The organism is Streptomyces sp. NPDC058525 (assembly GCF_042719495.1).
Classification (GTDB): domain Bacteria; phylum Actinomycetota; class Actinomycetes; order Streptomycetales; family Streptomycetaceae; genus Streptomyces.
Genome location: NZ_JBHXNP010000082.1, coordinates 1 through 43,539 on the forward strand (window position 1 = coordinate 1; position 43,539 = coordinate 43,539).

Sequence of the window (43,539 nt, forward strand, 5' to 3'; positions counted from 1 at the left end):
GAGCACGTCATCCTCGACGCCCAGACGGCGCCCGGCGGAGCCTGGCAGCACACCTGGGACTCCCTGCACCTGTTCTCCCCGGCCGAGTATTCGTCTCTGCCCGGTCGGCTGATGCCGGTCCAGCCCGGGCAGACCTACCCCGACGCGCAGCATGTCGTCGACTACCTCGCCGACTACGAGAAGCGGTACGAGCTGCCCGTGCAGCGCGGGGTGTGGGTGGAAGCGGTCCACCGCGACGGCGCCTTCCTACGCGTTGTGACGGACAGCGGCGACTGGCAGGCCCGCGCGGTCGTCAGCGCCACCGGCACTTGGACCCGCCCCTTCCTTCCGACCGTCCCCGGCCGCCGCGAGTACACCGGCCGCCAGCTCCACACCGTCCAGTACCAGAGTCCGGCCGAGTTCACCGGACAGCGGGTAGCCGTGGTGGGTGGTGGCAATTCCGGCGCCCAGATCGCCGCCGACCTCGCCCACGCCGGAATCGACCTGACCTGGGTCACTCAGCGCCCGCCCCGCTACCTCGCCGACGACATCGACGGCCGGGCCCTCTTCGACCACGCCACCGCCCGCCGCCGCGCCCTGGACGAAGGCCGCACCGACACCGGCGGCGTCGCCTCCCTCGGTGACATCGTCGCCGTGCCGCCCGTACGCGCCGCTCGGGATGCCGGACTCCTGACCGCGAAGCCGATGTTCAGCCGTCTCACCGCCGCCGGCGTGGAGTGGGCCGATGGCACTGTCGCGGAAGTCGACGCAATCATCTGGTGCACCGGCTTCCGGCCCGCGCTCGCTCCTTTCGCGGCCCTGCGCCTGCGCGGCAGCCAAGGGCACATCTCCACCGTCGGCACCCGGGCCGTGGACGAACCGCGCCTGCACCTGCTCGGCTACGGCGACTGGACCGGCCCCGCCTCCGCGACGCTGATCGGGGTGGGGCGTCCCGCCCGAGAGGCCGCCCGCGAGATCGCGGAACTTCTCGGCGGCTGACGCCAGCAGGCAGGAGCGGCTCAGGGCGTGGCGATGATCGTGCAGATGTCGTCGGCCTGGCAGGTCGTGGGATCGGTGGCGGCCGCCCGCTGGGCAAGGTCGCGCAGGGCGGCGCGGGTCTGGGCGAGTTCGATCATCCGCCGTTCGATCTCGGCGAGGTGCTCGTCGATCAACGCGGCGACTCGTTCGCAGGGCGCCTGGCCGCTGTCGCGGAGTTCCAGCACGGACCGGATCTCGGCGAGTGTCAGCCCGGCTGCCTGGGCGTCGCGGACGAACCCGAGCCGCTGGACCGTCTCGGGCGGATAGTCCCGGTACCCGCTCGTCGTACGCGGTGGGGCCGGTAGCAGCCCGGCCTGCTCGTAGAAGCGGACGGTCTTGGCCGTCACGCCCCCGGCCGCCGCGAGATCACCGATGCGCATTCCCATGCCTTCACGCTACGCCCTTGACCTTCCAGTGCACTGGAAGGTCTACGGTCGGCCACGAACCCCGAGCTAGAAGGAAACCGGGATGCGGATCACCATCCTCGTCGTGCCGGACTGCCCGAACCTGCCCCTGATCCAGGAGCGGATCACAGCCGCCCTCGACGGACGCCCCACCCCACTCGAGACGGTCGAGGTCCGCCAGGAGGAGGAAGCGGCGCGCCTGGGCATGACCGGCTCACCCACCATCCTGCTGGACGGCGTGGACCCCTTCGCGATGCCGGGGGCTCTCCCATCCGTCTCCTGCCGCCTCTACCGGGACTCGGACGGCCGCGCGGACGGGGCGCCGACCGTCCAGGCCCTGCGCCGAGCACTCGCGGGCACCCCCGACGCACACGGGAGCGCAAGCGACGGCTGCTGCGAGCCGGGCCGTGTGGACGTACTCGATCCGATCGGCCGGGCGGGCCGGGGCCGGCGGGCCCCGGCCGAGCGCGGCTTGCGAGCCGTCCACCAGGCGGTCCTGCGGCACTTCGCGACGACGGGCCACGCTCCCGACCCCGCTGCCCTGGATGTTGTCGCCGCCATGGCCGGACGTACGGCGGCCGAGGTGCTGGTCGAGCTGGACCGGGAGGACTTCCTCACCCTTGGCCCGGCCGGACGGATCTCCGCGGCCTACCCCTTCTCCGCCACGCCCACCCGACACCGGGTCCGGCTGGCCGACGGCGTCCAGGTGTGGTCGATGTGCGCGATCGACGCCCTCGGTATCTGCGCGATGCTCGGACAGGACGTCACGGTCTCCTCCATCGATCCCGTGACCGGCGAACCTGTCACCGTCACCTTCACCGGCGGGGCACCGACCTGGGAGCCTGTGACCACAGTGGTCTTCGTCGGCCGGCGCACGGGTGACGGACCCGCCGCATCCGTCTGCTGCGACGCCCTGAACTTCTTCACCGGCCCCGTCTCCGCCGAACAATGGAAGCGAAACAACCCCGAAGTCCACGGCGAGATCGTCGGCAGCAACCGGGCCGTGGAGCTCGCCGAGCAGACCTTCGGCCCGCTCCTGCGGGACGACGACTGACAGCATGGAGGCGGGACATGGGCGCGATGGACCGGCAGACCGTGCACGAGGACTACGAACGCGCCCGGCGCACCTTCCACCAGTTGCTCGACACCGCTACCGCGGCAGAGCTCACCCGCCCCACGAACGGCACCCGCTGGACCAACGAACAACTGCTGTGGCACATGTTCTTCGGCTACCTGATCACCCGGGTGCTGCTACCGCTCGTGCGGCTGTTCTCCCGCCTGCCCGACAGTGCGAGCAGGGCCTTCGCCCGCCTCTTGAACGCCGTCACACGGCCGTTCGACCTGATCAACTACGCAGGCCCGTGCGGCGCCGTGAAAGTGTTCACTCCACGCCGGACAGCCGCCGCGTTCGACCGCGTCATCGACTCTCTGACCCGCAGGCTGGCGGCCGCGCCGGAGGAATTCCTCGCCCGGGGCATGCATTTCCCCGTGCGCTGGGATTCCTTCTTCACGGACTTCATGAGCCTCGCGGACGTCTACCGCTACCCGAACCGGCACCTCGAATTCCACCGCCGCCAGCTCACCCTCGGCGGTGGAGAGACCCCCGTCAGGTGATCGCGGAGCTCCGGCGTTCGAGCAGCACCACGTCCCGCCACGCCCCGTGATGGCGCCCGATGCGTTCGCGGATACCGATGACGCGGAAGCCGGCTCGCTCGTGGAGGGCGAGGCTGGCGGCGTTCTCGGGGAAGATCCCGGACTGGATCGTCCAGATCCCCGCCGACTCCGTGGAAGCGATCAGCGCATCCAGGAGGGCTCGCGCGACGCCACGGCCGCGGGCGTCGGGGTGGACGTACACGGAGTGCTCGACCACGCCCGCGTAGGCGCACCGGTCGGAGACCGCGCTCGCCGCGACCCAGCCCAGCACCCGGCCGCCGTTGCCGTCGAGGGCGACGAAGCGGTGGCCGGGCAGCTTGGCCTTGTCGAACGAGGCCCAGTCGGGGGCCTGCGTCTCGAAGGTCGCGTTGCCTTCGTCGATCCCTGCCTGGTAGATGCCCAGCACCTGCTCAGCGTGCTCGGGCCGCAGCTCATCGATCCGCACGCCGGTCACGCGGCCTTCGCAGCGCCGGTCAGCAGCGCGCCCATGGCGGCGAGCACGGACGGCTCGACCCGGTAGTACACCCACGTGCCGCGCCGCTCGGAGGACAGCAGGCCGGCTTCCTTCAGCTTCTTGAGGTGATGGGAGACGGTGGGCTGCGAGACGCCGACGTCGGAGATGTCGCAGACGCACGCCTCGCCGCCCTCGTGGGAGGCGACGGCGGAGAACAGGCGCATGCGCACTGGGTCGCCGAGGGCCTTGAACATCTTCGCCGCGACCTCGGCCTCGTCCGCCGACATGGGGCGCTCGGCCAGCGGGGGGCAGCAGGGCGCGACGGCCTCGGGCTCCAGGAGCGGCAGTACCTTCGCATTCGACATACGTCTATGTTGACACACGTCGAACTAGAGTGGCAGGGGCCTCACGCGCGGGCCAGGTAGGCGGCCAGGCGGCGGGCCGCCCGCGCGGCGTCCCGGCCGACGCCACGCAGGGAGTTCGAGGACAGGCTGCGCTGCCACTCCAGGCCTACGAAGGCCAGGTGTGGGTGTGCGGAGGAGGCGCCGTCCTGGTGTCGGGGCTGGCCGGAGGCGTCGAGCGCGCCGCCGAGCCCGGCCAGGTAGGGCAGGTCCGGGCGGTAGCCGGTGGCCAGGATCAGCGCATCCAGCCTCTCGGTGGCGCCGTCCGGCCAGGTGGCCGTGTCTCCGTCCAGGCGCTGGAACATCGGGCGCCGGTCGGGGCTGCCGGCCGCCAGGGCGGCGCGGTAGCGGCCGTCGTCCAGGACCGGTTGGCCGGGCGGGGTCCGCAGCAGGCGCCCGAGCGGTGCGGAGTCGAGACCGGTGCGGGTCAGCCAGAAGTGCAGGTCCCTCCCCAGCAGGTGCTGGTGGGCGAACTTCACCGGGGCCCGCGTGGCTAGCGTGGTCCGGCTTTCGCGGGCGAGCTCGGCGGCTATCTGGACCGCTGAGTTTCCCGCCCCGACCACCACGACCCGCTGGCCGGCGAACGCGGCCGGGCTGCGGTAGTCGGCCGCGTGCACGACCTGCCCGCCGAAGGTCTCCAGGCCCGGCAGGTCGGGGTGGTGGGGGCGGCCGAAGCTGCCCGAGGCCGCGACCACTGCCAGAGTCGACAGCCGCCCGCCGCCCTCCAGCTCGACCGTGAACCCGGCGCCGTCGGCCAAGACTGTGGCCACGCGCTGACCGGTGCGGATGTCGGCCTGCAGGCGGTCGGAGTAGGCAGTCAGGTAGGCGACGACTTCGTCCCGATGCGGATAGCGGCCCGGATCCCCGCCGAACGGCATACCGGGCAAGGCGCTGAACCGGGCCGGGGAGAACAGGGTCAGGCTGTCGTAGTAGCGCGGCCACGACCCGGCCGCCCGGTCGGATGCCTCGAGAACCACCGGCTGCAGCCCCGCCTGGACCAGCGCCTGTGCGGTGGCCAGCCCCGCTTGCCCACCTCCGATGACGACGACTTCCACGCGCTCCACGACTACTCCCACGAAATAGATGAATGTCTATGTTGACGCCTATCGATACAGGTGCCATGCTGATCACGCAAGCCATAGACAAACTTCGAAACACCTAGGGAGCCGTCATGAATGAGTCGGTCAACCCCAGCCCGAACCACGCCGAGACGGCGGCTTCCTGCTGTGGCCCCGCCCCGGCCGCGCCCACGGCGGAGGCGGCTCCCGCCGAGTCCTCACCGTGTTGTGGCACCAGCGAGGACGCGGAAGCCGCCGGAGCCTGCTGCGACCCCCAGTCCAAGCGCGAGGCCGTCGCTACCGGCGCCGGCTGCTGCTGACCACCTGAAGTCCCCGCCCACCCCGCCTGCCTGCACAAAGACCCGGAGACCTGTCATGAGCGAGACCATCACCGAGCTGCCCGTCGTCGTCATCGGGGCTGGCCCCGCCGGACTCGCGGCCGCCGCCCACCTCGTCGACCGCGGCCTGGAGCCCCTCGTCCTGGAAGCCGGGACCACCGCCGGATCCGCCGTCCGCGGATGGGCCCACGTGCGACTGTTCTCCCGCTGGGGCGAGGTCGTCGACCCGGCCGCCGAGAAGCTCCTCGCCCCGACCGGCTGGGTCAAGCCCGCCGAGGACACCTACCCCTCCGGCGGAGACTGGGCCGAGCGGTACCTCCAGCCGCTGGCCGACGTGCTCGGCGAGCAGGTCCGCTACGACGCCCGAGTCACCGGTGTCTCCCGCGCCGGCCGCGACCGCATCGTCGACGCCGACCGCGAGGCCCAGCCCTTCGTCGTCCACTACGAGAACGCCGACGGCCGCGAGCAGCGGATCTTCGCCCGCGCGGTCATCGACGCCTCCGGCACCTGGTCCACCCCCAGCCCCGCCGGCGGCAGCGGCCTCAAGGCCCTGGGGGAGAAGGCGGCCGCCGACCGGATCGGCTACCGCGTCCCGGACTTGAAGGACCCCGCCGTCCGGGCCCGGTACGCGGGCAAGCGCACCGCGGTCATCGGCTCCGGCGCCTCCGCCTTCACCGCCCTCGCCTACCTGGCCGACCTCGCCAAGGCCGACGACGGCACCGGAACCCACGCCACCTGGATCCTGCGCCGGGGCATCTCCGGCTCGACCTTCGGCGGCGGGGAAGCCGACCAGCTGCCCGCCCGCGGCGCCCTCGGCCTCGCCGCGAAGGCGGCCGTCGACGGCGGCTACGCCGACGCCGTCACCGGCTTCCGCACCGACGCCTTCGAGCGCGACGAGGACGGCCGCCTGGTCCTCGTCGGGGAGGACGGCCGCCGCCTGGACCCGGTGGACGAGGTCATCGTCCTGACCGGCTTCCGCCCCGACCTCTCTTTCCTGGACGAGCTGCGCCTCGGCCTGGACGAGCGCCTGCAGGCTCCGGTCGAGCTGGCGCCGCTGATCGACCCGAACCAGCACTCCTGCGGCACCGTGTACCCGCACGGCGTGAACGAGCTCTCCCATCCGGAGAAGGACGTCTACCTCGTCGGCATGAAGTCCTACGGCCGCGCCCCGACCTTCCTCGCCATGACCGGCTACGAGCAGGTCCGCTCCATCGCCGCCCACCTCGTCGGCGACCACGAGGCCGCCGAGCGCGTCGAACTCACCCTCCCGGAGACCGGCGTGTGCGGCGGCGCGGGCCTCTTCGACGAGCCGGAGGCCGCGGAGGAAACCGGTGGCGGCTGCTGCGCGGCCCCGGCCACCCTCACCATCGGCGCCGCACCCGCCTCCTCCGGCGGCTGCTGAGGTGAGCGACCTTCAAAGCGGCGTGGCCGCGACCGGGACGGGGGTCCGGTCGCGGCCACGCGCCGTCCTGCCCGCCTTCTGCCTCACCCAGATCACCAGCTGGGGCATCGTCTACTACGCCTTCATTGTCCTCAACCCGGCCATCACCGCCGACACCGGCTGGAGCGCGGGCGCAACCACCGCGGCGTTTTCCGCCGCCCTCGTCGTCTCCGCCATCGCCGGGATCTACGTCGGCCGTGTCCTCGACCATCGCGGGCCCCGCACCGTCATGACGACCGGCTCCATCCTGGGTTCGCTGAGCCTCCTCGTGATAGCCGCGGCCCCCAACCTGCCCGTCTTCTTCGCCGGATGGCTACTCGCCGGAGCGGCCATGGCCGCCATCCTCTACCAGCCCGCCTTCGCCGCCCTCACCCGCTGGTGGGGCCCCGAACACGTCCGCGCGCTCACGATCGTCACCCTCGCCGGCGGACTCGCCTCCACCGTCTTCGCACCCCTGACTGCGATCCTCGCCGACCACATGTCCTGGCGCGCCACCTACGTAGTGCTCGCCGGCATCCTCGCCGCCCTGACCGTCCCGGCCCACGCGATCGCACTGAAAGCCCCGTGGCCGCCGGCCCCACCGAGCCCGCCGCACATCACCAGCGGCCACGAGCAGGTCGTGCGCAGCCGGGCGTTCTGGATGCTGTCCGTCACCTTCACCCTGTCCGCGTTCGCCATGTATGCCGTCGTCATCGGCCTCGTCCCCCTCCTCCTCGAACGCGGCTACACCACCACCCAAGCCGCATGGGTCCTCGGCCTCGGAGGCGCCGGACAGACGCTCGGCCGCACCCTGTACGCGATGCTCGCCCGCCGCCTGGGTGTCACCGCCCGCACCGTCACCCTGATCGCGCTCGGCGCCCTCACCACCGCGGCCCTCGCCACCGTGGCCGGCCCGTACGCCCTACTCGTTGCTGTGTCCGTCCTTGCCGGAGTGATCCGCGGCAACCTCACCCTCCTCCAGGCCACAGCCGTCACCGATCGCTGGGGCACCACCCACTACGGCCGACTTTCCGGCCTCCTTGGCGCACCAGCCCACGCAGCCGCCGCCATCGCCCCCTTCGCCGGCGCAGCCCTGGCCGGACCCCTCGGCGGGTACCCCGCGCTGTTCGCGCTGCTGGCGGTCCTCTCCACCGCTGCCGCTGTCACGGCCTTCGGGACCCGCACGCAACAGCACTGATCAGTGATGGGCGCTCGGCTTGCCGGGGTGGTGGTCGTCCGGGAGCCTCGTGTATCACCGAGCTGCCCTGCTCACGCTCGGCATCGCGGTCGCTCGGTCGAACGGATGGTCGGAGGGGAGGGGTGGGGCATCACGGCGCAGTGAACGGGAGGATCGGCGACGGGCACTCCGGAAGGGCGGCCTGGGGTTCGCTGGACCTCAGAGTGGTCGAGCGTGAGTGCTGCCCCGGCGGAGCCTGGCCCGAAAGATCCGATCCCCGGATGGCCCGGCTGGCGGAAATATCCCTGAACCTGCGGGTGTTACCCCTCGGCACGTGCGACAAGGGGGTGTTGAGCCTGAAGCTGTTCTCCACGAAAGAAGGCGTGACCGAAGTCCTGCCGCGATTGGCTGAGGCTGAGGCCGATGTGCAGGGCCTGGTCGAGGGGGCGATGGAGGCGATGCTCGGGGTTCGATTCCTCGCCTCCGAATACAGCACCGGCCCTGTCCACGGCGGGCGCATCGACTCGCTGGGGCTCGACGAGAACGGTGCTCCGGTGATCGTCGAGTACAAGCGAACCACCGACCCCGGTGTGCTGTCGCAAGGGCTGTTCTACGTGGCCTGGCTGATGGACCATCGCACCGAGTTCCAAGCGCTGGTCCGCGAGCGTCTCGGGGAGACGGCAGCGTCTCAGGTCCTGTGGAGCGCGCCCCGGCTGATCTGCATCGCCGGCGACTTCACCCGCTATGACCTGCATGCCGTGCGGGAGCATCGCCACTCGATCGACCTGGTCCGCTATCGGCTGTACGGGCAGCATCACATCGGGTTGGAGACCGTCGCCTCAGTGGCCGCGCAGGGCAAAGTGCCGTCGCGCCTGCGGCGCCGAGGCACCGACGCATCCGTGCCCGTCCGGCGCGCGTGCGAGGCGATGGCGGAACTGGCGGCAGCCGTGGACGAGGCGCTGCTGGGGCTGGGCGGGGACGTCGCGAAGGTCGAGCGCAAGCAGTACGACGCGTACCAGCGGCTGCGCAACTTCGCCTGTATCACATCCCGGCAGGACAAGCTCCTCGCATACCTCAAGGCGGCGCCTACAACTGTCGATCTCGTGCCGGGGTTCACCAGGGATGTAACGGGGCTTGGGCATCACGGCACCGGCGACCTGGAGGTCCAGCTGCGCTCAGACAAGGACCTCGAGCGGGCGATGGAGCTGTTTCGGCTGTCCTACGACGCGGCGGCATAGGCCGGCTCACTGACCTGAACGTGTGTCAGTGCCGGGACGTAGCATCCGGAGCGATGCCGCGTCGTTGTGGCCGGTACGCGGTTCCTTGGGGTGGGCTGGCCAAGGCGATGGGGAGGTACCCCAATGGGGTGGGAGTCCTTGCTGGTATCGGAGTTCAAGCGACTCCAGTCCACTTCGGACGCGCATCGACGTGGCCGGAAGCTCGAGGAGTTGTTGGAGCGGCTGTTCCAGAACGCGCACTTCCGCGTCCAGCGAAATGCCGGCGCTGCACGACCAAGGCAAACCGATCTTGTCGCGGGCTACGGCGACGCCTGGTACGTGATCGAGGCCAAATGGGAACAGGCGCCTGTTGACGTCAACACCTTCGACAGCGTGCGGGCCCGCGTGGAGCGAGCTGGCCCTGCCACTATCGGTGTGATCATCAGCATCGCGGGCTTCACGGAATCCGTCATCCAGCAGGTCGTCGAATTCCGAGGGCGACAGCCCATACTGCTCATCGGTGAGAAGGAACTGCTGCAGCTCCTCCGTTCACCTGAATCGCTTGCCAACCTGTTGAAGGCAAAGCAGGCGGAGCTTGTCGCCCACGGTCGTGTCCACCTTGGCCTGGACACCACGAGGAAGACCAAGCGCCGACCGATCAACGATCTGCCGGCAGCCAGCGTCTCCCTGCTTGGGGACACGCTGGAGCCGCTGCCGTACGTCACCGCCGACGACAGCTTCGGTGAACTCGTCTTCGTCCATGAACTGCCCGATGTCGACTGGGTGATCGCCAGCGGCAACGGGGTCGCCCTGGACCTCCCGGTCCGCCGTTTGGACGAAGGCGGTCTCATTGATCTCGTCCACACGCTGAACTCCATGGGCTGGACGACATCCGAACCATCCTGGAGCATCCGACAGGCAACCACGGCGTGGCACGGAACCGGCGCTCGGGAGTTCGTCAACGCGCTGACCGGCAGGACGAAGCGCTACGGCGGACTGGAGGACATCCACCACACCGAGCAGGTCGCGTACTTCGACACCTGCCTAGGCGGAGGCTTCTACACGCTGACAGCTGATGTCTCCAGCGACCCTTCCCGCGTGGTACTGCGCTGCAATATCTCCTTCCAACTGGTGGGCATTCCGGTCGACATGGCTCCGCTCCGGCACCTCTTCGAGCGATACGACGCGATGGCCTCGGGCTTCCTCCGTCCACTTACAGGCCGCGCTGTGACCCGGGAACACCTGAAGGATCACGAGCCGCTGGAAGCTGTCGGGTACCTCGTCTCCTCTGACGACGTCCCCTCGATCTCCTGGGCCGAGCGCCCCGAGAGCCCCTCGGAGGAGGCGAGCGTTCCGGATAAGTGGGTCACTGGCATCGTGGCCCGAAACCCCTACTACAAGGCAGAGCGGGGAGCGACGCCGGAGGGCTGGCCGATGGCAGTCGAGTCCAGCGAGCTCATCATCTGCGCCTTGCGGAACCACCATCCACTGGAAAAGAGGCCCGAGGGCTACTCGCTGATCTCTTGGGAACTGGCGAAGACTTCGGATGCCAAGGTATTCCGCCCAGTGGCGGACTGGTAGACGACTCATCGGGGGGCCACGGCACGAGCATGCGGGGCACCGAGCGCCGTGTTGGAGCCTGGTCGGCGAACGGGAGGGGGCGGAGGAGGCACGATTGTGGGTGGGCGGGAGTCGCTGAGGTGCGGGCAACCTCTCTTGGTCATCGGCCTGGCCGGGCGGGGGTGCGGGTGGCAGGGCCAGCTCGCGCGGCCGGGGTGCGGACGGCGGGAGCACGGGGGACGGCAGGCTGGCGGGCGGTGGGCTTCTCGGCGAAGTCGCCTGTGGCTTGGTGCCAGCGGCTCCGTACTGAGGACAGTGCGGAGAGTGCCCGGCGGCTGCCGGTGGCCAGCTGGTGGACGGATGTGGCGTCGTCCGCAGTGAGCGCTTCGATTCGTGCGGCAACGGCACCAGCCTGTGCCAGGAGAGCGCGCTGGAGGACCTGCTGGCCCCAGTGCTCGGGTGCCCCTGCGGGATGGGCGAGCAAGTCGAGGACCTCGTCGGGCTGGAGCCCTTCGCGAAGCAGGCCGCGCTGCTGAGCCTCCCACAGGAGGGTGATGGGGTCCACGGGTGCACCCCGGCGGGCGAGTGCCGTCAAGCAGGCGTAGAGGGCGGCGTGCGCGGGGGCGGTGAAGTCGCCCTCGTGTAGCCAGCGCATCCGAGGCAGGCCATCGGGGTGTGCGGTGGCCGTGGCCAGGAGCATCCGTTCCTCGTCCTCCGCCTCTTCCGACGCCTCAGCAGTCGGGGCGGGAGTCGGAGGGGTCCGGGGCGTTGATCCGGGGTGTGAGGGGAAGGTCGTGGTCAGCTCGTCGAGGTAGACGGCTAGCTGGTCGGCCCGGGTGAGGACCGTCCGAGCCGGATCGGGCCCCGGTGCACGGGCGGCCTGGGCGAGGAGACCGGCATGTCGGCGCAGAACGCGGCGGGCATACCCGGAACGGACCATCTGCGCGTAGGCAGGGGCGTGGGCGTCGGTGGGGCAGACGCTGATGAGGGTGTGCAGGTAGGAGGCCGTCAGGGCTCGGGCCCGGGGCTGGGCCGCGTCGAGGAGCTGGTTCGGCCACACCGGGCGGGCCCGGTGGACCTCGGGCGTGGGCGGGGACACCGTGCGCATCGCCGCGAACAGGGCGCTGTGCGCGGTGTTGGCGAAGTGCTCAGGCTCGAGCGGCCCGATGGTCTTGAGCCGCTCGGGAACCAGGAGCAGGGCGCCGAGCAGGGCCTGTTCGGCGTAGTGGACCACCGGCGGAGACGCCGGGTACTGCAGGACATTCTCGTCGGCTTCGGTACAGGCGGCGTCGGACATCATGCCCCCAGGACGAAGTCGTCGCGGGTGAGCACGCGTTCGACGTGTGGTGCGATCAAGTGGGCCGCGAACAAGGGGGGAACAGCGTTCCCGATCTGGGAGAAGCGCTGGCCTTTGTTGCCCTGCCAGGGGTAGGCGGGCGGAAAGGACTGCAGGATGCCGGCCTCCTCGGCGGTGATACGGATCGTCGGCGGCGCTGTCTCCGCGGGTCCTGTAGTGGTCCAGACGCATTCGTTGGCGCGGTTGCCGAAGAACAAGGTGGCGGCCGGTTCGGTCACGGGGCGGATGGCCGCGTTCGCCTGGCTGTTGCTGCGCAAGACCCAGTCCTGTCCGCCACCGCACCACGGCGTTTCCGGAGATTCCTTCGTGCAGCTGCACGGAGGCCCGGTCTCAGGGTTCCGGGGGCGCAGCGGGGGGTTCTTCCACGCGCCGCGGTCGCGGGCGTCGGAGAGGGTTTTGCGGGAGCCGGAGGGGAAAGGCTCCGGTCCGCCCCCGGGGCCGCCGCCGGCGCACACGGTGGGTACGGGCCCGTCGGTGCGTCCCCAGCCCAGGGCTTCGGCCATGGACACCCAGGTTCGGCGGCCGGGCCCGAAGAAGGTCTCCGGCTCGCTGAACTTGGCGTGTGTCGGCTCAGGCGGCGTCGCCGTACGGCTCCGGGAAGCGATCAGGATCGCCCGCCGCCTCGTCTGCGGCACGCCGTAGTCAGCGGCGTTGAGGATGCCGCTCCAGGTGGAGAACCCCCAGGAGCGGAGCACGGCGGCGTACTGCTTCCACAAGGGCGCGACGTCGGGGACCTCCTCCATCAGCACCCATTCCGGCTCGCCGGCCTGGTGCAGGGCGTGGAGGTAGCGCATCGGCTCGGCGGCCAGCAGCGACCGCTGGTCCTGGCAGGCTGCGAGCAGTTGGGGGCGGGTGTCTCGTCCGGCGGCCAAGTCCGCCACGGCTTGGTGGACGAGGGGCTGGTCTACCAGGCCGAGGCGCTTGCCGGCCATGCTCCACGCCTGACAGGGCGGGCTCGCTATCAGGCCGCGGGTCCGGCCGATGAAAGGGCGGACCGGGTAGAGCGCGACGTCGGTACGGATCGTGGTCTGCCCGGTCGCCGCGCGGGTCTTGCAGGCCCATTCATCCCACTCCAGGCCGACATCGCGCACGCCCAGGACGTGCAGGGCGTGCCCCCAGCCGCCCGGACCAGCGAAGAGGTCCAGAACGAGGTCTCTCATACGGCCAGCCCGAAGTCGGCTTGTGGGGGTGCGGCCTTGGCGATGGCCCGGGCGGTGATGGCGTCGGAAGCGGCCTTGGAGGCGGCGGACAGCTCTCCGGCGCCCGGTTCGAGGTACCAGGGGCGAAGGTCGAGCATGGCGGCGCGCAGGCCGGTCGCGAAGAGGAGGGCCGTGCCCTTGGGCAGGGAACGGATTCGGTCCGCGGGCAGGATCCGCTCCTGCCGCATGCTGATCGAGGTGGACTTGCCCGACTCCGAGACGGAGGTGGACTTGGTCTCCACGTCGTGATCGCCGATCAGCCGGGACAGCTTGTCCGCGAAGTCCGGGTCGTCAATGCCAGACCCGATGACCTTGATGGTGGCCGCCGACCACATGGCGTCCATGCCCGCGTCGCCCCACACCTTCTGGCCCTGCCTGTAGGACTGCAAGATCGTTATCGGGATGATTCCGCGCGAGCCCAGGTGCGAGTACAAGTCCGGGAGGTCGCTGATTTTGCATACATTTGCGGCCTCGTCGAGGATCGCGAGCATGGGCGGGTCGAGACGTCCGCCAGTGCGTTCGGCTCGGGCGGTCGCGGCCCGCATCACTGAGTCGGCGCACGCTGCGATGAGCGCAGAGGCTCCTCCGCCGCCGTCCTTGGAGAGAAGGAACAGCGTGTCGGTGGAAGCCACGAACTCGGCCGGGCGAAACTCCGGTACGTCCTTCTGCGGGGTCACCCAGGCGGCGATGTCGGCGCTCAGCAGGGCGGACGCGTACTGTCTCGCGGTCTCATAGATGCCGTCTCGGGTTTCGGGCGGGCCCTCAACCGTGCCCTTCAACTGGGCTGCGACGGAGGTGAATCCGTGGTCGCGCAGGATGTCGAGCGGTCGCCGGTCGGCGGGGAAGGCCAGCCACTGCATCACGTCCGTGATCGGGCGGTTGTCGAGGGCCGCGGCCAGGAACAGCTGCGACAAGATGTTGGATCCCGCCTTGGACCAGAAGTCGCCCTGCTGGGAGGCGTCCACGGACGCGGCGAGGAAGTGGCCGGCGAGCCGGTTCGCTCCCTCCAGGGACTTGGCGTCCGCAAGGGGGTTCCACCACATGGTGCGGGGTGCGTGGGCGATCTGCTGGGGGTCCATCGACCACACCCGCCCCACTCGGCTGCGGGCGTCGAAGCAGGTCGTATAGGCGTCGCCGGCGGCCTTGTTACTGGTCAGGAGTACGGCGCCGGGCGCGGCCAGGATGGAGGGGATCGCCAGCGAGGTGGTCTTCCCGGAGCGCGGTGCCATGATCGCCACCGCGACGTCCTCGTACCCCATCCGGATCTCGGTCCGGGTGCCCTGCAGGTTGCCCAGGAGGATTCCGGTGTCCGAGGCCGCGATGCGGTCGGCGTCCATCAGGCTGGGGCGCAGGCTGCGGGCCTTTGCGGTGATCGCCTTGGCCAAGAGCGGCTCGATGTCTCTGGCCTTGGCGGTGCCCTGGACCCGGCGCTTGTTCCTCCCGCCGAAGGCGCCCTTGCGGCGGCTCCACCACACGCCGCCGACGGCGGCAAGGGCGATCAGGGCGAGTACGGGAAGGACACGGACACCGAGGAGCAGGGACGATTCTCCCAGGCCGGGCCAGAGCTGGTCGGGACGGATGAGGGCGTCGGCGGGCCGGTAGTCGGCCCAGGGTTGCCCGGTGAGCAGGGCGGTGAGGTTCCCGCCGAGCCAGGCGAGATGGGAGAGGGGGATGGCGACGGCGAAGACCCCGAGGAGGACCTTGAAGGCTATGTCGTAGCCGTCGGAGGAGGAGCTGGACTGGGACAAGGGCGCGCTGTTCCGTGGAGGGGGCGTGGGACGAAAGGGGTCAGCGGGTGCGGCGGTGCAGCGACCCGCCGGGCGGCTGTGGCGGCTGCGGCGTGCCGGTGCGGTGGGCGGCGAGACGGTCGGTTCGGTCCCACAGGGCGGACTCGGCCTGATGGGCGGGTACGCGTTCGCGGGCGATACGGACGCTGTAGCGCAGGAAGGGCGCCATTGCCTTCTCGTCACGCAGCAGCGGCTCGGTGGAGACCATGCCGGCGAGGACGGCGGCGGACAGGTGGGGCGGGGTGTGGTCGGAGAAGTACGCCCGCCAGGCCGGACGGGCGGTCGGTTCGGACGCTCCGGGGCCGTCGTGGGCCGTGACCTCGATGTGCAGCGCGCCGAGCGGGTGCCGGGAGACGGTGACGAGTCCGTCCGGGGAGGAGATCTGGTGTTCCAGGACGGAGCGCTTCCACCTGGCGTGCTCCAGGATCTGCATCGGATCGGCGGGGTTGTCGGCCGCGTTGGTGGTGAGGGCGTCGGTTGCTGCGGCGACGATCTCGGCCGGGGTGCGGGCGCCGAAGCGCATGGTCCACGCCTTCTCGGTGCTGCTTCCGGTGTGGTGCAGGGTCCACCAGTGCTCGTCCGGGTCCGGTGACAGCAGCAGTTCGGCCTGGCGGTCGCGGCGGGTGAGCCGTACGACCGGGCTGAGGGGGATGTGGGCCGACTGCCAGCGGAAGGCCTTTTGCAGCGGGGCGGTCACCCATCGCGGATCCCCGCCGCCGGCCAGGTAGCGGGGAACGAGCTGGGCCAGCACCGGCGGCTTCTCGGCCCCGCTCACCGCTGTGCGCCTTCCCTGAGGGAGAGGGCGATGTGGTTCGCGGTGACCGTACGGCGTGCGACGGCGAGTTCGAGGTTGTCGGCGTGCGTGGCGAACAGGCCGATTCGTGCGGAGCGGAGGACGGCAAGACGGGCGGCAATCTCCTGGTGGCCGGGGACGGTGGCGTTGCCGGAGGGGACGGGTTGGGGCACGGGCGGGCCTTTTCGAGGGTTCAGGGGCGGGATGCGCGGGAGGATGACGGGCTTGCTGGGGCGGCGGCCGGGGCCGGCAGGCGGGTGGTGAGACGGGTGCGGCGCTGGGTGCGTGCTCGGGCCCGGGCGGCGTCGATGCGGGAGAAGTGGGCTTCGACCGCCTGCTCCGGGGTGAGCGGGCTGTTCTCCTGCCGGGCGGCGTAGTGGTCGAGGTCGTGCATGCCGCGCAGGCCGGGGGCGGTGGAGACGAGCTGCTCGGCCAGGCCGGCCATGAGGTGGTCCGGGACCGGGCCGCTGATCCAGATCTGCCAGATCGGGGGGCCGCTGTGCTCGGGCTGGGCCTCGATGCGCCACGCGAGGTGGTCGGGCGAGTCGTTGAAGATGGGGCGCAGTTCGGCTCGGATGGTCAGCCTCGGGTCGGGCGAGAGGGCCTCGCCGGTTCCGTCTGGGCGGAGGTCTACGCTCCAGCCCGCCTTCTGCATGTGCCCCCACGGCCCGGTGTCGCCTCGGCGAGGGCCGTCGAAGAGTCTGTCGGTGAATCCGGCGATGATCTCCGTCGGCACCATCCGGTCGAAGGAGGCGTTCCACGTCCAGTCGACGGAGTGGATCCGCCACCAGGAGCCGGAGGCGAACGGGTCGATCACCATGTGGTGTCGGCCCTCGTCAGGGCCGGTGAGGGCGATCCGTGGATCGCCGGGGGCGGAAGTGAGGGTCCACCCGGCGGCGAGCAGGGCGTGGGTGACGTGACGGAGGTCGCCGGGCCCCGCGAGGTGGCGGGGCGTCGTCTCGAAGGGGATCTTCGTGTGGTGGTCGTTGGCGTACGAGGCCCGCTGGGCGGGGCTTAGTGCCACGGGGCCGTTTCGGCGGGGCTCGTACGGACGGGCGCGGTGCGCAGGGGTTCGAGGGTGAGGTCGAGCAGGCGCAGGTCCTGCAGGACGAACGCGGCCTCGATGTATTCGCCCAGGGTCGCCTCGAGGGTGTCGGTGCGGGGGACCGTGGTCTCCTGGGCGAGGTAGCGGGCGATGCCGCGCAGCGCTTCGCCGAGGCGCACCGCAGTGCCGGTGTCCGCGTCGACGAGTGCCGCGATCAGGGCGAGGGCCTCAGCCGCGTGTGGGCCGGTCCGCAGGTAGGCGGTAAGGAGGTGCAGGGTGTGCGCGGAGGCACGGATGTCCTCGGCGGTCAGCCGGGTCGTGTGTCCGTCAGTCATCAAAAGCTCCAGGGGATTGAGGCCGGTTCAGCGGCGCTGGGGTGTAGGGCCGTGGCCGGGAGGGGGGTACGCCGGAGCGGGCGGCTGAGGCCGGGCGATTCATCGGGTTTTTGCGTAGCCGGACGTCTTGGCGCCGGTGCGGGAGGAGACCCAGTTGCGGCTCCATGCCGCGGCGCGGGCGGCGGAGAGGCGGGCCTGCTGCCAGGCGCCGAGCTGGTCGGGCAGGACGGACACGGAGGTGACGCGGATCCGGTTGCTGAGCGGGACGTGTCCGAGCGGGCGCATCACCGGCTCCGGGTCGGCCAGGGCCGTGGTCAGGGACTGCACCAGGTGCAGCGGCGTGCTCGCGGTGGCCTGCGCGTTCCATACGGGCCCGTGCTCGTTGCGGGCGCCGACCCACCAGTGGTTCTGGCTTCCGTCACCGCCGGGCTGGACGTACTGCACGACGGCGTGCCGGTCGGGGCTCTGAGCGACGAAGTAGTTGTCCTGCTGCATGCTCCAGGACTTCTCGGTGAGCGGCGCCCACACGTTCGGGGCGTGCGCCGAGCGCGGCTTGGTCAGCGCATCGGTCAGGCCCGCCACGATCTCCACCGGGGTCTGCGGGGCCAGGGTGACCTGCCAGGCCGGCTGATGTCCGTGCGCGGCACCGTGGACCTGCCAGCCGCCCGGCGGCTGATAGGCCACGCGCACCATCTGGTCGGGCGAGTCGAAGGCGAGCATCGTGCCGGACTGGCCGGCGATGTCCTTCCACCCCGACGCGCGCAGGAACTCGCCGACGTGGCGCAGGTCTCCGCCGCCGGCCAGGTAGCGGGGCTCGACCAGGTAGTGCTGCTGCGCCTGCTGGGCCTGGCCCCAGCCGGTCCACTGCTGTCTCTTGCTCACCGGTGCCTCCCTCGCGCCACCAGGGCGGTGGCCTGCGTGGCGGCCGGTGAGGACGTGGTCAGGGAGCGGCGCGAGGCGATCTCCTCGAACACTTCCTGGTGTTCGTCCAGGTCGAGGCCGAGGTCGTGCAGCGTGTTGGCGGTGCGCCCGAGTGCCAGCCACATCTCCCCAGGGAAGACGCCGCTCTGGGCGTGGTGCTTGGTGACGTAGGTGCCGGTGCCGACCAGGGCGGTCAGCCTGCCGAGGATGCCGTTCTCGGAGTCCAGGACCTGCTGGAGGATCTGTGCGGCCTGCTGGGGCCCGGCCTGGGACAGGTGCGCGGAGAGCTGGTCGAGCTGGCGGGTGATGCTGCCGGTGAGCGTGGCGGCGGGTGGGGTCATGGGCGGTCCAGGGGGCTGTGACGTACCCCCGACGGTGGTCAGCGGGGCTGGCGGTGGATGGAGGCGGCCGGAGGTGCGGTGCGCGGCGGAGGCGCGAGCCGAGGCCGGTCGGGACCTGCGGCCTTGACGACGGCGGCGCGCAGGTAGCTGCGCAGCAGGAAACGGGCGAGCCGCGGCCGGGTGGCGGCGTTGAGCGGTGGGACGCGCGGCCGGTGGCCGGTACTGCCGACGGATGGCTGGGCGTGGGCTGGGTGGTGCCGGGGCGTAGGGGTCACCGGGCGCGGGCGGCGGTCCGGGCACCAGGCGGGGGAGTGGGCAGCGTGGCCTCCGCGGCAGGACGGACGGCGGCGCGCAGCACGGTGGCGAAGCCGAGGCGGGCGAGGCGGGCGCCGGCAGCCTGGACGGCGTGGGCCTGGGCGCGGGTGTCGTCGCCGGAGAGCACATAGGCGCCGGCCGGGGTGTTCCACGCGAACCCTTCGGAGACCAGGGCTTCGGCTGCGGGCCGGGCGGTGGTGACAGCCGCGAGGGAACCGTCCTCGAGCCAGGTCATCACCACCTGCTGCGGCTGAGCACCGGCAGAGGGCAGGGGCTGCGGGGGGTTCATCGCGTTGTGCCGGACCTGGGCGAGCGCGATGTCGTATCGGGGCAGCAGGTCGGCGGTGATGGCGCGGGCGGCGCGCTCGGCATCGGCAGGCACGGCGATCCCGTCCGGTTCGCGGACCCCGGCGAATGCCTCCGGGGCAGCGCCGGACGGAGCCATGGCGGCCACGAGGAACTCCTCGTCATGCCGGGGATGGAGGGTGACGTACAGGCGGGTGCCGTCGTCGCGGATGAGGTGGGCGTCTGCGCCCAGGGTGTACTCGGCGAGAGCGGCGACCACTTCGTTGAGGTCCCAGACCTCTTCGGCGTGCAGGAACTGGTCCTCGTGGCTCTGGTGTTGGTGGTGGTGCACGGTCCAGGCCCCGGGGAGTTCCTCGGAGAGGTTGGTGGCGAACGACTCCACGTCTCGGCTGTCGTCGTCGGGCAGGGTGCGGGGGGCGGGCATGGGCTCCTCGAACATGGGGCGGGGGTCATCGGGTCCGTCCGGAGGCGGTAGGGGCTGGTGCGGCCGGCGGGGCGGCGGGCAGTGAGGTGCCCGGCCTGGCTGGGGCCGTGGTGCGGTCGGCGAGCTCTGCGCGGGTGTGCAGCAGGTCGGCGGTGATGGGACCGAGGTGGTGCTCGGCCAGGTAGCGCATGCGGGCCGCGGCGTGCCGGTCCGCAGGTCCGCCGAGGCCGTCGTAGACGGCGGCAAGGGAGTGGAGGAGCTGGTCCAGGGCGGCGAGGATGCCGTCGTGCGCGGCGGTCACCTCCTCCAGCCGGTCGGATACCTCGGCCGGGCTGGCCGCCTCGCGGATGGCGGCGGCGAGGTTGGCGATGGACCGGCCGTCCGTGACGTAGCGGTCCTGAGTCGTCTCCGTCGCGTATTCGGCGTCGGCCTCGACCCGGTACCGCGCCGCCTGGAGCCGGGCGACGGCGAGCCGCGCCACTGCGGCCTGGTCCTCCGGCAGAACGGTCGGCGACATCCTGTGCCAAGTCGTGCCGCGCACCTCGCGGAGGAAGAGGGTGCGTTCCAGAATGCCGTGAGCCAGTCCATCACCGCCGCGGGCGATGATCCGGCCGGTGTCGATGTCCCGGGCGACCGTGACGGGTGCTGCCTCGCGAGGGGTCGCCGGCTCGTTCACCGTACGGCCGCCCGCGATGCGGCAGGTGCCTGTACCGGTCGGGCCGGCGCAAGGGCGGCCGAAGGCTCAGAGGGCTGGAGCCGGGAGGCGATCTCGCCCAGCTGCTCCTGCAGCCCGTACAGGCGGCGCGCTGCCCAGAACAAGTCCCTTGCCGCGGCTTTGGTTTGGTCGCCGGGTAGCGTGGCGGCCTGCCGACCGACCTCTTCCACGAGCTGACGCACTGTGGAGATCGGGCCGGACTGCTTGGCGGCGAGCTGCCGCAGGATTCCCGCGAGCGGGCCGGTCGCGGTCGGCACCCGCGGAGAGGCGACGTGCTCCAGCCCGGGCGCCCGGTCCCGGCGCGGGGAGTCCTGCCGGTGGCTGGAGCGAAGGAGGAGGTCGGCCTCGATGCTCCGCGCCTCGGCGACCAGGGTCTGAAGGAGGCGTCGGGGCTGGGCACTCCAGGTGCCGTCGAGGCGGATGAGGTTAGCGATCACGTCCAGGCGCCCGGGCTGAGCCTGGACGGCGATCCACTGGCAAGCCTGGTCGTCTCCGGGTGGCGCTATACCGGCGACACGGGCGATCCGGTATCCGATCTCGGACCACTCGGCGTGGTTCAGCTCCCGGTCCAGCGGATGCATGTGCGCGGTGACGTGGAGGATTGCGCGCCGGTCGCCGTCGGGCCCGGAGGCGAGCGGGTGCTTCAGCGACGGGTTGGCGAGATGGTCGGCCCACGTCGCAGAGCTCCAGGTCTTGTCCTCGTCGGGGGAGTGGTCCAGCCGGTTCGAATGGGCCACCACCGTGCCACCGGGCTCGGTGGTCGGGCCCTCGTTCAGGCTGATCTCCCGTCCGAGCGCCTCGGCGAGGGCATCCTCGGCGGTCACGTCACGGGAGTGGATTGCAATGATCATGGTCTCGCTCGGGGATTGCATTTTGAACGGATGGCAGAAGGCCCGCGCCTTCGGGGCGCCGGTACGGCCGTGGTCAGCGCCCGGGCCGGGTATCGGCGACGTGGACGAGCTGGTTGAGCGCGGTCAGGGAGTACCAGCTGCAGTCCACGACGTCCTCGCCGTCCCCGAGGCGCTTGACCAGGTACTCCCGCAGCGCCTTCTGGTGCATCAGGCACTCCGGGCACCGCTTGGACAGGTGCACCAGGTAGCGGGGGTGGGCCGTGACGTAGGAGCGGTCGCCGCCGTTGGGGTCGAGCAGCCGCCACCCGTCCTCGTCGGTCGGGGTGTGCCAGGAGGGGGCCACGACCCTCATCGCGTCGCCCCACAGCTCCCCGCCGGCGGCACCCTTGAGGATCACGACGTGCTCGCCGGGACGGAAGTGCTGGCGGGTGATGTCCCGCTCCGGGGTGAGCGGGTCGGGCGGCAAATACACGGGGCGGGTCTCGGGCACGGCGGTCCTTCCACGAAGACGCTGGGCGGCGGTGGAAGACAAAGGGTCCGGAGAATCCCCGGTTTCCGAAACCGGGACTTCGCCGCTATATTGCGCGCCGCGCGGCTACCGGAACGGGTTTTCCGTGGGCCGGTCGCGGTCGTCGGCGGCCTCCAGCAGCTCGGGAAGATCGCTCCCTTCGGCCTCGCGCTGGTCGACCCACCACCCGGCCCTCGTCAGCAGCCGGACCTGCTCCTCCAGCTGGGCCCAGTCGGCTTCGTCCCAGGTCCCTTCGGTGACCAGCGCGGTGTACGCGCGGGTCACCAGCTGGTGGCGGGTCCGCTCGCCCCAGCCCAGGATCTTTTCCGGCCCCTCCAGGGGCGGCATGTCGAACTGGGTTGCCCAGTTGGCGGCGGTGGCCTGTTCGTCCGCCCGCTTGGTGGCAAGCCACTCGGCCGTACTGGGGGCATCAGCCTGGTGATCGGCCCGCCAGCAATCGGTGCACTGCCGGGCGGCGAGCCATCGGGCGTATCCAGCGCGCTGGTCCGCCGAACGATCGGACAGATCACGGGTGCTGGTGTGTCCACAGCTGTGGAAGATCTCAAAGGACGTGGGGACCCCCGGGGAATTCCGTTTGATGGGCGTTATGTTCGAGGTCGGGCTGCTGGTCTGGGGCTTCAAATCGAGTGCCTTTCGTTGGCGGTTGGGGTGGTGGCCTGCGTCGCTGCGGAGGGTCGTGCATCAGGTGCACGATTCATGCGGCGGACGGAGGTGGTCTCGAGTGCTTGGCGGTGGTCTCGGGGGACGCTTCCGCCTTCTGCGTCGTCTCAGCGTGTCCTGCGGATGGCGTCTGTGGCCGCCGTGGCGATGGCGGCGGGAGCGCTGGAGGGCCGGGGCAGGTGCAGCACGGTGGTCCCCGGCAGATGGTGGGAATTCGCGGTGAGGGTGAGCTGGAGCACGGCGCAGCCGGCGGTCGTGAGCTGCTTGACGCGGGTGACGGCCTGGGCGGTTTCGTCGCTGCGGTACCGGGCGTCGGTGACGATCACGAGGAGGCGGCCGGCGCCGGGGAGGCTGAGTGCGAGGCCGTGGTCGAGTGCGTCGATGGCGTCGCCGAGGTTGTGGGCGCCGCCGTTGGCATCGAACGTCGTCACGCGCTCCGGTGCCCGGTGGGTGGGCCGGGTCAACGCGGTCAGGTGCCTGTCGTAGGCGATGGTGGCGGTAAGGGAGTCGGGGTCGGTGAGGGCGGCTGCACGTGCCACGATCCAGGCAGCGGACGCGACGGGCGCGCAGGCGGCACGCATGGAGCCGGAGACGTCCACCGCGATACCCACACGCAGCGGCGGGGTGGGGGTATTCCGGCGGCGGGTGTGGTTGAACGGTTCCGCGGTCGGGACCGACCCGGCCGCACGCTGGGCGTCACGGGCGAGGGCCGCGCGCATGTTGAGGCGGCCGGGCGGGGTGGGGCTGGTGATCCGCTCCTCGGTCCGCTCGCGGTAGGCGGCGGCACGCAGGGCGCGGCTCAGGCGCGAGGCGGCACTCTGCTCGGCGGCGGTCGGCCTGCGGGTGCCGGTGACCGGGTTGCTGCGGGGCGCCGGTGTGCCGTCGGGGTTGACGGTGCCGCGGGCGTTGAAGACCGACTTGGCGGTGGCGGCGGCTTGGCGCCGCTGGCTGGCCCGCTGGGCGCGGTCCTGTGCCCGCGCCTGGGACTTCGCGGCCATGGCGTCGGTCGCTGCCGCCTGCGCCGCGAGGTCGGCGGCGTCGGTGGCGGCCGTGCTGTCCATGACGACCCCCACGGCGCCGGACAGCAGATCGGTGAGGTTCTCCGGCACGGGCAGGGCGGGGGCCGCGGTGTCCAGAACGTCGCACCATTCCTGGGCGTGCCCGAGCATGGTCGTGGCGTCGTGGTCGGCGCACTGGTGGGCTGCGGTCCAGATGCGGGTGAGGGTGGCCAGCAGGTCTGCGCCCAGCACCTTTTCGCACAGATCCGCGACGGCCCGGGTCTCGCCGGCGTCCAGGATGCCGACGTCGCGGCGGCCGAGGATCAGGGCCGCCACGCCGGCGGCGTGCTCGATGCCCTGGAGGGTGGGGTGAGCGATGTCGGGCATGACCAGGGTTCGGGCGCTGGTGCGCAGGTACGTGCGGTCCGTGGGCCGCCTGGTCAGGTGTGCGCCTTCGGCGCGGCTCTCCTCCAGCAGGAACGCGGCCTCGACGACACGGGGGTTCGCTCCGGCAGGCGGTGTCCAGACGGAGTGGGCCGCGTGCGCGGCCTCGTGGACGAACACTCCCCAGGCGGCGGGATACCGCTCCTCGTCGCCCACGATCCGCGGATGGATCTCGTGGGGCTGGAGCGGGGCGAACAGGCCGGCGTCGAACTCGACCTCGCCCAACGTGGGGTAGAACGCGGCCGGTGCGCCGCTGCGCGTGCCGGGGCGGCAGGTGACGAGGAGGTCCTGGCGGCCGGAGAGGGCGACCAGCCGGTCGCCGAGTTCGGCTCCCACGCGCAGCCACGCGTCCGGGGAGGAACGGGGTTGCGCGGGCGGGGCGCCGTCGTCGTCCCATCGTGCGAGGTCGGCGTCGTGGTCCGGCGTGGTGGCGGGGGACTGGACGTGGTGGTGGGCGCTCATCGCGAGCGGCCCCGGTGCGCGGAGACGGTGCTGCCCGGAGGCTTTCGGACGGGTGAGGCGGGGAGCTGCTTGCCGAGGGTGAGGGGCGCGATCTTCTTGACGCCGACAGCCTTGATGACGGCGTCGGCGACGGCGTCGCGATCCTCCAGAGGAGCGATGCCGACCAGGTTCGCGAGCGCGGCGTTGGTGCCGAGGACGGCCTCGGTCTTCTGGTAGCTGAGCAGTTCCCGTAGCTGGGGGGCCCAGCCCAGCTCACCGAGGTCGACCTGGCGGGAGAGGTGTCGGGCGACCCGGACCACCCGGGCATCGATCTTCAAGGCCAGGGCGAGGTCATAGTCCGTGCCGATCTGGATCTGCACGCTGAACCGGGACGACAGCGCCTCCGTCAGAACGGCGCCGTGGACGCCGGGGTTGTGGCCCGCGACCACGTAGAAGCCCGGCTCGGCCTTGATGGTCTCGCCCTTGTGGGCCTTGACCTGGATCTGGCGGCGGCCGTCCATCGCGGGATACAGCGCCGCCAGGACCTTCGGTGAGATCAAGGTGGCATCGTCGATCAGCAGGGCGCGGCCCTCGGTCATCGCGGTGACCAGCGGACCGTACTGAAAGACGTAGCCTCCGCCGTCGGCCTGCGTGTACTCGCCGATCAGGTCGCCGACCGTGGTGTCGCCGTCACCGGCGACGGTGAGCAGGTCCGGGAACGCCGCCTCGACCAGACTCGTCTTGCCGGTGCCCGGAGGGCCGTAGAGCAGCACCGGCACGTCGGCGTCGCGCAGGCGATTCAACGCCTCGACGTCGGGCAGATCGGCCAGCTCCCGGGGGTGGTAGAGCTGGCCCCCCGCGCGGCGGATCGGGCCGGTCTGCCTGGGCGTGGCTGCCGCGGGAGCGGCCGTGCGGGCCGTGGCCGCCTGGGCGCGGGGAGAGTGGGTGCCCGGTGGGCTGATCACAGCGGCCTGCGCGGCTGCGCCGGTCTTCGCGTTGGCGCGGAACTCCGGTTGTCCGGTTCCGCTTTGGTCGGCCTCGCCGCGTCGCACCAGGGTGAGGGCGGCGTTGCGGACGGCGCCGTGGGAGTGGCCCAGCTGCCTGGCCATGTCACCGATGGTGAGGGTGTCCGCAGGCCGGTCGGCCAGCAGTCGGGCCACCTTGGCACGTAGTTCGCCGCCCTTGGTGCGCGCTGGACTGGTAGGCGGTCCGGGTGTGGTCAAAACGGGCTCCCTTCAACAGGTGCGGGTGCGGGTGGGGTTGGCGATGAGCTGGAGAGGCTGGCCGCTCTCGGAGCGGCTACGGACTGTGCCGACATTGACGACCGGGCCAACCGGGGCGTACGTCGGCGCTCACCGGCCGACCGGGGGCTCGGTACAGGTGCAGGGGATGGCCGGCGACGGGTAGCTCGCTGGCTGCCGAGCAGGCCCGGGTGTCCGCTCCGTTCCGGGTTCCGTCGCTCGGCAGGCGCAGTCGGGCGTCTCTTCGAAGCCGTCCTGGAGCAGGATCCGCCGGGCGGCGGCGTTGTAGCCGGTGGTGGTGATCTCGCCGGTGATGGTGTGCCGGATCGTCAGGAACGGCTCTGCTGGTGTTTCGGGCAAGGCGGATCTCCTTTCGGTGGTGGCGGGAAAGCGGTGGGGTGTCGGTGCGGCGTGAGGGTCAGGCCGGGGTGGGGCCCTTCGCGGTCACCGTGTTCGTCTGGCAGCCGAGGAGTGGGTGCCGAGGGCGGGTACGGGCACGGACGCAACCTGGGGAGCATTCACGCGGTGCTGCGGAGGTCGTGCGGAGGCGGCCCGGGCGATGCGAGCCAGTCGCTCGGCCGCGGAGTTCCCCCGAGTCGGGGCGCTCGGAGAGGCGGTTTCGGCTGGATCGAGGGAGAGGTCCGCTTGCACGGTGAACCCACGTCGGCGGAGGTCATGGACGGTCTGCCGGGCGCGGCGCCGCAGGTCGTGATCGGGCTGGGTCAGCCGGAACAGATCCGATTTGCCCGGCACGGATTCGAACTGCTCGCGCTCCAGGTACCAGGCCGCGAGGTGGGAAGTGATGGCTGTGCTGGGACGGGCGACCACACCGTGCTCGGCGTGCAGCCCGAAATGGAAGTGCGGTTGCATGGGGCGTCCTGATGGTCGGGGAAGGTCATCGGCCGCGGGGCGTTCGCCCGACCCGGTCACCGGGGAGGGCGGGCGCGGCTGCGCCGGCCGTGGGAAGCGCGGGCCGGACCGTGGAAGCAGGGCCGACGGGGCGAGTGGCGTGTGCCTGGCGCAGTAGGGCCGGCGCGCCGGTCCGCCACCGGCGGAGGATCTCGGCTGTGCCGGGCTGCAGGGCTGGGGGCGAGGACGGCGCCGCTGGCCACGAGGGTTCCGCCACGTCCGGGTGAAGGAGCTGGTGGAGCCGATCTAGAGAGGCGGAGTCCTCGGCGCCCGCCACAGGGCGCACGCGGGAGAGGAGCGCAGCGGCGTGGGGGCGCAGTCGGCGCCACTCCACGGAGCTTTCTTCGAGGTACTGCTGCTGGGTGTGCCCGAGCGTGGCCGGGTCCAGGCGGGTGCCGTCGCTGTAGCGGCCGGAGTGCTGGATCGCCGTCCACGTCGCGTGGAGTTCCTCGAGCCTTCCGTGTGCCGCTTCGACGGCGGCCAGCAGTCGTTCGTGGACCGCCTGTTCGTACGCGGGCAGGAACGTGCCGGTGACCAGGCCGGCGGCATGGGCCGCGTCGGAGGGCAGCCCGATCGAGGTGGGGGCGTGCGGGTTGGCGTAGTTGTCGTCGAAGGTGGCGCCGGCGAAGGAGCCGAGCAGGTATTGGTCGGTGCTGCCGGGCCGTTCGGCCAGGAGGAGTTCGATGCCTGCGCCGTTGGTGAGCTGGGCGGCGTACGGGATGCGGATGTGCTCCACGCAGTCGATGAGTTCGCCCGCGTCCCACAGGAGGGGGACGAGGTCTTCCTGCCACACCGGGTGTGCGTAGACCTCGACCTTCACCGTCCACTGCCCGGGCAGGCCGTCGGCGAGCGCGGCGGCATAGTCGCCGAGGTAGGTGCGGGGGCCGCCGAAGAGGTGGACGCGGTGCCGGCGTGCGGTATCTGCGAGGGCGCGCAGGATGGGTGCGGCGGTGTCCACGTCGCGCAGGGCGTACGTGCCGTCGGGGCGCCGTTCGAATCCGGGCGTGAGCTGAAGTGCGGTGTTGGCCCAGGGGTACTGCTCGCCCACGGGGACGGCGACCAGGCCGTCGGCCGGGCTGACGGCGAGGATGATCTGTGCCTGGCCCCTGGAGCGGGGTGTCGTACGGTCGTCCATGCTCACGTCCGGCTGGTGAGGGCGTTGCGCAGGCCGTGCCCGAACGCGTGGGCATGGCGGCGGGCGGCCAGCTCCAGCTCCTCGTACTGCTCGCCGCGGGTCATCTGGCCGTCGTGCTTGCGGTACCGGTAGACGGGCAGCGGGAGCAGCACGCCGGGGGCCAGCGCGGTGACGCCGACGGCTGCCATGTAGTCCTCGCCCTGGACGAGCCCGCCCATGCCGCCGGCCGCGCGGACCAGGCGGGTGCGGGCCAGGATGGTCGTCGGCCCGACGGGGATGGTGTCCTGCGGTCGGGGCCAGTACGTCACCACGTCGCCGGCGGCGTGGTAGCCGGGCGGGGCCGGGCATTCCCACAGACGGCGGGAGCCGTCGGGCAGCCAGTCCTCGCTGTATCCGGCGACCCACCCGAGCTCGTCGGTGAAGGTCTCCAGGCGTACGCCCAGGCTCCAGTCGGGGAAGACGTCATCGTCGTCGGCCCAGTTCACGAATTCGGTGCGGACCTCGGTCAGGCCGAGGTTGCGGGCGCAGGCGGCGCCGACCGGTCGGGGCAGGGCGAGGATCCGGACCCGGGGGTCGGCGGTGATTGGGGCAGGTACCAGGGCGGGGTCGGCGCCGTCGAGGACGAGGACTGCCTCCCAGGGCACGGTCTGCTGGGTGAGGCTGGCGTGCATCTCCTGTAGGTAGGGCAGGCGTTCGGGGCGGAGCTGGGTGGCGATGACGACGGTGATCTGCGCGGCGGACAGGAATCTCTCCGGAGTGCGTTCCATGTGCGGGGCGTTCAGCGGGTGATCCGCGGTCGGGCGGGTGCGGGTGCGGGTGCTGGGGCGAGCGGCTTGGTGATCTTCAGTGGGGTGGCGGGGGCCTGGATGGGCGCGGGCCGGTTCGAGTCCCACAGCGAGGGGGTGCCGGAGATCCGGGAGAGGGGGTCGGTGTCCCAGGGCACGATGGGTCCGGCGTCGTACCAGGTCAGGGCGATGACCTCGATGCCGTGGTCGTGCAGGACGTAGCCCCATTCCAGGCCCATGGCATCAGCGTTGGCGTCGGTGACCGGGATCGGCTCTGCGGGGGTACCGTCCACGTTGAACACGTTGTCGAAGGGCGCACTGGGGCCGAGGTCGCCGTGGGGGTCGAGCCGCTCCAGGACGTTGTCGGGGGCCCCGTCCAGGAGGTCCATGCCGAGCTGCTTCCAGTCGTGGGGTCCATCGACGAGGTGCCGGCGCAGGGCGTCGAGGTCGCCGCCGAAGCGGTAGCGGGCGGCGCCGAGCAGCAGGGGGAGCTGGTGGTCGGGGTAGCCGTCGTAATGGCAGTAGATGCCCTCGTAGCCGGTACCGGTGGGGCGGGCGATGAAGCTGCGGGTGCTGATAGCGGTTCCTTCGTTCAGGTGGTCAGCGGGCGCGGGCGGCAGGCGCTGCGGGCAGTGCGGGTACCGGCCGGGCCACGGCCGGTGGGCGAGGCGGGAGCGTGACGGTGGGCGTGGCGTGACGCAGGTTCACGCCGATCCCGTGCGCGACGAGCCGGAGGGCGACGGCCTGGATGCGCACGGCGCGGTCGGCCTCGCCGTAGGAGGCGGGGAGGAGGAACGCGGCCTGGTGGGGCAGGTACTGGAATCCGTGGACGTACAGGGTTTCCCTGGCTTCCTCCGGGACGTCCTTGTACGGCGCTCCGAGCGCTCCGTCCTCGTACCAGGTCAGGGTGAGGGTCTGGTCGACTTGCGGCGGGGCTTCGCGGTGCGGGGGCTCGGGCTGGTCGACGAGGGTCCGGCGCACCGCGTCGCGGGCTGCTTCGTAGCGGGGCAGCAGCCGCCGCGCGATGTTGGCGGCGGCCCGGACGGGATCGTTGGGGACCGCGATCCCGTTGGGTTCCTCGACGCCCACGAAGTGGTGCGGCTCGATGTCGGGGCCGAGCGGGACGACGACGAACTGGCCGGGCCGCAGTGGCCGGTCGTTGACGTAGAGGTGCTGGCCGTCCGGGCCGTGGAGTACGGCCTCGTGGCCCAGGACGTACTGGCTGACGATGTACTCGACGTGGCCGCGGTCCCAGAGACGTTCGATGGTGGCGAACTGGTCTGGGTAGTTGGGATGCTGCTGGTATTCGCTTGTCCACTGCCCGGGGAGACGGGCGGCGAGCGCGGAGGCGAACAGGGACAGGTCGGCGCGTGCTGTGGGCATGGGTTCCCGGGTTGGTTCAACGTTTCTTCGGTCAATGCATACGGGCGTCTGTGTCGAAGAGCTGCAGCTCGGCGGGGTGCAGCTGGTGCTGGACCACGAAGCTCCGGCCGGCCACCTTCCACAGGCCTCGGCCACGGCTGAGGTGGGACAGGGCTGCGGTTTCGACGCTGGTCAGTCCGAGGAGTCCGGCGGCGGCGTGCAGCTGGTCGGTCTCCTGGCGGTAGATCACGCGGGTGCTGCAGTCGGCGAGCAACCCCTCGGCCAGCGCGCGGCTTTGGCTGCCGGCGTCGCCCGCGGTCAGCAGGTCGGACAGCCGGTGGATGACCATGGCGTTGGCGATGCCCAGGCCGCGGGAGAGCTTCCACTGGGCCTGCATGCGCATCAGGAGGGCCGGATGCCTCATCAGTCTCCACGCCTCGTCGTAGATCACCCACCGTCGGCCGCCGTACGGGTCGGTGAGCGCGGCTTCCATCCAGGCCGAGGCGCACGTCATGGCCAGGACCAGTGCGGTGTCGTCGCTGCCGCCGAGGCGGGAGAGGTCGATGGACAGCATCGGGCTGTACGGGTTGAAGGCGCTGGTGGAGGGCGCGTCGAACATCCCGGCCAGGTCTCCGAAGACCAAGCGGCGCATGGCGTGGGCAAGGTCGCGGGCGGCCTCCCCGAGCCGTCCGGCCAGCAGCCCGCCGGCGAGGTCGAGGCCCGGCCCGTCGGCCAGGGCGTGGGCGATGTCGCCGAGCAGCGGGGGACGGCCACTGGCCGCTGCCCGGGCGGAGGCGGCGTCGAGCGCCACGTCGAGCACGGTGTGCTCCATGGGCAGAAGGTCCCGGCCCAGCACGGTGCGGGCCAGGGAGCCGAGCAGCAGCAGACGGCGCTTGCGGACCTCGCCCTCCCACTCCGCCTCCGGCACGGACGCCGGCCTCGGCGCCGCGTCCAAAGGATTCAACCTCCCGGGCAGCCCGGGCCCCAGCGCGATGGACGTCCCGCCCAAGGCGGCGGCCACCGCGCTCCATTCACCCTTGGGATCGCACGGGACATACACCCGGTAGCCGAAGGCGACGGACCGCAGGGCCAGGCTCTTGGCCAGGGCGCTCTTGCCCTGCCCGATCACCCCCGCGAGCAGCAGGTTGGGGTTGGTGAACCCCTCGACTTTTCCGTACAGGGAGAACGGGTCGAAGGTGAAACTGCCCTCCGCATGCAGGTCGCGGCCGATATAGATGCCGTCGGCGCCGAGCCCGCCTTCGGCGAGGAACGGGTACGCGGCCGAGGCGACGGCGGTGGTCATCCGGTGGGCGGGGAGTTTGAGGCGGCTGCCGCGGGCGGACGCGGGTCCGGGGCGCCCGGCGAGCGGGTAGACGGCATCGGGGTAGGCCGCCTCGGTGGGCTGCTGCTCCGCGTCTGCGCCGGCGGCGGTGCGGGCGCGGGCTTCGGCTCGGGCCGTCTGCTTGCGAAGCGCCCGGCGCTGGGCGCGGCCGATGTTGTGCGGGGTGAACAGGGGGGTGGCGCTGGCGCGGCGGTGGGACAACGGTGCTCGCTCGTTTCCGGGGCGGGGGTGTTCAGGACGCCGGTATGGCGAGGTCGGTGGCCGTGGTCTTGCGCCGTATGGCGTGGGAGGCGGCCAGGTGGCGCTGGCAGATGGTCAGCACGGGCGGGCCTTCCGGGAGCCGCTTGGGGTGGCAGTCGCTGCCGCCGGGGGCTGGGGTGGGTAGCAGGTGGAATGCCGCGTGGACGGCGTCGGCTGCCTGCCAGAGGCGGGCGTGGGCGGTGGCCAGGTGCCGTCCGGAGGCGGGGCGCTCGGGCCAGGTGCGTTCAGCGATCTGGTCCAGCAGCCGGTGCAGGGCGGTGAGGTGGGCGTGCAGGCTGTCGAGGTGTGGCCGGTCGGCGGGCCGGGCGCTTTCGCTGGCGGCAGTCTGTGCGGTGAGGGTGCGCGTGTGGTGGCGCAGGCCGGCGGTGGCCGCCCGCAGGTACGGGTGGGCGTCGCTCGTGGGGAGGATGTCGCGGCGGTCGTCAGGTGACAAGGGCTTCTCGCAGGGGATGGACGCCAAGTTGGCGGGCGGGCGGGTTAGAGGGTGTTGCGGGCCAGTGGGAGAGCGCCGGCGGTGAAGGCGTCCGTCTGCTGGTAGATCAGGCGCCGCAGGTCGACCTGGGCGCCGGCGGCAGCCGTTTCGATCTGCGCGCACGCCGCGTCCAGGTGGGCGTCGGTGTCGGCGGAGACGGTGAGCAGCCCGGTCAGCGCGACGTCCGCGTGCCCGGAGATCAGCTGCTTCTCGCGGGTTTTGACGTCCGCGTACTCGACGCTGTCCGCCTCGGACTCCACCTGGCCACGGCGGCGGCGCTCGGAGGCGTCCGCGATGATCGCGGCCTTGCGGCGCTGGACGTCGCGCAGGGCGGAGTCGATTCCCTGGGGGGCGTAGATGAGGGAGAAGGTGCGCCGTACGCCGGTGCTGAACATGATGTTGTGCAGGAATCCGGCGTGGGTTTCGGTCCGGGGCCAGTTCTCGATCCAGTAGGTGGTGTGCCGGGCGGAGTCGGTGATCACCCGGTCGGTTTCCTCGACCTGGGCGACGGGGCCGGCGGCGGCCGGGTCGGCTTCGGCGCGGCCGGTGGAGGACCACTGCTGGAGGCGGGCGGTGGAGGCGGGGTCGTAGGCGGTGCGCAGCACGGCTGCGATCTCCCGAGGGCCCAGCCAGCCGGTCACCGTGAGACCGGCGCCACGGGCGGCTTGGGCGACGGACGCGGTGGTCTGCGCCATGACGGTGAAGGCACCGTCGAGTCCGCCGCCGGCCTGGCTGACCAGGCGTTTGGCGGCTTTGAGGTCCAGGGCGATGGCGAGGTAGGCCTCGTGCGGGGCGGCGGCCGGGCCTGCGGATTCGACGAGCGCGGAGTAGATCTGTCCGGCGACGGGCGCCTGGGGGTTGCCGTGCTCGGCCCAGTGCCGGGCGAGGCTGTCGCCGGAGTCCGGGACGGTGCGCTCCAGGACCTGGACGGTGGCGACGTGCCCGGTCCGGGCGATGCCGGCGAGCGCCCGGCCCCACGCGGCGACGTTGGCGTTCTGGGTGGCGGGATCGAGCAGGGCGAAGGCGCGGGAGCTGACCTTGGCGACGGCGGTCAGGGTCTGCCGGTGGGGGTCGTGGACGGCGGCGGCGCCGGACGCGGAGGTGACCACCCGCAGCGACGCGGTTGTTCCGGGCAGGTGGAGCAGCCCTTCGACCCGCGGCCGGGAGACCGGCCGGGCCCGCCACACCGTCTGCCCACTCCGGCGGCGCTGGGCGTAGCGGGCGACGAGCGGCGCCCAGTCGATCAGCGACCGGCCCTCGCGTCGTACTCCGACCAGGACGGCGGTGGTGATCCACAGGGGGGCCAGGACGACGGCGCCCATCAGGCCTGAGGTCACCACGGTGACCAGGAGGAGCGCGAGGGCCGAGGACACGAGAGCGAGCTGCGGGAGGCTGAGGCCCAGCAGGATGCCGCGCCGGGACCGGTGGGGGAACTTGACGGTGAGAGGGAGAACTTCGGAAGACAAGGTTCAGGTCCGGGTCGGGTCAGGCCGGGGCAGGGCACGCGGGAGGGCGGGCCCTGCCCCGGGCGGGGCTGGTGGGGTTACAGGCCGGTCGGCGAGGTGGACTGGGAGCTGTCACCGGCGGAGGGGGCTCCGTGGGCCGGAGGCATCGGATCGGAGGGAGCACTGCTGCTCCACTCGCCCTGCTGGCCACCGGCGCCGCCCCAGCTCGGCGGACCGCTGTCCTGACCGCCGCCCTGCCCTGTGCTGTTCTGGGTCTGCGGGGTGCCGGCCTGCTCCATGAGGTCACGGAAGCCGCCGCCGGAGCTGTCGCCGCCGGAGTCGTCCTTGTCCATGCTCATTCCGCCGGTGGGATTGGCGGCGATGTCACCGGGGAAGCCTCCGCCGCCTGCGGCCTGGGTGCCGCCCGCGGCCCCGGCTGCCGCGCCGCCGGTGCCCGCAGTGGCTGCTGCGGAAGCGGCCTTGCGTCCGGCGTTCTCGGCGTGCTGGCGGGCCATCTGGGCACCTGCACCGCCGGCTCGGTGAATCTGCTCACCGTCTGTGCCTTCGCTCGCCCAGTGGACGAACTTGAACACCATGTACGGGCAGAGCAGCACCAGAAGCATGATGACCATGCCTGCCGCCATGTCGGCGAGGGCGGCGACGCCGTCCTTGGCTTCGGTCTTGCTCATGGCCGCGATGCCGAGCACGAAGATGATCGTCATCAGCAGTTTCGACACCACGAGGGTGGCGGTGGCTTCGATCCAGCCGCGTCGCCAGCGGCGGGCGACCTCCCAGCCGCCGCCGGCTCCTGCGAAGACCGCGAGGGTCACCAGGATCAGGATGCCGACCTTGCGGACCATCATCACGCCCCAGAAGAGGAACAGGCCGACCGCGCTCGCGCAGGCGGCCACGACGGCGACGAGCCAGCCCATGCCCGCGATGGCTCCGATCTGGGAGATTTTGACCAGGCGCCGCAGGGCCGTGGACATGTCTGTCCCCGATGCCTTGAACAGGCCGTCGCTCAATGCGTCGACGACCTCGAGGGCCACCGTGGTGAAGGCGATGGCGCAGAACGCGAACAGCACGCCGGAGGCTGTGCCGGTGACGGCCTGGGCCAGGGCCTGGCCGTCGCGTTTGATGGCCGCCCGTACGAGTTGGGCGCAGAAGGTGGCGACCAGCAGGAGCAGGCCGATGGGCAGGATCGTCTCGTAGTTGTCGCGGAACCAGCCGGCGCCGAGGTCGATGTCGGTGGTCCGGTTGATGGCCTTCGCGGCGAGGTCGGCCGCGGCGGCGGCGAGGTCGCCGGCCGACTTGGCCATCCAGTCCCCGATGGCGCCGACGGGGTCGGAGGCGAAGTCGATCACGTCGCCGACCGTGCAGAGTTTGCCGGCGACGGGCAGGTCACAGAAGCCCACGCGGGCGTCCTTTCGGGGAGGGGGGAAGGGCTACGGGGCGACGCGCGGGGCTACAGCGGCCAGGCGGCAGTCCTTGCCGGGGCGGCACTGGACGGCGAGGGTGATCTGGCGGTCCTCGGCGCCGCCTCCGCCGCCGTTCCAGGCGAGTTGCGTCTTGCCGCGGACGGTGACGGCGTAGATGTAGGCCTCGGTGATCGCCTGCGGGTTCTCGGCCAGAGCCTGCTTGAACGCCGAGGGGAAGTGCGCCTCGGAGGTGGTGGCGCTGGCGTGCTGGGCGTTGTCCTTGAGCCGGGACCACAGGAGCGGGTCCGGGATCTGGGCCTGGACGGAGTCCCAGTCCGCGTATGCGGTCTCGCCGGTCATCCAGGTGTGCATGCCTGCGAGTTGGTCGTCACGGCTGGTGGTGCGGGCGTCGAAGGTCCACAGCATCACCGCGCTCGCCCGGGCGAAGGCCAGCGGGTCGGCGATCGGCGGCGGACCGGCGACCTTGGACCCGCCCGGGGGCGGCTTCGGCACGGGGGCCGAGGTGCTCTTCGGTGATGCGGAGGACCCGGTGTGCGGGGCGGAAGCGCTGTGGCTGTGGCCGCGGCCGGTCCACCAGGCCGCGGCGCCGGCCAGCACGAGCAGCGCGGCCAGGACGCCGGCGGCGATCATGACGCGCCGGGGCGGCTGCCAGCCGAGACCGAGAGCGTCGAGGGAACGTTTCCTCATCAGTGGACCTGCGAGCCGAGGGCGCTGAAGAACGCGACGATGCCGTTGGCCGCGCCCAGGCCGAGGGCGGCGCCGGCGCTGACGACCGCGCCCTTCTTGCCGTTGGCTTCGGCCTGGTGGCCGCCGGAGTGGTGGCCCCAGGCCCACACGCCGAGGCTGACGGCGAGCGCGCCGACCACCGCGACGATGCCGAAGAGGTTGATCGAGTTGACGACGGTGCGCAGGACTTCGAGGCCGGGCAGGCCGCCGCCCTTGGGCGAGACCCCCGGATCGTAGGCAAGCAGGGTCAGGCGTTCGGACAGGGGTGGGGTGAGGTTCGCGGGGGAGATGGGGGGTGCGCTCCTTGCATGCGCAGGACACGACGGGCCCTGCCGGGGAACAGGAAGAAAGGGGGGGAGGGGGAGGGGGCGTTCTGCGGCGCGAAGGTGGTCCGGTCCGCCCGGTGCCTCAAGGGCCGGCCGGGCGGACCGGTGTCACGGGAGACGGCGCGCGCTGTGGGCGGCGTAATCCGCGAGGGTGCTGAAACGGACCGGCTTTGTGGTGCGCGGGGCCTCGATGACGTAGCCGTGGCCGGCGTAGATACCGACGTGCTCAGGGACGGCGGGGGTGCCGCGGCTGAAGACCAGGTCGCCGGGGCGAAGCTGGTTCAGCGGGACGGCGTTGCCTTCCTTGACCTGGGTGTACGTGGTCCGGGTCAGGGTGATCCCGGCCTTCTTGTACGCCTGCTGGGTCAGCGAGCTGCAGTCGCACCGGCCCATGGGGTCCGGGCCGTGGGGCGCGAGACAGGAGCCGCCCCACTGGTAGAGGGTGCCGAGCTGGTTCATGGCCCACGTGATGGCCGTCTTGGCACGGGGATCGGCGTCGGCGGGGATCGAGTACCCCTTGGGGACGGCCCCTTCGGGGATCGGCCCGGAGCCGCTGCCGTCTTCGCCCGGGACGCACGGGTCTGTGGCCGGGAGGCCCGGGCTCTGGCCGTCGGCGGGCGGCCGGGCACCCTTCAGCGTCGGGGCGATGGCCTGCTGCAGCGCGCGGGCGAGAGGCTCCCACTGGGCGTACGCGTCGGGGAAGCCGCTCAGCTGGACGGCCTGCGCGGCCTGCGTGATCGTCATCTGCTGCCAGCCGGGGACCTTCAGCAGGCCCTGGTAGAACTTCGTGCTGGCGTAGACGGGGTCGCGGACCTGGGCGGCAGTGCCCCACCCTTGGCTGGGTCGCTGCTGGAACAGGCCCAGCGAGTCGCGGTCGCCGTAGCCGAGGTTGCGCAGCCGGCTCTCCTGGATGGCGGTGGCCAGTGCGACGACCTGGCCGCGCTCGGGTACTTCGAGCGTGATGCCAGTGGCAACGATGGTGCGGGCGTGCGGTATCTGCTCGTCGGGCAGGTCGAGGCCGTCGACGTGGACCTTCTGGGCGCCGGATCCGCCGAGAACGGAATCGACTTGGCGTCGTACGGCGTCGGTGTCGACCGACTTGGTGACGCAGGAGGTGCCCTTGCCCGAGGAGTCGCTCGCGGCGGCGGCGAAGACAGCGGTGCCGGCCAGCAGGAAGGGGGAGAGGCAGAGCGCGCCGATCGCGGCGGCGATGCCTTTCACTCCCGGGCGGCCTCCGGTCGGCGGGCCGCGGGGATGTCACGTGGGGATGGGGAGGAACGGGTCACGGGGAGGTCCTCGGGGGTGGGCCCCGGCCGCACGGTGTGAAAAGGGGAAGGGCCGTGCGGCCGGAGCGGTGGAGGCGGGCGAGAGGGTCCCGGCCCGGGTGCGTGTTGCCTCACGCACCCGGCGGGACGAGGGGAGTTACGGGCGGAACATGGGCGTGCCTCCAGGGGAATGCAGGGATCGGCGCGCAGCGGCGGGCCGGTGAAGAAGGGGGATGCGGGGGCGTCTTACGGGCGGAACATCAGCGAACTCCTGGAGCGGGTGCCGGGCCGGGAAGGCCATGGGGATCGGGGGTGCCGGGTGGGCGTTGCCTCGCGCACCAGGGCAGTGGGGGTTACGGGCGGAACATCAGGGGGACCTCCAGGTCCTTGGAAGTTGCGGGGGATACGAGGCGGGTCAGCAGGGGCGGTACATGGGCGGTCTCCGTGTCAGGGTCTGCGGCGGGCGGGGAGCGACGGGCGGCGGCGATGGCCGCGTGCGGGGTCACGGACGGAACACAGGGGCCTCCTGCGGGAAAGGGAAAGGGGGGGAAGGGGTACGCCATCGGCGGTGTCCGCCGGGCAGTGACACGACAGTAAGCCCGAATCCCCGGTCACCGAAATCGCCGCCGAAATCCGCGAGATTCCGCGCTCCTGGGCCCGCGATACTTCCCAACCGGGGATTGTGACCTACAGTTTGGGCCTCCCCGCGCGCCACCGGCTTCTACGGCCATGAGCTTCTGCGCGGTCCGGAGCCCTTCCACCCGCATCCCTCATCGAATTGGGGTCCCCTTTTGTCGTTTTCCCTCCACCAGGGCGACGCGCTGACCGTGCTCGCGACACTGCCCGACGGCTGCGCCGACTCGGTCATCACCGACCCGCCGTACAACAGCGGCGGCCGGACGGCGAAGGAGCGCACCAGCCGCTCCGCCCGCCAGAAGTACGTCTCCGCGGACGCCCAGCACGCCCTGCCGGACTTCACCGGCGAGAACATGGACCAGCGCTCGTACACGCTCTGGCTGACGCAGGTCATGACCGAGGCCCACCGGGCGACGAAGACCGGCGGGACGGCGCTGCTGTTCACCGACTGGCGCCAGCTGCCGGCCACCACGGACGCGCTTCAGGCCGCCGGGTGGCTGTGGCTGGGCGTGATGGCCTGGCACAAGCCGCAGGCCAGGCCGCAGAAGGGCAAGTTCCGACAGGACTGCGAGTTCATCGTCTGGGGCGCGAAGGGCAAGATCGACGCTGCCGCGAACCCGGTCTACCTGCCGGGGATGTTCAGCGCCTCGCAGCCCTCGGGCAAGGCGCGCCGGCACATCACGCAGAAGCCTGTCGAGGTGATGCGGCAGCTGGTGAAGATCGCCCCGCCCGGCGGCACCGTGCTCGACTTCTGCGCCGGATCGGGCAGCACCGGGGTCGCAGCCCTCCTGGAGGGCCGGAGCTTCATCGGCATCGAGAAGACCAGCCAGTACGCGGCCGTCGCCTCCGACCGGCTCACCGAGACCCTCCAGCAGGTGCATTCCCAGGACGATTTCGACCTGACCTGCTGACCGGACCGCATCACCGGCCGGATTGCGGCGGGGCGGAATATAGCGGCAGATCCCCGGTTTCCGAAACCGGGGATTCTCCGGACCATCGGAGCCACTGATTCCACGGCCCCGGCTGCAAGGAGAACCCTTTTCGTGTCCGAATCTGCTGAGCCCCGCCATGGTGGGGAAATAGAGCCGGTCCGTCTGCCGGAAGGCGACCTCGAATCGATCGAGGCATCGGTGCGCAAGCTTCTGGACCAGTCGGCCGAACAGGCCCGCCTGATCGACACGCTGGCCTCCGCCCCGCCGGCCGACCCGATGGCCGCGAGCATGCCCTTCGCGGGATTCCCGGGCATGCCCTCGTACGCCGCCCCGGCCCCGCCGCCGGACCCCAAGCCCATCCTGGAGCTGGAGGGCGAGGAGTTCGAGGACGAACTGGCCGCGCTCACCGACTGGGTGGACGACCACCTCATGGACGTCTACGGCGCCGAGGTCACCACCGCCGCACCGTGGTGCGACCAGTGGCAGGAACACCTCGACGTCGTTGCGTGGCTGCACGCACTGTGGCTGGCCTACCAGCAGCACAAGGACCCCGAGGCCGGCCTCAGCGGCATGGCCGTGTGGCACCGGGACTACCTCACCCACTGCCTGGCCTACGTCCGCGCCCCCGGTGGACCCCTCAGCGCCTGCCAGACCGACCCGGAGCGTCCCGAGCACCGCCTGCTGCGCGGCCCGGGCCCGTCCGCGAAGTCCGCCGCCCGCGATGCCGAAACCCAGCAGACCGACGCCGGACCTTCGCCGGTCGGGGTCGCCACGTGACACACCCACCGCAGCCTCCCGCGGCGTTCGGGCTGTCCTTCCACCCCGAGGCCCTGAACGACCTGTTGGCCGCCCCGGGCGACATGCGGGACCTGGGGCTCGCCCTCATCCAGGACGTGGTCCGTGCCGAGGTCAGGGGCGGCAAGCTGACCGGGGAGCTGTCCGGGTACCGCAAGCTCTACCTCGGCTCCCGCGTCGAGTGGCGCATCGTCTACGCCCACCGCCCAGCCCCGCCCGGGTCCAGCCACCCCACCGACATCCACGTCGTCGCCGTACGCCCCCGTGCCAAGCACGACATCTACGACACCGTCCGGGCCCGCGTCGGCCGCCCCCGCCCCGCGGCCGGGCCCCGCGCGTACGCGGCTCGCTCCCTCTCGCCGCAGGTCCGCCCGCGTCCTGCCGCTATGCCGGCGCCTCCGGCCCCGGCCTTCCCGGTCCCCGGACTTCCCGTGCCCGCCCGCATCACCACGACTTCCCCGAAGGGTCCTTCGCGATGACCAACCTCACCGCCCAGTCCTCCTCCCTGCTCCAGGCCCTGATGGCGACCCTCCTCGAGCCCCGCCCGGCTCCGCACCCGCGCCACCAGGCCCTGCTGGATGCACGCGAGCGTCAGCTGGAGGTGGAAGCGGAACTGAGCGCCTGGGCCAGCCGACCGCAGCCCACCACCGCCGCCGCCCAGGATCAGGAACTCGACGACCTGAGCAATCTGCTCGTCGAGCACGCCAAGGCGGGCCGACAGGTCTCGCACCTCCTGAGCGCCGACAGCTGCTGCCCGCCGTGCACCGACTCCGAGCAGCTGCCGACCACCCTTGGCCACCCCGCCGAGAACACGGTCTCCGCCTTCGCAGCCCCGTGCATCCTGGCCGCCTGCCTGGACGCCTTCGCCCGCTACGGCAGCCCGGACGCGCTGTCCTCCGCCGACCTCGTCGCGGAGCTGCGCACCCTGCCGGGCATCGCCGAGGGCCGCTGGACCTACGCTGACCTCACCCAGACCCGCCTGGCCGCCCTGCTTCGCCCCTACGAAGTGGCCAGCCGCGACATCACCCACGGCGACGGCCGTCGCCGCAAGTCCTACCGCCGCTCGGCCCTCCTGGCCGCCATCCCGGCCGACTGCGACTGCCGGCCGTCGTGACCGCCCGCGAATCCCCGGCAACCGCCCTGGACGCCGCCATCGAGCGCGTCGTCGGCGACCTGACCGTCCTGCACCACGACCACCTGAGCGGGCTGCTCCCGCCCGAGCGAGCCGCACTCGCTGCAGCGCACCGGGACCTCGCGACGGCCGAAGGCGCGATCGCCTACCACCGCAACGCGCTGATGCGCCTGTCCTCCGGCAGCTACCCCGTGGATGCCCCGCTCCTGGACCGCCTGCGCCGGACCGTTCACGACCTGGCCCAGGCCACGGCCGACCGCGACCGGCTGCAGGACGGTGTGGCCGCCGCCTTGGAGGAGGTCAAGGCCGCCGCCCCCGCTGACGAGGAGCTGACACCCCGCGACTTCGCCGTGCTCCTCTCGCTCGCCGGCGGCGGCACGATGCGCGAACACCTCCTCACCCACCGGGTCTCGGTCCGCACCGTCCAGGGCCGTCTCATCGAACTTCCCGCGTTCCAGCGCCTGGAAGCCCTCGGGCTGGTCACCCGGGACACATCCCGGGCCCTGACCGTCGGCCAGCCGGTCACCCTCACCGGCACCGGCCGGACCACGCTGCTCGGCACCCGCCGCCCACCGGCCATGGCCACCCCCGCGCCCGCCCGCCCGGCCGGAGCCTGGCCGACACCAGCCCGACACCACTGACCGCGCAGTGCCTGCGGTTCGTCCTCTCCCGCCTGCAGAAAGCAGTCCGCCCCACGTGTCCCTCCACGAACCCGACTACGAACTCGACGGCTTCAAGCCTGCTGACGAGGAGCACGACCAGCACCACGACCATCTCGACATCTCGTCCTTGAAGGTGCTCGGCGAACACCGCACCGACACCGACAGCTACTTCGTGCTCCTCGACGAGGGAGCCACCTGGGGTATTCCGGGAAGCCCGCAGCTCAGGGCAGTACACGTCTCCCGCGACCTGAGCGCCCGCACCTTCGAGATCGACTCCAAGGAACTCCCGCTGTACGCGATGGCCCAGTCGTACCTGATCGCCCGCGGCTGCCCCTCCGACGCGCTCAGCCCGCAGGAAGGTGTGCACGACCCCGCCGACGACGTCACCCGGGCCCTGGAGGCACGTGTCCGCGGCGACGGCGACCATTTCGCCTTGCTGGCCAGCTACACCGCCGACATGCGCGAACCCGTGGAGACGGTGGTGATGCTGCGCTCCCTTGACCCCCAGGCGGTGCCGGAGTTCCGGATCCTGCGGGAGCGGTTCGACTGGGACTCCAACACCCACACCCTGCGTGAAGGCGGGTTCGAGACGTACGGCGCCGCGGTTGATTGGTGGGAGGCCTGGTCGGACGAGGAGGCTCCGGAGCTGCCGCCGCCGGCTCCGACCGCACGCCGCAGCCCGGTCCGCACGGCCCCAGCGACACCCGTGCCGCAGGCATCTCGACGGCCACACGGCCGCTGAACACGATCCCGCCCGGCCCCGTTTCGGCGGATCGGCGGCGCGCAATATAGCGGCGAAGTCCCGGTTTCGGAAACCGGGGATTCTCCGGACCCTTTGCAACACCACCGCCCCGCTGAGGGCGGTCACTTCCTGTTGTTCTGCCTGGTCTGGAGCCATCCGCTGTGTGCTACACATCCGCGTCCATCACCGCCACCGTCCTGGGCGGCGCCCCATCCCGGGCCGCCTCCACCACGGCACTCCGCGCCGCCGCGCCCCGTACCGCTCGGCCGGCCGGGCAGGTGCTCGCTCTCGCCGTCCATGCCCGCGCCGACAGCGACTCCACGGCCGTGGGTGTGCTGCGGCGCGGGGAGCCGTTCACAGCGTCGGTGGCCGACGGCACCTGGCGGCACGTCACCACCGCCTCGGGCGTCACCGGCTGGGTCGACGACGGTGACCTCCGCCCGGATGACGGCCTTCGCCCGAACTGACCCGCCCGCACGTCTTCTTCTCCCAGGAGCCCCCTTTCGTGTCCGACATCCCCGACGTCTTCGACGGCGACGTGCTCGGCCTGTTCGCCGCCCGGATCGAGGCCCAGTTCGGCCTCGCGATGAGCGAGCTGACCCAGGCCATCCACGCCGCACCCCAGGCCCACCCCGGCGCTACCCAGGCGGTCCACTGGTACGGGCTGCTCTCCCAGGCCCAGCAGGTGCTGGAGACGGCCGAGGACACCTTGGTCGCGGCGCTGGATACCGCGGTCGGGGATCAGCTTGACGACCCGGTGATGGAGCTGGCCCACCGGGTGAACCACGCTGTTGCCGCCCGCGACGGCCGGGCCATCACGCTCCGGTTCCTCCTGCAGGCCCCTGCCGAGACGGCCCGCATCCAGCAGCGCTTCGGGCCCCGGGTCACAACCACGCTGCCCACCCCCGCTCCGGCACAGCCCGCGCGGATCCGCGGAGGTGTCCGATGAGCGACGGGCGCCGGCCCAGCAGCCAGGATGCGCGCCTGGAGGGCGTGTTCGGCGGGCCGCTGGACGATCTCCACGAGCGGGCGGTCCGTCCCGGAGCCTCGCCCGCCCTGGTACGGGCCCTGGAGTTGCGGGTCTTCCTCGCTCTGGCCGAGGCGCAGGTCGTACGGGTCTGTGACCGCGTTCACGCGGCGATGGCCCCCGACGCAGAGCTGGACTCCCTGAGCTCCGATGCGCTGCGGTTCGACGCTGAGTGGCTGGAGGCGGCGCTGGCAGCACGCAGCGGCTACCGGACCGCCCTGGACAAGCTGCTCGCCGCGATGCCACCACCAGCGGTCCGCCCGCTCGCCGCCCCGGTTGCCGTCCGGCCGACAGTCGCGAGCAGCAATCTCCCGCCGGCGTCCGCAGGGGCCGGAGGCGGAGTGGCAGTTCGGAGAGGCTGAGTGCCCGGTCCGTACGCTGCCTCCCAGGCTGCGGGTGAGCGGATCGAAGCCCTCTACGGCCGCCCGGTTGCCGAACTCGCCGCGGACCCCGTGCCGGGCAGCATGCGGTACGCCCTGCTCAACAGCTTCGACGCCCTGCAGTACGCCGACCGCGCCGTCACCTTCCACGCCGAGCAGCTCCACCGGCTGACTCACCCCGACCGCGCGATCGAATCCGTGGACGTCGGCCACATCGCCGACGCCACCCGCCGCCTGGCCCACGCCGTCACCGTCCGCGACTCCCACGCCCAGGTCCTCGGCGACGTGCTGAACAGCCTGGCCCGCGTCCCCGACATCGCACCCGCGGCATCCGCTGTGCCCCAGGCCCTGGCCGTCTCCCCGGC

At 71.8% G+C, this 43,539-nt stretch carries 51 protein-coding genes; 18 read left to right on the forward strand and 33 right to left on the reverse strand.

Annotated elements, in window-relative coordinates:
• Positions 1 to 978: ArsO family NAD(P)H-dependent flavin-containing monooxygenase (locus ACFWP3_RS30400; protein ID WP_384227352.1), on the forward strand; the 978-nt coding region annotated here is incomplete at its 5' end.
• A gap of 20 nt (positions 979 to 998) precedes the next feature.
• Here the strand turns inward: ACFWP3_RS30400 and ACFWP3_RS30405 are convergent.
• Positions 999 to 1,397: a heavy metal-responsive transcriptional regulator gene (locus tag ACFWP3_RS30405; RefSeq protein ID WP_384227442.1), complete on the reverse strand. Its 399-nt coding sequence runs from the start codon at positions 1,395 to 1,397 to the stop codon at positions 999 to 1,001.
• 88 nt (positions 1,398 to 1,485) lie between these two features.
• On the opposite strand from ACFWP3_RS30405, the gene ACFWP3_RS30410 reads away from it, so the two are divergent.
• Positions 1,486 to 2,475: an alkylmercury lyase family protein gene (locus ACFWP3_RS30410; RefSeq protein ID WP_384227354.1), complete on the forward strand. Its 990-nt coding sequence runs from the start codon at positions 1,486 to 1,488 to the stop codon at positions 2,473 to 2,475.
• A gap of 17 nt (positions 2,476 to 2,492) precedes the next feature.
• Positions 2,493 to 3,035 carry a DinB family protein gene (locus ACFWP3_RS30415; protein ID WP_384227357.1) on the forward strand — a complete coding sequence of 181 codons (543 nt, stop codon included), beginning with the start codon at positions 2,493 to 2,495 and terminating at the stop codon, positions 3,033 to 3,035.
• Here ACFWP3_RS30415 and ACFWP3_RS30420 read toward each other — a convergent pair.
• Genes ACFWP3_RS30420 through ACFWP3_RS30430 form a run of 3 tightly spaced genes read right to left on the reverse strand, consistent with a single transcriptional unit; the run spans position 3,028 to position 4,993 of the window.
• Entirely contained in the window at positions 3,028 to 3,528 is a 501-nt protein-coding gene (locus tag ACFWP3_RS30420) for a GNAT family N-acetyltransferase (protein ID WP_384227360.1), read from the reverse strand. The genes ACFWP3_RS30415 and ACFWP3_RS30420 overlap by 8 nt on opposite strands.
• Positions 3,525 to 3,893 (reverse strand): ArsR/SmtB family transcription factor, encoded by a 369-nt coding sequence (locus ACFWP3_RS30425; RefSeq protein WP_384227362.1) that lies wholly within the window; start codon positions 3,891 to 3,893, stop codon positions 3,525 to 3,527. Before ACFWP3_RS30425 ends, ACFWP3_RS30420 begins: the two co-directional genes overlap by 4 nt.
• Positions 3,894 to 3,934: 41 nt before the next feature.
• Positions 3,935 to 4,993: a flavin-containing monooxygenase gene (locus ACFWP3_RS30430; protein ID WP_384227364.1), complete on the reverse strand. Its 1,059-nt coding sequence runs from the start codon at positions 4,991 to 4,993 to the stop codon at positions 3,935 to 3,937.
• 369 nt (positions 4,994 to 5,362) lie between these two features.
• Here ACFWP3_RS30430 and ACFWP3_RS30435 point away from each other — a divergent pair, with 369 nt between their 5' ends.
• The 4 genes from ACFWP3_RS30435 to ACFWP3_RS30450 all read left to right on the forward strand — a co-directional run bounded on the left by ACFWP3_RS30435 (position 5,363) and on the right by ACFWP3_RS30450 (position 10,720).
• The gene (locus tag ACFWP3_RS30435; protein ID WP_384227366.1) at positions 5,363 to 6,727 is read left to right on the forward strand and encodes an NAD(P)-binding domain-containing protein; all 1,365 of its coding nucleotides are present in this window, start codon (positions 5,363 to 5,365) and stop codon (positions 6,725 to 6,727) included.
• A gap of 1 nt (position 6,728) precedes the next feature.
• Complete coding sequence (locus tag ACFWP3_RS30440) at positions 6,729 to 7,943, forward strand: MFS transporter (protein ID WP_384227368.1); 1,215 nt, start codon at positions 6,729 to 6,731, stop codon at positions 7,941 to 7,943.
• Between the two features lie 326 nt (positions 7,944 to 8,269).
• Positions 8,270 to 9,160: a DUF5655 domain-containing protein gene (locus ACFWP3_RS30445; protein WP_384227445.1), complete on the forward strand. Its 891-nt coding sequence runs from the start codon at positions 8,270 to 8,272 to the stop codon at positions 9,158 to 9,160.
• Positions 9,161 to 9,283: 123 nt separating this feature from the next.
• Positions 9,284 to 10,720, forward strand: coding sequence for a restriction endonuclease (locus ACFWP3_RS30450; protein ID WP_384227370.1), 1,437 nt, complete (start codon positions 9,284 to 9,286; stop codon positions 10,718 to 10,720).
• A 139-nt stretch (positions 10,721 to 10,859) separates the two neighbouring features.
• Here ACFWP3_RS30450 and ACFWP3_RS30455 read toward each other — a convergent pair whose 3' ends face one another.
• The 18 genes from ACFWP3_RS30455 to ACFWP3_RS30540 all read right to left on the reverse strand — a co-directional run bounded on the left by ACFWP3_RS30455 (position 10,860) and on the right by ACFWP3_RS30540 (position 25,734).
• Positions 10,860 to 11,999, reverse strand: a complete 1,140-nt coding sequence (locus ACFWP3_RS30455; RefSeq protein ID WP_384227372.1) for a DnaB-like helicase N-terminal domain-containing protein — start codon at positions 11,997 to 11,999, stop codon at positions 10,860 to 10,862.
• Positions 11,996 to 13,216: a DNA cytosine methyltransferase gene (locus ACFWP3_RS30460; protein WP_384227374.1), complete on the reverse strand. Its 1,221-nt coding sequence runs from the start codon at positions 13,214 to 13,216 to the stop codon at positions 11,996 to 11,998. Before ACFWP3_RS30460 ends, ACFWP3_RS30455 begins: the two co-directional genes overlap by 4 nt.
• Positions 13,213 to 15,003, reverse strand: a complete 1,791-nt coding sequence (locus tag ACFWP3_RS30465; protein WP_384227376.1) for a type IV secretory system conjugative DNA transfer family protein — start codon at positions 15,001 to 15,003, stop codon at positions 13,213 to 13,215. Before ACFWP3_RS30465 ends, ACFWP3_RS30460 begins: the two co-directional genes overlap by 4 nt.
• Before the next feature lie 40 nt (positions 15,004 to 15,043).
• Positions 15,044 to 15,817, reverse strand: coding sequence for a DUF317 domain-containing protein (locus ACFWP3_RS30470; RefSeq protein ID WP_384227378.1), 774 nt, complete (start codon positions 15,815 to 15,817; stop codon positions 15,044 to 15,046).
• Positions 15,814 to 16,008, reverse strand: a complete 195-nt coding sequence (locus ACFWP3_RS30475; protein WP_384227380.1) for a hypothetical protein — start codon at positions 16,006 to 16,008, stop codon at positions 15,814 to 15,816. The genes ACFWP3_RS30470 and ACFWP3_RS30475 overlap by 4 nt, the downstream gene beginning before the upstream one ends.
• A gap of 20 nt (positions 16,009 to 16,028) precedes the next feature.
• Positions 16,029 to 16,859: a DUF317 domain-containing protein gene (locus ACFWP3_RS30480; RefSeq protein ID WP_384227382.1), complete on the reverse strand. Its 831-nt coding sequence runs from the start codon at positions 16,857 to 16,859 to the stop codon at positions 16,029 to 16,031.
• The gene (locus tag ACFWP3_RS30485) at positions 16,850 to 17,215 is read right to left on the reverse strand and encodes a hypothetical protein (protein ID WP_384227384.1); all 366 of its coding nucleotides are present in this window, start codon (positions 17,213 to 17,215) and stop codon (positions 16,850 to 16,852) included. The genes ACFWP3_RS30480 and ACFWP3_RS30485 overlap by 10 nt, the downstream gene beginning before the upstream one ends.
• A gap of 99 nt (positions 17,216 to 17,314) precedes the next feature.
• Positions 17,315 to 18,097, reverse strand: a complete 783-nt coding sequence (locus ACFWP3_RS30490; protein ID WP_384227386.1) for a DUF317 domain-containing protein — start codon at positions 18,095 to 18,097, stop codon at positions 17,315 to 17,317.
• Positions 18,094 to 18,477 carry a hypothetical protein gene (locus ACFWP3_RS30495; protein WP_384227388.1) on the reverse strand — a complete coding sequence of 128 codons (384 nt, stop codon included), beginning with the start codon at positions 18,475 to 18,477 and terminating at the stop codon, positions 18,094 to 18,096. The genes ACFWP3_RS30490 and ACFWP3_RS30495 overlap by 4 nt, the downstream gene beginning before the upstream one ends.
• Positions 18,478 to 18,515: 38 nt before the next feature.
• Positions 18,516 to 18,752 carry a hypothetical protein gene (locus tag ACFWP3_RS30500; RefSeq protein ID WP_384227390.1) on the reverse strand — a complete coding sequence of 79 codons (237 nt, stop codon included), beginning with the start codon at positions 18,750 to 18,752 and terminating at the stop codon, positions 18,516 to 18,518.
• Complete coding sequence (locus ACFWP3_RS30505; RefSeq protein WP_384227392.1) at positions 18,749 to 19,537, reverse strand: hypothetical protein; 789 nt, start codon at positions 19,535 to 19,537, stop codon at positions 18,749 to 18,751. Before ACFWP3_RS30505 ends, ACFWP3_RS30500 begins: the two co-directional genes overlap by 4 nt.
• Before the next feature lie 10 nt (positions 19,538 to 19,547).
• The gene (locus tag ACFWP3_RS30510) at positions 19,548 to 20,198 is read right to left on the reverse strand and encodes a hypothetical protein (protein WP_384227394.1); all 651 of its coding nucleotides are present in this window, start codon (positions 20,196 to 20,198) and stop codon (positions 19,548 to 19,550) included.
• A complete protein-coding gene (locus ACFWP3_RS30515; RefSeq protein WP_384227397.1) occupies positions 20,195 to 21,061 on the reverse strand; it encodes a relaxase/mobilization nuclease in 867 nt (288 codons plus the stop codon). The genes ACFWP3_RS30510 and ACFWP3_RS30515 overlap by 4 nt, the downstream gene beginning before the upstream one ends.
• A 100-nt stretch (positions 21,062 to 21,161) precedes the next feature.
• Entirely contained in the window at positions 21,162 to 21,578 is a 417-nt protein-coding gene (locus ACFWP3_RS30520) for a hypothetical protein (RefSeq protein ID WP_384227399.1), read from the reverse strand.
• 105 nt (positions 21,579 to 21,683) lie between these two features.
• A complete protein-coding gene (locus ACFWP3_RS30525; RefSeq protein ID WP_350325246.1) occupies positions 21,684 to 21,944 on the reverse strand; it encodes a hypothetical protein in 261 nt (86 codons plus the stop codon).
• Between the two features lie 440 nt (positions 21,945 to 22,384).
• Positions 22,385 to 24,181 carry a hypothetical protein gene (locus tag ACFWP3_RS30530; RefSeq protein WP_384227401.1) on the reverse strand — a complete coding sequence of 599 codons (1,797 nt, stop codon included), beginning with the start codon at positions 24,179 to 24,181 and terminating at the stop codon, positions 22,385 to 22,387.
• Entirely contained in the window at positions 24,178 to 25,320 is a 1,143-nt protein-coding gene (locus ACFWP3_RS30535; RefSeq protein WP_384227447.1) for an AAA family ATPase, read from the reverse strand. The genes ACFWP3_RS30530 and ACFWP3_RS30535 overlap by 4 nt, the downstream gene beginning before the upstream one ends.
• 192 nt (positions 25,321 to 25,512) lie before the next feature.
• The gene (locus ACFWP3_RS30540; RefSeq protein ID WP_191869161.1) at positions 25,513 to 25,734 is read right to left on the reverse strand and encodes a hypothetical protein; all 222 of its coding nucleotides are present in this window, start codon (positions 25,732 to 25,734) and stop codon (positions 25,513 to 25,515) included.
• Between the two features lie 312 nt (positions 25,735 to 26,046).
• Between ACFWP3_RS30540 and ACFWP3_RS30545 the strand changes: the two genes are divergently transcribed.
• Positions 26,047 to 26,283 (forward strand): hypothetical protein, encoded by a 237-nt coding sequence (locus ACFWP3_RS30545; protein ID WP_053627885.1) that lies wholly within the window; start codon positions 26,047 to 26,049, stop codon positions 26,281 to 26,283.
• Between the two features lie 13 nt (positions 26,284 to 26,296).
• On the opposite strand, the gene ACFWP3_RS30550 is transcribed toward ACFWP3_RS30545, so the two are convergent.
• The 11 genes from ACFWP3_RS30550 to ACFWP3_RS30600 all read right to left on the reverse strand — a co-directional run bounded on the left by ACFWP3_RS30550 (position 26,297) and on the right by ACFWP3_RS30600 (position 36,824).
• Positions 26,297 to 27,451, reverse strand: a complete 1,155-nt coding sequence (locus ACFWP3_RS30550) for a hypothetical protein (protein WP_384227403.1) — start codon at positions 27,449 to 27,451, stop codon at positions 26,297 to 26,299.
• Positions 27,448 to 28,212: a glycosyltransferase family 2 protein gene (locus ACFWP3_RS30555; protein ID WP_384227405.1), complete on the reverse strand. Its 765-nt coding sequence runs from the start codon at positions 28,210 to 28,212 to the stop codon at positions 27,448 to 27,450. The genes ACFWP3_RS30550 and ACFWP3_RS30555 overlap by 4 nt, the downstream gene beginning before the upstream one ends.
• Before the next feature lie 11 nt (positions 28,213 to 28,223).
• On the reverse strand, positions 28,224 to 28,619 hold the full coding sequence (locus tag ACFWP3_RS30560) for a hypothetical protein (protein WP_384227407.1): 396 nt from the start codon (positions 28,617 to 28,619) through the stop codon (positions 28,224 to 28,226).
• 211 nt (positions 28,620 to 28,830) lie between these two features.
• Positions 28,831 to 29,613, reverse strand: coding sequence for a hypothetical protein (locus ACFWP3_RS30565; RefSeq protein ID WP_384227409.1), 783 nt, complete (start codon positions 29,611 to 29,613; stop codon positions 28,831 to 28,833).
• 31 nt (positions 29,614 to 29,644) lie between these two features.
• Entirely contained in the window at positions 29,645 to 31,135 is a 1,491-nt protein-coding gene (locus ACFWP3_RS30570; protein ID WP_384227411.1) for an ATP-binding protein, read from the reverse strand.
• 31 nt (positions 31,136 to 31,166) lie between these two features.
• Positions 31,167 to 31,628, reverse strand: a complete 462-nt coding sequence (locus ACFWP3_RS30575; protein ID WP_384227413.1) for a DUF6238 family protein — start codon at positions 31,626 to 31,628, stop codon at positions 31,167 to 31,169.
• A gap of 44 nt (positions 31,629 to 31,672) precedes the next feature.
• Positions 31,673 to 33,133: an SCO6880 family protein gene (locus tag ACFWP3_RS30580; RefSeq protein ID WP_384227415.1), complete on the reverse strand. Its 1,461-nt coding sequence runs from the start codon at positions 33,131 to 33,133 to the stop codon at positions 31,673 to 31,675.
• A 77-nt stretch (positions 33,134 to 33,210) separates the two neighbouring features.
• Positions 33,211 to 34,527, reverse strand: a complete 1,317-nt coding sequence (locus ACFWP3_RS30585) for an ATP-binding protein (protein ID WP_384227417.1) — start codon at positions 34,525 to 34,527, stop codon at positions 33,211 to 33,213.
• A 30-nt stretch (positions 34,528 to 34,557) separates the two neighbouring features.
• A complete protein-coding gene (locus ACFWP3_RS30590) occupies positions 34,558 to 35,238 on the reverse strand; it encodes a hypothetical protein (protein WP_384227419.1) in 681 nt (226 codons plus the stop codon).
• Positions 35,238 to 35,540: a DUF6112 family protein gene (locus ACFWP3_RS30595; protein WP_030861899.1), complete on the reverse strand. Its 303-nt coding sequence runs from the start codon at positions 35,538 to 35,540 to the stop codon at positions 35,238 to 35,240. Before ACFWP3_RS30595 ends, ACFWP3_RS30590 begins: the two co-directional genes overlap by 1 nt.
• 171 nt (positions 35,541 to 35,711) lie before the next feature.
• Positions 35,712 to 36,824 (reverse strand): C40 family peptidase, encoded by a 1,113-nt coding sequence (locus ACFWP3_RS30600; RefSeq protein WP_384227422.1) that lies wholly within the window; start codon positions 36,822 to 36,824, stop codon positions 35,712 to 35,714.
• Between the two features lie 835 nt (positions 36,825 to 37,659).
• On the opposite strand from ACFWP3_RS30600, the gene ACFWP3_RS30605 reads away from it, so the two are divergent.
• From ACFWP3_RS30605 to ACFWP3_RS30650, 10 genes are all read left to right on the forward strand, one after another.
• Positions 37,660 to 38,415 (forward strand): DNA-methyltransferase, encoded by a 756-nt coding sequence (locus ACFWP3_RS30605; RefSeq protein WP_384227424.1) that lies wholly within the window; start codon positions 37,660 to 37,662, stop codon positions 38,413 to 38,415.
• A gap of 132 nt (positions 38,416 to 38,547) precedes the next feature.
• Positions 38,548 to 39,213, forward strand: a complete 666-nt coding sequence (locus ACFWP3_RS30610) for a DUF4913 domain-containing protein (RefSeq protein WP_384227426.1) — start codon at positions 38,548 to 38,550, stop codon at positions 39,211 to 39,213.
• The gene (locus ACFWP3_RS30615) at positions 39,210 to 39,710 is read left to right on the forward strand and encodes a hypothetical protein (protein ID WP_053627873.1); all 501 of its coding nucleotides are present in this window, start codon (positions 39,210 to 39,212) and stop codon (positions 39,708 to 39,710) included. Before ACFWP3_RS30610 ends, ACFWP3_RS30615 begins: the two co-directional genes overlap by 4 nt.
• Positions 39,707 to 40,345 (forward strand): DUF3631 domain-containing protein, encoded by a 639-nt coding sequence (locus tag ACFWP3_RS30620; RefSeq protein WP_384227429.1) that lies wholly within the window; start codon positions 39,707 to 39,709, stop codon positions 40,343 to 40,345. The genes ACFWP3_RS30615 and ACFWP3_RS30620 overlap by 4 nt, the downstream gene beginning before the upstream one ends.
• On the forward strand, positions 40,342 to 41,004 hold the full coding sequence (locus tag ACFWP3_RS30625) for a hypothetical protein (RefSeq protein WP_384227431.1): 663 nt from the start codon (positions 40,342 to 40,344) through the stop codon (positions 41,002 to 41,004). The genes ACFWP3_RS30620 and ACFWP3_RS30625 overlap by 4 nt, the downstream gene beginning before the upstream one ends.
• Positions 41,005 to 41,059: 55 nt before the next feature.
• Complete coding sequence (locus tag ACFWP3_RS30630; RefSeq protein WP_384227433.1) at positions 41,060 to 41,767, forward strand: hypothetical protein; 708 nt, start codon at positions 41,060 to 41,062, stop codon at positions 41,765 to 41,767.
• 161 nt (positions 41,768 to 41,928) lie between these two features.
• The gene (locus ACFWP3_RS30635) at positions 41,929 to 42,234 is read left to right on the forward strand and encodes an SH3 domain-containing protein (RefSeq protein WP_384227435.1); all 306 of its coding nucleotides are present in this window, start codon (positions 41,929 to 41,931) and stop codon (positions 42,232 to 42,234) included.
• A 38-nt stretch (positions 42,235 to 42,272) separates the two neighbouring features.
• On the forward strand, positions 42,273 to 42,716 hold the full coding sequence (locus ACFWP3_RS30640; RefSeq protein ID WP_327386837.1) for a hypothetical protein: 444 nt from the start codon (positions 42,273 to 42,275) through the stop codon (positions 42,714 to 42,716).
• Complete coding sequence (locus tag ACFWP3_RS30645; RefSeq protein WP_384227438.1) at positions 42,713 to 43,156, forward strand: hypothetical protein; 444 nt, start codon at positions 42,713 to 42,715, stop codon at positions 43,154 to 43,156. The genes ACFWP3_RS30640 and ACFWP3_RS30645 overlap by 4 nt, the downstream gene beginning before the upstream one ends.
• On the forward strand, positions 43,157 to 43,539 hold a 383-nt coding region (locus ACFWP3_RS30650; protein WP_384227440.1), incomplete at its 3' end, for a hypothetical protein.

Coding starts and splice junctions, on each gene's coding strand:
- ACFWP3_RS30495 (WP_384227388.1), bottom strand. CDS start 18,477: ATGACCCCACCCGCCGCCACGCTCACCGGCAGCATCACCCGCCAGCTC.
- ACFWP3_RS30560 (WP_384227407.1), bottom strand. CDS start 28,619: ATGGACCTCCTGGACGGGGCCCCCGACAACGTCCTGGAGCGGCTCGAC.
- ACFWP3_RS30450 (WP_384227370.1), top strand. CDS start 9,284: ATGGGGTGGGAGTCCTTGCTGGTATCGGAGTTCAAGCGACTCCAGTCC.
- ACFWP3_RS30405 (WP_384227442.1), bottom strand. CDS start 1,397: ATGCGCATCGGTGATCTCGCGGCGGCCGGGGGCGTGACGGCCAAGACC.
- ACFWP3_RS30555 (WP_384227405.1), bottom strand. CDS start 28,212: ATGGAACGCACTCCGGAGAGATTCCTGTCCGCCGCGCAGATCACCGTC.
- ACFWP3_RS30455 (WP_384227372.1), bottom strand. CDS start 11,999: ATGATGTCCGACGCCGCCTGTACCGAAGCCGACGAGAATGTCCTGCAG.
- ACFWP3_RS30505 (WP_384227392.1), bottom strand. CDS start 19,537: ATGTTCGAGGAGCCCATGCCCGCCCCCCGCACCCTGCCCGACGACGAC.
- ACFWP3_RS30525 (WP_350325246.1), bottom strand. CDS start 21,944: ATGCCGCCCCTGGAGGGGCCGGAAAAGATCCTGGGCTGGGGCGAGCGG.
- ACFWP3_RS30415 (WP_384227357.1), top strand. CDS start 2,493: ATGGGCGCGATGGACCGGCAGACCGTGCACGAGGACTACGAACGCGCC.
- ACFWP3_RS30620 (WP_384227429.1), top strand. CDS start 39,707: ATGACCAACCTCACCGCCCAGTCCTCCTCCCTGCTCCAGGCCCTGATG.
- ACFWP3_RS30410 (WP_384227354.1), top strand. CDS start 1,486: ATGCGGATCACCATCCTCGTCGTGCCGGACTGCCCGAACCTGCCCCTG.
- ACFWP3_RS30565 (WP_384227409.1), bottom strand. CDS start 29,613: ATGCCCACAGCACGCGCCGACCTGTCCCTGTTCGCCTCCGCGCTCGCC.
- ACFWP3_RS30590 (WP_384227419.1), bottom strand. CDS start 35,238: ATGAGGAAACGTTCCCTCGACGCTCTCGGTCTCGGCTGGCAGCCGCCC.
- ACFWP3_RS30485 (WP_384227384.1), bottom strand. CDS start 17,215: ATGACTGACGGACACACGACCCGGCTGACCGCCGAGGACATCCGTGCC.
- ACFWP3_RS30435 (WP_384227366.1), top strand. CDS start 5,363: ATGAGCGAGACCATCACCGAGCTGCCCGTCGTCGTCATCGGGGCTGGC.
- ACFWP3_RS30425 (WP_384227362.1), bottom strand. CDS start 3,893: ATGTCGAATGCGAAGGTACTGCCGCTCCTGGAGCCCGAGGCCGTCGCG.
- ACFWP3_RS30530 (WP_384227401.1), bottom strand. CDS start 24,181: ATGAGCGCCCACCACCACGTCCAGTCCCCCGCCACCACGCCGGACCAC.
- ACFWP3_RS30460 (WP_384227374.1), bottom strand. CDS start 13,216: ATGAGAGACCTCGTTCTGGACCTCTTCGCTGGTCCGGGCGGCTGGGGG.
- ACFWP3_RS30645 (WP_384227438.1), top strand. CDS start 42,713: ATGAGCGACGGGCGCCGGCCCAGCAGCCAGGATGCGCGCCTGGAGGGC.